The 57,671-nt window shown below is 46.7% G+C and carries 56 protein-coding genes and 1 riboswitch (2 of these 57 running past the window's edge); of the genes, 3 read left to right on the top strand and 53 right to left on the bottom strand.

What is annotated here, in order from left to right; all coding sequences use genetic code 11:
- The 15 genes from dnaK to M3079_RS00495 form a co-directional block, all read right to left on the bottom strand.
- Window positions 1–1,222: the 5' portion of a molecular chaperone DnaK gene (gene dnaK, locus M3079_RS00565; RefSeq protein ID WP_249076605.1), read on the bottom strand. It extends 623 nt beyond the left edge of the window; only the first 1,222 of its 1,845 coding nucleotides appear in the window; its start codon is at window positions 1,220–1,222; the stop codon falls past the left edge of the window.
- 44 nt (window positions 1,223–1,266) lie between these two features.
- Window positions 1,267–1,869, bottom strand: coding sequence for a nucleotide exchange factor GrpE (gene grpE, locus M3079_RS00560; protein ID WP_249076603.1), 603 nt, complete (start codon window positions 1,867–1,869; stop codon window positions 1,267–1,269).
- An 11-nt stretch (window positions 1,870–1,880) separates the two neighbouring features.
- Complete coding sequence (gene hrcA, locus M3079_RS00555; protein WP_249076602.1) at window positions 1,881–2,897, bottom strand: heat-inducible transcriptional repressor HrcA; 1,017 nt, start codon at window positions 2,895–2,897, stop codon at window positions 1,881–1,883.
- Between the two features lie 119 nt (window positions 2,898–3,016).
- Window positions 3,017–4,192, bottom strand: a complete 1,176-nt coding sequence (gene hemW, locus M3079_RS00550; RefSeq protein WP_249076601.1) for a radical SAM family heme chaperone HemW — start codon at window positions 4,190–4,192, stop codon at window positions 3,017–3,019.
- A 481-nt stretch (window positions 4,193–4,673) separates the two neighbouring features.
- The gene (locus tag M3079_RS00545) at window positions 4,674–8,444 is read right to left on the bottom strand and encodes a phosphoribosylformylglycinamidine synthase (RefSeq protein WP_249076600.1); all 3,771 of its coding nucleotides are present in this window, start codon (window positions 8,442–8,444) and stop codon (window positions 4,674–4,676) included.
- Window positions 8,445–8,468: 24 nt separating this feature from the next.
- Window positions 8,469–9,647, bottom strand: a complete 1,179-nt coding sequence (locus M3079_RS00540; RefSeq protein WP_249076599.1) for a GNAT family N-acetyltransferase — start codon at window positions 9,645–9,647, stop codon at window positions 8,469–8,471.
- Window positions 9,648–9,658: 11 nt separating this feature from the next.
- Complete coding sequence (locus M3079_RS00535) at window positions 9,659–10,504, bottom strand: phosphatidylglycerol lysyltransferase domain-containing protein (RefSeq protein ID WP_249076598.1); 846 nt, start codon at window positions 10,502–10,504, stop codon at window positions 9,659–9,661.
- Between the two features lie 181 nt (window positions 10,505–10,685).
- Entirely contained in the window at window positions 10,686–10,976 is a 291-nt protein-coding gene (locus M3079_RS00530; RefSeq protein ID WP_021715401.1) for a zinc-ribbon domain containing protein, read from the bottom strand.
- Between the two features lie 199 nt (window positions 10,977–11,175).
- Window positions 11,176–11,784 carry an alpha-ribazole phosphatase gene (gene cobC / locus M3079_RS00525; protein ID WP_249076597.1) on the bottom strand — a complete coding sequence of 203 codons (609 nt, stop codon included), beginning with the start codon at window positions 11,782–11,784 and terminating at the stop codon, window positions 11,176–11,178.
- Window positions 11,784–12,644, bottom strand: a complete 861-nt coding sequence (locus M3079_RS00520; RefSeq protein ID WP_249076596.1) for a nicotinate-nucleotide--dimethylbenzimidazole phosphoribosyltransferase — start codon at window positions 12,642–12,644, stop codon at window positions 11,784–11,786. The genes cobC and M3079_RS00520 overlap by 1 nt, the downstream gene beginning before the upstream one ends.
- Window positions 12,645–12,656: 12 nt before the next feature.
- The gene (cobS, locus tag M3079_RS00515) at window positions 12,657–13,442 is read right to left on the bottom strand and encodes an adenosylcobinamide-GDP ribazoletransferase (protein WP_249076595.1); all 786 of its coding nucleotides are present in this window, start codon (window positions 13,440–13,442) and stop codon (window positions 12,657–12,659) included.
- The gene (cobT, locus tag M3079_RS00510; RefSeq protein WP_249076594.1) at window positions 13,435–14,463 is read right to left on the bottom strand and encodes a nicotinate-nucleotide--dimethylbenzimidazole phosphoribosyltransferase; all 1,029 of its coding nucleotides are present in this window, start codon (window positions 14,461–14,463) and stop codon (window positions 13,435–13,437) included. The genes cobS and cobT overlap by 8 nt, the downstream gene beginning before the upstream one ends.
- A 1-nt stretch (window position 14,464) precedes the next feature.
- Entirely contained in the window at window positions 14,465–15,040 is a 576-nt protein-coding gene (gene cobU / locus M3079_RS00505) for a bifunctional adenosylcobinamide kinase/adenosylcobinamide-phosphate guanylyltransferase (RefSeq protein ID WP_249076591.1), read from the bottom strand.
- Between the two features lie 93 nt (window positions 15,041–15,133).
- Window positions 15,134–15,322: riboswitch (cobalamin riboswitch) on the bottom strand.
- A 91-nt stretch (window positions 15,323–15,413) separates the two neighbouring features.
- Entirely contained in the window at window positions 15,414–16,058 is a 645-nt protein-coding gene (gene fsa / locus M3079_RS00500) for a fructose-6-phosphate aldolase (protein ID WP_249076589.1), read from the bottom strand.
- A gap of 176 nt (window positions 16,059–16,234) precedes the next feature.
- The gene (locus M3079_RS00495) at window positions 16,235–16,432 is read right to left on the bottom strand and encodes a hypothetical protein (protein WP_021715393.1); all 198 of its coding nucleotides are present in this window, start codon (window positions 16,430–16,432) and stop codon (window positions 16,235–16,237) included.
- A gap of 142 nt (window positions 16,433–16,574) precedes the next feature.
- On the opposite strand from M3079_RS00495, the gene M3079_RS00490 reads away from it, so the two are divergent.
- Window positions 16,575–16,874 carry a hypothetical protein gene (locus M3079_RS00490; protein ID WP_249076588.1) on the top strand — a complete coding sequence of 100 codons (300 nt, stop codon included), beginning with the start codon at window positions 16,575–16,577 and terminating at the stop codon, window positions 16,872–16,874.
- 74 nt (window positions 16,875–16,948) lie between these two features.
- On the opposite strand, the gene M3079_RS00485 is transcribed toward M3079_RS00490, so the two are convergent.
- From M3079_RS00485 to mraZ, 18 genes are all read right to left on the bottom strand, one after another.
- Window positions 16,949–17,362, bottom strand: coding sequence for a C-GCAxxG-C-C family (seleno)protein (locus M3079_RS00485; RefSeq protein WP_249076586.1), 414 nt, complete (start codon window positions 17,360–17,362; stop codon window positions 16,949–16,951).
- Window positions 17,363–17,373: 11 nt separating this feature from the next.
- The gene (gene nrdG, locus M3079_RS00480) at window positions 17,374–17,862 is read right to left on the bottom strand and encodes an anaerobic ribonucleoside-triphosphate reductase activating protein (RefSeq protein WP_249076585.1); all 489 of its coding nucleotides are present in this window, start codon (window positions 17,860–17,862) and stop codon (window positions 17,374–17,376) included.
- A gap of 11 nt (window positions 17,863–17,873) precedes the next feature.
- Complete coding sequence (gene nrdD / locus M3079_RS00475) at window positions 17,874–19,817, bottom strand: anaerobic ribonucleoside-triphosphate reductase (RefSeq protein WP_249076584.1); 1,944 nt, start codon at window positions 19,815–19,817, stop codon at window positions 17,874–17,876.
- Window positions 19,804–20,298 carry a transcriptional regulator NrdR gene (gene nrdR, locus M3079_RS00470; protein WP_021715387.1) on the bottom strand — a complete coding sequence of 165 codons (495 nt, stop codon included), beginning with the start codon at window positions 20,296–20,298 and terminating at the stop codon, window positions 19,804–19,806. The genes nrdD and nrdR overlap by 14 nt, the downstream gene beginning before the upstream one ends.
- Before the next feature lie 169 nt (window positions 20,299–20,467).
- Window positions 20,468–21,589: a cell division protein FtsZ gene (ftsZ, locus tag M3079_RS00465; protein WP_249076583.1), complete on the bottom strand. Its 1,122-nt coding sequence runs from the start codon at window positions 21,587–21,589 to the stop codon at window positions 20,468–20,470.
- Between the two features lie 103 nt (window positions 21,590–21,692).
- On the bottom strand, window positions 21,693–22,022 hold the full coding sequence (locus tag M3079_RS00460; RefSeq protein ID WP_021715385.1) for a small basic family protein: 330 nt from the start codon (window positions 22,020–22,022) through the stop codon (window positions 21,693–21,695).
- A gap of 1 nt (window position 22,023) precedes the next feature.
- Complete coding sequence (locus M3079_RS00455) at window positions 22,024–22,734, bottom strand: DUF881 domain-containing protein (protein ID WP_249076582.1); 711 nt, start codon at window positions 22,732–22,734, stop codon at window positions 22,024–22,026.
- A gap of 26 nt (window positions 22,735–22,760) precedes the next feature.
- The gene (locus M3079_RS00450; RefSeq protein ID WP_249076581.1) at window positions 22,761–23,528 is read right to left on the bottom strand and encodes a cell division protein FtsQ/DivIB; all 768 of its coding nucleotides are present in this window, start codon (window positions 23,526–23,528) and stop codon (window positions 22,761–22,763) included.
- A 40-nt stretch (window positions 23,529–23,568) separates the two neighbouring features.
- On the bottom strand, window positions 23,569–24,513 hold the full coding sequence (locus M3079_RS00445) for a D-alanine--D-alanine ligase (protein WP_249076580.1): 945 nt from the start codon (window positions 24,511–24,513) through the stop codon (window positions 23,569–23,571).
- Complete coding sequence (murC, locus tag M3079_RS00440) at window positions 24,506–25,894, bottom strand: UDP-N-acetylmuramate--L-alanine ligase (RefSeq protein ID WP_249076579.1); 1,389 nt, start codon at window positions 25,892–25,894, stop codon at window positions 24,506–24,508. Before murC ends, M3079_RS00445 begins: the two co-directional genes overlap by 8 nt.
- Before the next feature lie 16 nt (window positions 25,895–25,910).
- Entirely contained in the window at window positions 25,911–27,014 is a 1,104-nt protein-coding gene (gene murG, locus M3079_RS00435; protein WP_249076578.1) for an undecaprenyldiphospho-muramoylpentapeptide beta-N-acetylglucosaminyltransferase, read from the bottom strand.
- Between the two features lies 1 nt (window position 27,015).
- Complete coding sequence (gene murD, locus M3079_RS00430) at window positions 27,016–28,383, bottom strand: UDP-N-acetylmuramoyl-L-alanine--D-glutamate ligase (RefSeq protein ID WP_349293320.1); 1,368 nt, start codon at window positions 28,381–28,383, stop codon at window positions 27,016–27,018.
- Window positions 28,377–29,354, bottom strand: coding sequence for a phospho-N-acetylmuramoyl-pentapeptide-transferase (mraY, locus tag M3079_RS00425; RefSeq protein ID WP_249076574.1), 978 nt, complete (start codon window positions 29,352–29,354; stop codon window positions 28,377–28,379). The genes murD and mraY overlap by 7 nt, the downstream gene beginning before the upstream one ends.
- 19 nt (window positions 29,355–29,373) lie before the next feature.
- Window positions 29,374–30,750 carry a UDP-N-acetylmuramoyl-tripeptide--D-alanyl-D-alanine ligase gene (gene murF / locus M3079_RS00420; RefSeq protein ID WP_249076572.1) on the bottom strand — a complete coding sequence of 459 codons (1,377 nt, stop codon included), beginning with the start codon at window positions 30,748–30,750 and terminating at the stop codon, window positions 29,374–29,376.
- A 1-nt stretch (window position 30,751) separates the two neighbouring features.
- Window positions 30,752–32,233: a UDP-N-acetylmuramoyl-L-alanyl-D-glutamate--2,6-diaminopimelate ligase gene (locus M3079_RS00415; RefSeq protein ID WP_249076571.1), complete on the bottom strand. Its 1,482-nt coding sequence runs from the start codon at window positions 32,231–32,233 to the stop codon at window positions 30,752–30,754.
- A 103-nt stretch (window positions 32,234–32,336) separates the two neighbouring features.
- A complete protein-coding gene (locus M3079_RS00410; RefSeq protein ID WP_249076570.1) occupies window positions 32,337–32,744 on the bottom strand; it encodes a hypothetical protein in 408 nt (135 codons plus the stop codon).
- 24 nt (window positions 32,745–32,768) lie between these two features.
- Window positions 32,769–33,707: a 16S rRNA (cytosine(1402)-N(4))-methyltransferase RsmH gene (rsmH, locus tag M3079_RS00405; RefSeq protein WP_021715374.1), complete on the bottom strand. Its 939-nt coding sequence runs from the start codon at window positions 33,705–33,707 to the stop codon at window positions 32,769–32,771.
- A 1-nt stretch (window position 33,708) separates the two neighbouring features.
- Complete coding sequence (gene mraZ / locus M3079_RS00400; protein WP_021715373.1) at window positions 33,709–34,146, bottom strand: division/cell wall cluster transcriptional repressor MraZ; 438 nt, start codon at window positions 34,144–34,146, stop codon at window positions 33,709–33,711.
- Window positions 34,147–34,383: 237 nt separating this feature from the next.
- On the opposite strand from mraZ, the gene M3079_RS00395 reads away from it, so the two are divergent.
- Window positions 34,384–34,587 carry a DUF1858 domain-containing protein gene (locus M3079_RS00395; RefSeq protein ID WP_021715372.1) on the top strand — a complete coding sequence of 68 codons (204 nt, stop codon included), beginning with the start codon at window positions 34,384–34,386 and terminating at the stop codon, window positions 34,585–34,587.
- Window positions 34,588–34,666: 79 nt separating this feature from the next.
- On the opposite strand, the gene M3079_RS00390 is transcribed toward M3079_RS00395, so the two are convergent.
- From M3079_RS00390 to M3079_RS00375, 4 genes are all read right to left on the bottom strand, one after another.
- Window positions 34,667–35,020, bottom strand: a complete 354-nt coding sequence (locus M3079_RS00390) for a hypothetical protein (protein WP_249076569.1) — start codon at window positions 35,018–35,020, stop codon at window positions 34,667–34,669.
- Between the two features lie 65 nt (window positions 35,021–35,085).
- Complete coding sequence (locus tag M3079_RS00385) at window positions 35,086–35,538, bottom strand: hypothetical protein (RefSeq protein ID WP_249076568.1); 453 nt, start codon at window positions 35,536–35,538, stop codon at window positions 35,086–35,088.
- A 13-nt stretch (window positions 35,539–35,551) separates the two neighbouring features.
- Window positions 35,552–35,971, bottom strand: a complete 420-nt coding sequence (locus tag M3079_RS00380) for a DUF3887 domain-containing protein (protein ID WP_249076567.1) — start codon at window positions 35,969–35,971, stop codon at window positions 35,552–35,554.
- A gap of 253 nt (window positions 35,972–36,224) precedes the next feature.
- On the bottom strand, window positions 36,225–39,689 hold the full coding sequence (locus M3079_RS00375; protein ID WP_249076566.1) for a YadA-like family protein: 3,465 nt from the start codon (window positions 39,687–39,689) through the stop codon (window positions 36,225–36,227).
- Between the two features lie 394 nt (window positions 39,690–40,083).
- Between M3079_RS00375 and M3079_RS00370 the strand changes: the two genes are divergently transcribed.
- Window positions 40,084–40,755, top strand: a complete 672-nt coding sequence (locus M3079_RS00370; RefSeq protein WP_249076565.1) for a sigma-70 family RNA polymerase sigma factor — start codon at window positions 40,084–40,086, stop codon at window positions 40,753–40,755.
- Between the two features lie 101 nt (window positions 40,756–40,856).
- On the opposite strand, the gene M3079_RS00365 is transcribed toward M3079_RS00370, so the two are convergent.
- From M3079_RS00365 to M3079_RS00290, 16 genes are all read right to left on the bottom strand, one after another.
- Entirely contained in the window at window positions 40,857–42,470 is a 1,614-nt protein-coding gene (locus M3079_RS00365) for a gamma-glutamyltransferase family protein (RefSeq protein WP_249076564.1), read from the bottom strand.
- A 15-nt stretch (window positions 42,471–42,485) separates the two neighbouring features.
- Window positions 42,486–43,772 carry a phosphopyruvate hydratase gene (gene eno, locus M3079_RS00360; RefSeq protein ID WP_021715406.1) on the bottom strand — a complete coding sequence of 429 codons (1,287 nt, stop codon included), beginning with the start codon at window positions 43,770–43,772 and terminating at the stop codon, window positions 42,486–42,488.
- Window positions 43,773–43,794: 22 nt separating this feature from the next.
- Window positions 43,795–45,309 carry a 2,3-bisphosphoglycerate-independent phosphoglycerate mutase gene (gene gpmI, locus M3079_RS00355; protein ID WP_249076563.1) on the bottom strand — a complete coding sequence of 505 codons (1,515 nt, stop codon included), beginning with the start codon at window positions 45,307–45,309 and terminating at the stop codon, window positions 43,795–43,797.
- A gap of 7 nt (window positions 45,310–45,316) precedes the next feature.
- Window positions 45,317–47,242, bottom strand: a complete 1,926-nt coding sequence (tpiA, locus tag M3079_RS00350) for a triose-phosphate isomerase (protein ID WP_249076561.1) — start codon at window positions 47,240–47,242, stop codon at window positions 45,317–45,319.
- Between the two features lie 12 nt (window positions 47,243–47,254).
- Window positions 47,255–48,262 (bottom strand): type I glyceraldehyde-3-phosphate dehydrogenase, encoded by a 1,008-nt coding sequence (gap, locus tag M3079_RS00345; RefSeq protein WP_249077100.1) that lies wholly within the window; start codon window positions 48,260–48,262, stop codon window positions 47,255–47,257.
- Between the two features lie 56 nt (window positions 48,263–48,318).
- Window positions 48,319–49,350, bottom strand: a complete 1,032-nt coding sequence (locus M3079_RS00340) for a sugar-binding domain-containing protein (protein ID WP_249076559.1) — start codon at window positions 49,348–49,350, stop codon at window positions 48,319–48,321.
- Window positions 49,351–49,855: 505 nt separating this feature from the next.
- Complete coding sequence (gene queF, locus M3079_RS00335; protein ID WP_021716748.1) at window positions 49,856–50,356, bottom strand: preQ(1) synthase; 501 nt, start codon at window positions 50,354–50,356, stop codon at window positions 49,856–49,858.
- A 2-nt stretch (window positions 50,357–50,358) separates the two neighbouring features.
- Window positions 50,359–50,856 (bottom strand): QueT transporter family protein, encoded by a 498-nt coding sequence (locus M3079_RS00330; protein ID WP_021716747.1) that lies wholly within the window; start codon window positions 50,854–50,856, stop codon window positions 50,359–50,361.
- A 12-nt stretch (window positions 50,857–50,868) separates the two neighbouring features.
- Window positions 50,869–51,549: a 7-cyano-7-deazaguanine synthase QueC gene (gene queC, locus M3079_RS00325; protein ID WP_249076557.1), complete on the bottom strand. Its 681-nt coding sequence runs from the start codon at window positions 51,547–51,549 to the stop codon at window positions 50,869–50,871.
- A 231-nt stretch (window positions 51,550–51,780) separates the two neighbouring features.
- Window positions 51,781–53,445: an ATP-binding protein gene (locus tag M3079_RS00320; protein ID WP_249076555.1), complete on the bottom strand. Its 1,665-nt coding sequence runs from the start codon at window positions 53,443–53,445 to the stop codon at window positions 51,781–51,783.
- Window positions 53,435–54,115, bottom strand: a complete 681-nt coding sequence (locus tag M3079_RS00315; RefSeq protein ID WP_249076554.1) for a response regulator transcription factor — start codon at window positions 54,113–54,115, stop codon at window positions 53,435–53,437. The genes M3079_RS00320 and M3079_RS00315 overlap by 11 nt, the downstream gene beginning before the upstream one ends.
- A complete protein-coding gene (gene phoU / locus M3079_RS00310) occupies window positions 54,087–54,767 on the bottom strand; it encodes a phosphate signaling complex protein PhoU (protein ID WP_249076553.1) in 681 nt (226 codons plus the stop codon). The genes M3079_RS00315 and phoU overlap by 29 nt, the downstream gene beginning before the upstream one ends.
- Window positions 54,767–55,519: a phosphate ABC transporter ATP-binding protein PstB gene (gene pstB, locus M3079_RS00305; RefSeq protein WP_021716742.1), complete on the bottom strand. Its 753-nt coding sequence runs from the start codon at window positions 55,517–55,519 to the stop codon at window positions 54,767–54,769. The genes phoU and pstB overlap by 1 nt, the downstream gene beginning before the upstream one ends.
- A 1-nt stretch (window position 55,520) precedes the next feature.
- Window positions 55,521–56,324, bottom strand: a complete 804-nt coding sequence (pstA, locus tag M3079_RS00300) for a phosphate ABC transporter permease PstA (protein ID WP_349293319.1) — start codon at window positions 56,322–56,324, stop codon at window positions 55,521–55,523.
- A 53-nt stretch (window positions 56,325–56,377) separates the two neighbouring features.
- Window positions 56,378–57,232: a phosphate ABC transporter permease subunit PstC gene (gene pstC, locus M3079_RS00295; RefSeq protein WP_249076551.1), complete on the bottom strand. Its 855-nt coding sequence runs from the start codon at window positions 57,230–57,232 to the stop codon at window positions 56,378–56,380.
- 115 nt (window positions 57,233–57,347) lie between these two features.
- A protein-coding gene (locus M3079_RS00290; protein WP_249076550.1) for a substrate-binding domain-containing protein crosses the window boundary here: on the bottom strand, window positions 57,348–57,671 show its 3' end. 561 nt of this gene lie beyond the right edge of the window; only the last 324 of its 885 coding nucleotides appear in the window; its start codon lies beyond the right edge, outside the window — the gene reads right to left on this strand; it ends in the stop codon at window positions 57,348–57,350.

Here is a 57,671-nt window from a genome sequence, read left to right as displayed (position 1 = left end):
CAACGGAAGGCTGGTTATCGGAATAAGTGGAGAAAATCTGAGATTTGGAAGTAGGAATGGTGGTGTTGCGGTCAATCATTCTGGTGAAAATGCCGCCGGCGGTTTCAATGCCGAGGGACAGCGGAGTTACGTCCAGAAGCAGTACGTCTTTAACTTCGCCTGCCAGTACGCCTGCCTGAATAGCAGCGCCTACTGCAACGCATTCATCCGGGTTAATGCCGCGGTGCGGCTCTTTGCCCATGAATTTTTTAATGGCTTCCTGTACAGCCGGAATACGGGTGGAACCGCCAACCAAGAGTACTTTGTTGATGTCGCTTGCGCTCATGCCTGCATCGGCCATAGCCTGACGGGTCGGGCCCATAGTGCGTTCAACAAGGTCTGCAGTCATTTCTTCAAATTTAGCACGGGTTAAATCCATGTCAAGATGTTTCGGGCCGTCGGCGCCTGCTGTAATAAACGGCAGGTTAATGTTGGTGCTCATTACGCCGGACAGTTCGATTTTAGCTTTTTCTGCTGCTTCACGCAGACGCTGCATAGCCATGCGGTCGTTGGAAAGGTCAATGCCTTCGGCTTTTTTGAATTCGTCAACCATCCAGTCGATAATGCGCTGGTCAAAGTCATCGCCGCCGAGGTGAGTATCACCGTTGGTTGCTTTAACTTCAAATACGCCGTCGCCTACATCAAGGATGGATACATCGAACGTGCCGCCGCCAAGGTCGTAAACCATAACGGTGTGGTCTTCGCTCTTATCAATGCCGTAAGCAAGTGCTGCTGCGGTAGGTTCGTTGATAATACGCAGAACTTCAAGGCCTGCAATTTTGCCTGCGTCCTTGGTTGCCTGGCGCTGGCTGTCGGAGAAGTAAGCCGGAACGGTAATTACGGCCTGATGTACGCTTTCGCCCAGATATTTTTCAGCGTCAGCTTTTAATTTTTGCAGAATCATTGCGGAAATTTCTTCCGGAGAGTATTTTTTGTCGTCAATTTCAACTCTGTAATTAGTGCCCATGTGGCGTTTAATGGAGCTGATGGTTCTGTCCGGGTTGGAAACAGCCTGACGTTTTGCCAGCTGGCCTACCAGACGCTCGCCGTTTTTGGAAAAACCTACAACGGACGGGGTCAGCCTGCTGCCTTCCTGGTTAGTGATAACGGTCGGTTCGCCGCCTTCCATAACAGCTACTACAGAGTTAGTAGTACCTAAGTCAATACCAATTACTTTAGACATGATGTTTTTTCCTCCTCAAATTTACACTGTATAAAGAATGCAACTTAATCGTTGCTTATTACTTTAACTTTGCTGTGGCGGATGATTTTATTGCGCAGCCTGTACCCTTTTTCAAAAACCTGCTCAATGCTTTCATCCTCTAAATCCGGGTTCTGCCCGCGCATTACAGCTTCGTGCAGTTCCGGGTTAAATTTCTGCCCCTCTGCGGGGATTTCTTCAACCTCAAGCTCTTTAAAAGCCTGTTCAAACTGCCGTTTGATTTTTTCCATGCCGGCTACGATAGCAGACATATCGTTTGTAGTTTTTACACTTTGCTCGGCTCTTTCAAAGTTATCGAGCACTTTTAAAAACTTGCCGACAACATCTGCCGTAACGAAGGTTGAAAGCTGTTCGCGTTCGGCAGCATTGCGTCTGCGGAAATTTTCAAAATCGGCCTGCAAACGCATCAGGCGGTTTTGCAGTTCTTCGATTTTTGCATCTTTTTCATCTTTCTGGGGTTCTTCCGGCTTTGCTTCTTCCGATTGTGCGTTTTCTGCATTTCCGGCAGCCGCTTCACCGGCGTTTACCTTTTCTTCAGCGGGCGCTTCAGCATTTTCCGCTGCTCCTTCCGCAGGGTTCTGAGTATCTTTAATATCTTCTGCCTGCATACTGTCCCTCCTCAGCTGTTTAAAATCGTTTTTAAATATTTATGAAGATAATCCATTACGGCAATTACTTTGCCATACTGCATGCGCGTAGGCCCTAAAACAGCCATTGTACCGACTATTTTGCCGTTTAAGCGGTAGGTTGCCTGCACCATGCTGCAATCCTGAATGCCTTCAAATTTATTTTCGCTGCCTATCGTTATGCGCAGCCCGGATTCTTCGCCGGATTTTAAAATGTTGCGCACAACTTTTTCTTCTTCCAGCACGCCCAAAAGGTTTTTAACTTTTTCCATGTCGCGGAATTCAGGCTGGCTTAACAGCTGCCTTGTGCCGCCCATAAAGAAGGTTTCCTTTTCGGGGCGCGTCATGCGGCGCAGCACATGCAAAAGCGAACTTAAAAGCAGCCGGTCATCTTTAACCGCTGCCTGCACTTCATCCAGCAACGCCTTGTCGATATCCGTTACGGCTTTGCCTTCCAGCATTCTTGTAATGCGCCCGGCCATGTATTCCAGTTCTTTGGCAGACATGCCTGCCGGAATTTCCACCACGCAGTTATTTACATTGCCGTCATCGGTAACAATGCACAAAATGGCATGATTCGTATCAAGCGGCAAAAACTTTAAATAACAGAAACGGCTGATGGAATGCTGGTTTGCCAGCACCATCGACACGTTGTGGGTCATTTGTGAAAGGATTTTTGCGGTTGACAGGAAAATATCGTCAATGCTGCGCTGGCGTTCGCGGTACAGGGTATTAATTAATGTACGGTCGTTATCGTCCAGCGTATCCGGCTCAATCATGGAATCTACATAAAACCTGTATGCCTGTGCCGAAGGCACACGGCCGGCTGAAGTGTGGGGCTGCTCCAGATAACCCAAAAGCTCCAAATCGCTCATTTCGTTACGGATGGTGGCCGGGCTCAATCCCAAATCATGTTTGCGCGCAATAGTGCGTGAACCTACCGGCTCTGCCGTAGAAATGTAATCTTCTATAATGATTTGCAGAATTTTCTTCTTTCTTTCATTTAACATATCCCCACCTCCGAAGGGATTGTTAGCACTCGTTATAATAGAGTGCTAACATCTTGATATTAGAATAGCACTGCCTTCAGATATTGTCAATAAGTTTTTATATATTTTTTAAATAAAATTTAATCCGTCACAAAAATTTCAAAAATACGGTTGCCAACTTCCATACCAGCTTCGGTAAGGCAGATTTTCTGCCGCTCTTTATCAAAGCTAAGCAAATTATGCTCAATATACGGTTTCATCTCGGCTCCGTATTTTTCCATAACATCAATGCCGAAACGCTGCTTTGCTTCGGTTAAACTTACGCCGCTTTGTTTGCGCAGGTTCATAAACATAAATTCTTCAAACTGCACCGGCACAGGCAGTTCTTCTTTATCATAAAGCTGCCCGCCGCTTTGTATAAGCTGTATGTAGTTTTGTACTTTAGCTGCGGCAGTAAAACGCGCGCTGCCGCTAAAACCGCAGGCACCCGCGCCAAACGCTGCATACGGGTAATAATGCCAGTACACAAGGTTATGGCGGCTGTACGCTTTGCCGCGCGCATAGTTTGATATTTCATAGCGTTCAAAACCCTGAGTTTTTAAAAACTCCTGTACAAATTCGTACATATCGGCAGCTTCGTCCTCATCCGGTAAAATTATCTTTCCTGCTTCTGTCATTTTTTGCAGCGGCGTGCCGTCTTCAACAATCAGCCCATAAACGGATAAATGCTCAATGCCGGTACAGCAAAGCCGCGTAAGCGTTTCTTTTAAACTTGCCATAGTCTGCCCCGGCAGGCCGTAAATAACATCGGCATTAATGCGCTTAAAGCCAGCCTGTTTGGCAAGCTCTATCGCTTCCAGTGCCTGTGCCGCATTGTGTACGCGCCCTATTGCTTTTAATTCGGCATCGTTTAAACTCTGCACGCCAAAGCTGATGCGGTCAAACCCTGACTGCCGCAATGCTATCAGCTTCGGCAAATCAACAGTGCCGGGATTTGCTTCGATAGAAGCCTCGCACGGATTTTGCCACCAGCCGTACTTTTTTAAAGCGTCCGTAATTTCTTTTATAGCTTCAGCCGGTAAAAGGCTTGGCGTACCGCCGCCAAAATAAATTGAAGCATTAGCGTTTAAAAGCACATCTTTTCTGCGCCCGGCAATTTCCCTGCATACCGCCGCGGCATATTTTGCCATTGCCTCCGCCCCAAAACCGGCGTACGAATTAAAATCGCAGTACAGGCATTTTTGCCTGCAAAACGGTATATGCACGTAAATGCCCTGCACCTGCTGCCAGGGCTGTAAATTTTGTAACTTATCCATAATGTTCCTTCGCTTGCAAAGTAAAATTTTTGTTATTAAAACTCACAGCAAATGATTCACGCTGTTTCAGTTCTGCAAAAATGCTGCGGCTCCTCCGATTCCGGTCAGGCTGCGCGGCTGACCTCTCTTACTTATGTATTTTAATTTCAGCCGCCGCAGTTTTTGCTCTCACTTAACAGCATAAATCATTCGCCTCATATTTACATAACTCTTTTAAAATAAAAATTGACTGCTTTTATATTTTATACAACTATAATATAAATACGCAATGGGTAAACCTTTGAAAATTCAAGACAAAACAACGGCGGCTTCATTTTAAGTATTTACAAAAATGCGTGAACCGCAGCGCAGCCGTGTTCACGCACGTAGGAGCCGTTGCATTTTGCTGAATTTGAAAAGATTTATTCATTGCGTATTCAGCTTTACATAAAAATAATACCGCCCTCACCGTTTAAGCAAGGGCGGTAAAACATTTTATTGCTTATTTAAAATAATTTACGCCGCTGATAAAGATTTTCTGGTCTTTATTGCCGCTGATGTTTTTAAACAGGCCCGGTACAAAACGTTCGGTATGGCCCATTTTACCCAAAATTCTGCCGTCGGGGCTGGTAATGCCTTCAATAGCATACAGCGAACCGTTGGGGTTGTACGGCATTGCCATGGTGGGTTTGCCGTTTTCATCAACATACTGCGTTGCAACCTGCCCGTTGGCAAACAATGCTTTAATTGTTTCTTCCGGCGCATAGAAGCGGCCTTCACCGTGAGATACGGCAACGGAGTGAATTTCGCCCGGTTCAACGGCACTGAACCACGGAGATTTATTGGAAACAACGCGGGTGTTAACAATCTGCGAAACGTGGCGGCCGATATTATTGAAGGTAAGAGTCGGGCTGTCGGCAGACATTTCGCGGATTTCGCCGTAAGGCACAAGGCCGAGTTTAACAAGTGCCTGGAAGCCGTTGCAGATGCCGAGCATCAAACCGTCGCGATCGTTAAGCAGGCGTCCGATAGCTTCTTTAATGCGCGGGTTGCGCAGCATCGTAGCAATAAACTTGCCGCTGCCGTCCGGTTCGTCACCGGCACTGAAACCACCCGGAAGCATTACAATCTGGGCATTGTCAATCATTTCAACCATTTTGGCAACGGATTCTTCTACTGCCTGCGGGGTAAGGTTGCGCACAATAAAGGTTTCAGCCACAGCACCGGCGTCTTCAAACGCGCGGGCGCTGTCATATTCGCAGTTAATGCCCGGGAATACCGGAATGAATACGCGCGGTCTGGCAATTGTTACCGGTGCAGTTAAAGGCAGTTCTGCCTTATAAATCGGCATGTCGATATCTTTATAGTCTTTTTCATCGGTTTTGGACGGGAAAATGCCTTCCAGCGGAGTGCTGTAAGCCTTTTCTGCTTCGTCCATTGTGATAACGTCGTCATTAATGGCGATAACCTGTTTTTCAGAGGTATGGCCAAGCAACATGTAGTCGAGCCCTTCAAACAGGTCTTCGGGTTCTGTGCCTTCTGCAAGTTCGAGCACCATGCCGCCGGGCTGCAAAGTAAACAGTCCGTCAGTATCGTTATAGGGTTTAATAAATTCAAAACCAAGGCTGTTGCCAAGGCACATTGTTGTTACAAGCGCTGCAATGCCGCCTTCTTTAACGGCTGCCGCAGCAGTAATTTTGCCCGCCAGAATAGCTTTATGCACTGCGGTAAGATTTGCTTTCAGCGCGCCAAAATCCGGTACTTCCGTAGTTTCGCGCGGGCAGGAAAGGAATACAACCTTGCTGCCGGCATTTTTAAATTCTGCCGATACGGCTTTGTCGCCGTCGATAACGTCAACCGCGAAGGAAACAAGCGTCGGCGGAACGGTTTTATCCATAAAGGTGCCGCTCATGCTGTCTTTGCCGCCGATAGCAGGCAGTTCCAAAGCGTCCAGCGCGGTAAATGCGCCCAAAAGTGCTGCAAAGGGCTGGCCCCAAAGTTCGGTATTATGCAGTTTGGGGAAGTATTCCTGGCAGGTAAGGCGCAGTTTTGCCGGGTCTGCACCAAGTGCAACGGCACGTGTTACGGATTCCACAACCGCATACAGTGCGCCGTGGAACGGACTCCAGCAGGCAACCTCCGGGTTGTATCCGCACGCCATAACGGATGCCGCCGTGGTTTTGCCGTGCAGCACAGGCAGTCTGCCAACCATGCCTTCGGACGGAGTAAGCTGGCGTTTGCCGCCAAACGGCATCAGCACGGTGCCGCGGCCGATAGTGCTGTCAAAGCGTTCGGAAAGCCCTTTCTGGCTGCAAACATTGAGGCGTCCGAGGTTAGCAAGCCATGCGTTTTTCAAACCGTCTGCCGCAGCAACTTCTTCCGGAAGTTTGTCAAATACGCATTCACCTTCAACATTGCAAACTTTAACATCTGCATGCTGGGCAACGCCGTTGGTATTCAAAAAGTCGCGGGAAAGGTCAACAATTTTATCGCCGCGCCAGTACATTACAAGCCTTCTGTTATCGCTAACCTGTCCGATAACGGTTGCTTCAAGGTTTTCCTCATCGGCAAAGGCAATAAATTTCTTAATATTTTCGGGAGCAATAACAAGCGCCATGCGTTCCTGAGATTCGGAAATGGCAAGTTCCGTACCGTCAAGGCCTTCATATTTTTTCGGCACTTTATCAAGGTCAATTACAAGACCGTCGGCAAGTTCGCCGTTGGCAACGGATACACCGCCTGCGCCGTAGTCGTTGCAGCGCTTAATCATCGGCGTAACTTCCGGGTTGCGGAACAAACGCTGAATTTTGCGTTCTGTCGGCGGGTTGCCTTTCTGTACTTCCGCACCGCAGCTTGCCAGCGAATCAACGGTATGTTCCTTGGAAGAACCCGTTGCGCCGCCGCAGCCGTCACGGCCGGTTCTGCCGCCGAGCAGCACTAAAAGGTCGCCCGGTTCAGGCACTTCGCGTTTTACAAGGTTACGCGGAACAGCGCCAACAACAGCGCCTACTTCCATGCGTTTTGCCACGAATTTATCGTGATAGTATTCCTGTACATGGCCGGTTGCCAGGCCAATCTGGTTGCCGTAAGAGCTGTAGCCAGCTGCCGCGCCGATAGTAATTTTGCGCTGCGGCAGTTTACCGGGCAGAGTATCTTCCACCGGTACGCGCGGGTCGGCAGCGCCGGTTACGCGCATTGCCTGGTATACATAGGCACGGCCGGAAAGCGGGTCGCGGATAGCACCGCCGAGGCAGGTTGCCGCACCGCCGAACGGTTCAATTTCCGTCGGGTGGTTATGGGTTTCGTTTTTAAACAGCAGCAGCCATTCTTCGGTTTTGCCGTCAACTTCAATAGGCACAACAATGGTGCAGGCGTTAATTTCTTCCGATTCGTCCAAATCATCCAGCTTGCCTTCGGCACGCAGTTTTTTCATGCCGATAACGGCAATGTCCATCAGGGTAACAGGGCGTTTGGTATCGGCGCCGTATACTTCGTCGCGCGCTTCCATATATTTGTCAAGGGCAGCCTGTACCGGCTGGGTGTAAAGCCCCGGCTCAATTTCCACATCTTCAATCTGCGTCATAAAAGTGGTATGGCGGCAGTGGTCAGACCAGTAAGTATCGAGCACTTTAATCTCGGTAATGGTCGGTTCACGGTGTTCTTCGTTAAAATATTTCTGGCACCACAGCAAATCGTCAAGGCTCATGGCAAAGCCGTTGGCAGTGCGGTAAGCCTCCATTTCTTCTTTGGTAAAGGTTAAAAAGCCTTCCACACTTTTAATTTTCTGCGGTTCTTCGCAGGCCTGCACTAAAGTCTGCGGTTTTTCCCAGACAGCTTCGCGTGCTTCAATCGGGTTAATGCAGTAAGCCTTAATTTTAGCAAACTCATCATCACTGATTGTGCCGGACAAAATATAAACTTTGGCAGAAGATACCAGCGGGCGTTCTTTCTGCGTAATAAGCTGAATGCACTGAGCAGCAAAGTCTTCCCTCTGATTATACTGGCCCGGCAAAAATTCTACCGCAAAAGCACGGCAGCCTGCAGGTACTTCCAGTTCTTCTTCAACGGTATCAACCGGCGGTTCGGAAAGCACCAGCGCTTTGGCTGCGGCAAATTCCTCATCCGTTACGCCCATAACATCATAGCGGTTAATAACGCGGATACCGGTTAAGCCTTTCATACCGAGGTTGGTTTGCAAATCAGCCAAAAGGCCTCTTGCTTCAACGGCAAAAGCTTCTTTCTTTTCTACAAAAATGCGTCTGATTTCGTCCATTAAATCAGCCTCCCTGCTCAATTTTCAATAGTACTCGTTAATATAATTACGGCATTTGGTAAACAACGCCTGCAAAAAACCGCTTTTGCGCGGATTATGAACTTTAATTTTTCCGGCACGCACCAGCTCTTCAAAGCTGAAAGTGCCGAAATACAGCTGCGTAAAGGCTGCGCTATCCATTGTAATTTCTTCGTTTTCAATGGTGCTGGCCTGAGTTAACGCGCCGTTTTGGGCAGTTATTTTTAAAAGCCCGTTATTCAGCGGCAAAAATTTGTCGGTAATTAAAAGTACCGCTTCGCCGCTCACATTCTGCGGCACCGGCAAAAGCTCCAGCGCTTTGCGGATATTAATGCAGCGCGCCATCATAAACGGCTTTAAACTGCCGCTGTATGTGCTTCCGGCAAAATCAAGATACGCCAGGTTGCCGGGTTCTGCCAGCCACTCAAAATTAGCGGCATCACTTAAATGCCCGGCTGCATAACGCAGAAGCGCCGTTTGTGCCTCATGGCCGAGCGTAAGCAGCTCCTGCACTTTAAAATTGCCTGCATCAAGCGAATACAGCATATAACCGGCAGGGCTGGCATCTTCAAAAGCTATGGCAAGCATTACTTTTTCAGCTTTATAGCCGTTTAAAAGCTCCTGCCATTTTGCCCTGCTGCGCACTGCCATGCCGTTTAACTCCTGCCCGCAGGCTTCGTAAACAGCAGTAAGTTCATCCAACCCTTCTGTAATATCCGCACAGCGGGTTATTTTTATATTATGCACCGGCGGCAGTTTTTTCAATTCTGCCAGCGGCATTTGGTAATAATGGCGGTAATAGCAGTAATCAAACCCATAGGGCTTATAAATTGCCGGGTTAATGGGCATTAAAAGCGCAAAAGCCGCTCCCTGCGCACGCAAAACGGTAAACGCCGTTTCCAGCAGCGGGCGCGTAAGGTGCTGCCCGCGGTATTCCGGCGCAGTTGCCACGCCTACAATATACGGCAGGCGCAGTGTTTGCCCGCGCAGCGTAATTGCATACGGGTTCAAGTGCAGCATGCACGCTAATTTATCGCCGTCAAACCCACCTATAACGCTGTTTTGCTTTAAACAGTACTCGCTAAAATACCATTCGTAAAACGGGTCGCCCTTTTTTTCAAAGCAGTAATCCCATAATTCTGCCGCCTGCGGCAAAAAAGCAGAGTTTAAAAGCCTGAAATCCATACAAACCTCTGTTATTTAAAAATAGTGGAATATTTTTTTACCATAAATTCCGGTTTATACGATTCTTTTGCCATGCGCAGACCTTCATGCCCCATATCTTCCTCGCGGTTAAGATAGGTAACGTCGCCCCACGCATTTTTGGCAAAATCACGGTTAATAACGGCATAAAGCCCGCGTATTTCCGGATTGGCCTTTTCTACATGCAAAACGGCAGTATCATCGTTAATTTTTTCGCCAAAGCTGAATGCTTCAACCTTGCCGTCAATGCGGATAACACCGCCGCGCAGCTTTAAGGCTTCAAAATTATCAAGCGCTTCGTGGATAGCGCATTTTTCGCATACCAGCGAAGGGTCGTCCGACATGCGGCGCTCGCACCACATATCGCCAAAAGCAAGGCATTCTTCAATATTGCTTCTGTTCATTTCTTCGTAAACATAATCGGGATGCTCTTTTACAAAAGCATTGCAGTGGTTCTTTTTGCCGTGGTATTTGCGCCCGGCAAGAGTGGCCAGGTTCTGCTGCAAATAAACATAGTCCCAGTTATCACGGTCATCGGTAATTTCCAAATCAGGGAACGCTTTTAACAGCCTTTCCCTGCCGTCATCATAAATGCCGTGCATTTCAAACGGTTTGCCGTTATGGTATTCTTTAATTTCTTTCATTAATAAAGGCAAATCTTCGTCTTTGCCGCCAAACGGCTGTAAAAAGAAGTCAACATCATTTCTTTTTACTTTCAGCACTAAAAAGCCGTGTGCTTCAGTCCAAAAAATATCATAGCAGGTCTGCCACATAAACAAATTGCCGAAAGCACATTCAGAGCCGCGGTAATAAGGGCGCGACATGTAGCTTTCAAACAATGCCTTATCGGCAACCGAAATCTCTTTAAGTTCTAAAATAAAATGACCCCCAATTTCTTCTTATTAAATTATTATACCATATTGAGTGAAACTTTCTCAAAGTTTCTGTCACATTATTTATAAAATTCGCTGAAATAAACAAAAAACCTGCCGCATTTTTACGGCAGGCTGTATTTGTTTATTATTTTCTGTGATGTGCGTTGTAGCAGTCACGGCAGTAAACAGGACGGTCTTCGGAAGGTTTGAACGGAACTTCGGTTTCTTTGCCGCATTCAGCGCAAACCGCCGGATACATCTGGCGTTCCGGACGCTCGCTTACAATACCAAGACGCTGTTTGCGTGCCTGACGGCATGCAGGGCAGCGGCCTGGTTCATTGGTAAAGCCTTTGGATTCATAAAATTCCTGTTCGGAAGCGGAAAAAACAAATTCTTTGCCACATTCCTTGCATACTAAAGTTTTGTCTTCTTTCATTGCTTATCAGCTCCTTACATTAATCATACCCCATGAGGACTTCATAGATTTGCCACGGCTTCGATAAAAATGCAAGCAGCATTAAAAAGAAGATATGAACCCTATATGAACCGGCTGAGATATACTATTTAAAGTATATCTTTTTAAAATACAAATGTCAATATATCATGGCTGTTTTTTTACATTATTCTAATAAAATTTAACGCAAATAATATGTTTCATTGGTACATTCCAGCACAGTATTGTAGCCGCGCCATTTTGCCAGTGTGGTTGTACTGCAGTTACCAACGCTGAAATTCCATATTTTGTTTAAGTCTACGCCCAAAAACAGGCACAGCAGCACACGGATAATGCCGCCGTGCGAAACAACGGCAATATCTTTTTCGTCCATTTCCGCAAGGCAGCGTTTAAAAAACGGCTCTACGCGTGCGGCAACATCCGTAAAATTCTCGCCGCCCGGCACATGGCACAGCGCCGGATTTTTAAAGAATTCGTCAATCTGCCCAAGGCCGGCATCATTAATCTGGTTATAGGTAAGCCCTTCCCACTTGCCAAAAGCAATTTCCTTAATATCTTCAACCGGCTGCACTTCAAGCCCATGTACAGCCGCCAGCGGTGCCGCCGTCTGCCGTGCGCGCGTTAAACTGCTGCTGTATACGGCATCAAGGCGGATAGTTTTAAAATGCTCTGCCAAAAGTTCAGCCTGCGCCAGTCCTTTTTCGTTCAGTTCAATATCGGTTTGCCCCTGAAAGCGGAAACTTTTGTTGGAATCGGTTTCCCCATGCCTGATTAAATATAGCCTGCCCATTATTTTGCCCCCTGTTTGCCTGCCTTAATTTCTTCTGCGTGCGAAAATTCTTTTACCTCAACGTGTACGCCTGCTTCGGCAAAAGTTTCCATTTCCTTATAAGCCTTAATACCTGCGTCCAAAAGGCTGAGCGCAAGTATTGCGCCTTCGCCGCGGCATATTTTAATATCAAGCCTCAGCGGCGCAGAAAGGCCCAATTTTTGCAGCAGTTCTTCCATGCCCGCTTCTGCGGATACATGCCCGGCAAAAACGTAATCTGCCGCAGCAGCATTATATTTTACTGCCGCAAGTGCTGCAAGGCAGGATGCTGCGCCGTCAAGCATTACCGGCACTTTTAAAGCCGCAGCCTGCAAAACTGCGCCTGCCATGGCGGCAATGGTTCTGCTGCCAATCTGATTTAAAAAATCATAACCGCCAGCTTCAAAATTTTCTGCATTATATTGCGGCACGCTGCTGTCAACGCAGCCAAGTGCCAGCACCTGCTGTCCGTTATTTGTTCCTATTGCTTCTTTTGCCAGAAGCGCTCCTTCAAGCAGTGCTTCTTCAATGCTTGAAGCCGTTACCAAAAAAGTCTGGCTTTTAACGCCTGAATTTTCCGCAAGCACACAGGCAGGTTTCGTGCCCTGCATATATTCTGCAGCCGTACCGGCGTCGTCAGTCCAGAAAAGCACTGTTTTACAAGGGAAATTTACATCATTTTTATCTGCGCTGCCGTAAATTGCCGCATAGCGCGTAGCCATTTCTTCAAGCTTTGCCAATGAACCGACCGGTTTAATTAAATTATCAAAACGCTCCTGCGCTTTTGCCGCTATCGTTTTATCAACAGGCTGCACCGTTCCAGCCAAAACATCTATTTCCATTTTGCACCATCCTTAAAACAAACTAAATATGCTGTGGTAAGTATAAAAGCCAAGCACCAAAAAGCGTCCGCCAATTATCAGCGTAAGCAGGTACAGCACGTTGCCGCACTCCGTCAGCGCGCCGTAGGTGTCGCCCGTCAGTCCGCCCAGCTCGCTTTGCAAAAATTTGGCAATGCCAAATACCAGCACAAAAGTAACTGCCATCACCAAAAGGTAATGCACACCGCACAGTGCCGTTATGCCAATGCCAAGCGCCAGCGCGATAACCGTGTAGCTTTTTTTAGCGTACATGGTAAACATATGCCCAATGCCGGTTTTGCGCGCGTAGGGAAAGTTAACGATAAAAATTACCATAAAAGTACGCGTTGCCACGCTCATGGCAATCAACGCCGGCGTTAAGAGCTGTGGGTAAATGGCAAGGTACGCCGATACTTTCAGTAAAATAAGCACTATTACAGCCAGCACGGCGTTGGAGCCTACGTGGCTGTCCTTCATAATTTCCAGCATGCGTTCACGGCTGCGCGCCGAAAAAACGCCGTCGGAGGTATCCATAAAACCGTCGTACATAAGCCCGCCGGTAATAATAATTTCCGCTAAAATCAAAAGCGCGGCACGCATAAAATCAGGCGCGGCAACCATTGCCAAAGCGTAATTAACCGCACCCAAAAACGCGCCGATAACCAGCCCCACCAGCGGAAAATACGGCACGCTGCGCGAAAAATCTTCGTCACGCCAGTCCGTGCGGTGGCTGAAACGGATGCGCGTTAAAAATTCCAGGCAGGTAATAAAATCACGCATTATGCTCACCTGCGGTTAAGTTTTTGTATAAATCAAGCGCCGACTGCAAAATTACAATGGCCAGCGAAGCGCCTGTGCCTTCGCCGAGGCGCATACCTGCATCGACAATCGGTTTCAAATTTAAAATTTCCAGCATTTTGGCGTGTGAAATTTCCGCCGATAAATGCGAGCAGAACATATAATCAGCGCAGGCAGGCTCAATGCCGTAAGCAAGCAGCGCCGCAGCCGTTGCGTTTACGCCGTCAACCATGGTAGGTACGCGGCGTCGTGCGCCCTCAATAATCATACCGGCAAGCCCGGCGTGGTCATACCCGCCAACTTTGCATAAAATATCCATGGCATTTCCCAGTTCAGGCTTGTTTACTGCCAAACCGTCCGCAACAACCTGGCGTTTAACCTTCATGCGTTCATCGTTAATGCCGGTGCCGCGCCCAACGGTCAGCTCCGGCGCAAGGCCTGTAAATGCCGATACGATAGCAGCGGTGGAAGTTGTGTTGCCGATACCCATTTCTGCCGTTACCAGCATGTTGTAGCCTTTATCAATGCACTCACCGGCAACTTTCATGCCGCGTTCCAATGCCATTTCGGCCTGCTCGCGCGTCATGGCAGGGCCTTTGGTAAAATCTTCCGTGCCCCAGGCAACCTTTTCGTTGCGCACTTTCGGCAAGTGGCTCAAATCAAAAGTTGTGCCCATGTCAACAACAAACACATCCGCACCGGCGTGGCGCGCCATTACGTTGGCACCGGCAGTGCCGCGCATATAGCCGTTAATCATCTGCATGGTAACTTCCTGCGGATAAGCGCTGACGCCGTATTTGGCAATGCCGTGGTCGCCGCACATTAAAAGCATGGCGCTTTTTATTTTGCCTTCAAAATCAGGCGTACCGCAAATAGCGGCGTATTTTTCAACCATTTTTTCAACTTTGCCAAGCTGATACGGAACCTCGTCCACAGCCAGCCAGTTTTTATGCACAATTTCTGCCGCTTCTTTGTTCAGCGGCGGAACTATAATATCCTGCATTTTATTCCTCCTCAAATTTAAACGCCAGTTTCTTCATATCAACTGCCTGTCCTGCCACGCAGTAAAATACGCTGTCAGCGGCATCCGCCACCTGTTGGTTCACCCAGCCTGCAATGTCACGGTATTCGCGTGCCATGGCATTTTCCGGCACAATGCCCGCACCAACTTCGTTCGTTACAAACACCGTAATTTTGCCGCCTGCTTCAGCAGCTTCAATCAGTTTGGCAATTTCTGCCTTAACAACCTGCGCTTTTTCTTCCGTTGTGCCCTGCGGTGCGTTTTTGCCGTACAATAAATTACTCATGTAAAGCGTAAGGCAGTCAAACAGCACTGCATCAGCTTCCTGCGCAGCTTCGCACAAAACCTCATGCGCATTATAGGGGGCTTCAAAATTTATCCAGCGCGTCCGGGGGCGGCGCGCTTTATGCAAACGTACACGTTCAGCCATTTCTTCGTCCAGAATTTCGGCGGTAGCAATGTAAGCGCATTTTGCGCCGTAATGCAGCACATATTTTTCGGCAAATTCGCTTTTGCCGCTGCGTGCACCGCCGGTTACCAAAACAATTTTAGCCGGCATACAAAAACTCCTTTCTATAAACAAAAAATCCCCTTTATAACAAAGAGGATATACTTCAAAAACTATATGCAAATACCCGCCTATCCCCCGTAGGCTGTGATACTCGTAACAGGCAGGTCTCCTGGCTCAGGTTCATCGCCGTGCTGCGCCTTCCCAAAGCATTGCTTCAGTGACATTTTGCAGACAGCTCGCCATTACAGTAGCGGGACTGCGCCGGATTCGCACCGGCTTCCCTATTAAGATCGCGGGGTTAACCGCCTCACCTGTTGATTTTTTCCGTTAAATTATATTCTATGCATTTCAAAAAAATCCTGCTTAGGCAGATAAAAAATTAACGGCAGCCGTTAAGCCGCCGTTTAAACGCTTTATAAATTTATTTAAGGCTGTTTTTATAATCCTCAAGGAACTGGGCAAGGCCTTTATCTGTAAGCGGATGCAGAAGCATCTCTTTTAAAACCTTGGTAGGAATGGTTGCAATATCCGCACCGGCAAGCATAACTTTTTCAACATGCTCCATATTGCGGATACTGGCTGCAATAATCTGCGTATCAAGATTGTACTGGCGGAAAACCTTAACCATGTTTTCTACCAATGCCACGCCGTTTTCGCCAATGTCATCCAAACGGCCGATAAACGGGCTTACATAGGTTGCACCGGCACGTGCTGCCATAAGTGCCTGCGGCAGGCTGAACACCAGAGTTACATTGGTTTTAATGCCTTCTTTGGCAAGAATTTTAACGGCTTTTAAGCCTTCGGCAATACATGGAATTTTTACAACAACCTTGTCGGAAATTTTCATCAGCCTGCGCGCTTCGGCAACCATGCCTTCGCAGTCGGTGCTGATAACTTCGGCGCTTACAGGACCGTCAACCAAGCTGCAAATTTCGGGAATAACTTCGGCCTGAGTTCTGCCGCTTTTGGCAATTAAGCTGGGGTTAGTGGTAACGCCGTATACAACGCCAAGCGCTGCCATTTCTGCAATTTCCGCAACATTAGCAGTATCCATAAAAATCTTCACAATTCATACCTCTTTCATATTGTAATTTTTGTTAATAAATTTATTAATATGAATCGCCGGTTTAAACGCCAATTAAGGAACGTAGATTTTGCTCATTATTCAAGCGCAAAATCTGCATAGCTTAGCTGGCACATTTATGGGCTTCGCTTTCAGCCCGTCACTAAATGGCGACTCACTTAAAACAGTACCGTCTGGTCACTTCCGGGAGGTAAAAAAACATCATGCCCCCTGCCCTTGCGGTTTTTATTATTTACCCATGTGCCGCATTTGGGGCACTGCATTTCTGCCGCAGGCAAAGCCCATGCAAGCTGCCTGCCGCATTTGGGGCAAATAAAAAGCACCTGCATATTTGCTCCGGGCTGATATTTTTTCATACTCCGTCAACTCCTTTGCGGCCTTACCTGTCTATTATACACTATCGCAGAATTTTTTGCAGATTTTGTTGCAAGTTTTATGGACAAACAACGTAAAATTTTATATGCTATTATTAAATAAAGTTTAAAAGGTGGTTACACTATGTCACTGCAAAAAGAATTTGAAGCGCTTGGCTGTTGGAGCGCACCTACCGAAGAAGAACACATCAGCGTTTACGGGCTTGATTTTGATAACTGCTATATTATTTTTACCGACCTTGACGGCAAAACACCGGTTGATGCAAAAGCGCCAGTAGTTGCCGCCTGCTATGATGACCGCGACGCTTTTATGTGGGGCAAGGAGCTGAAAGATTTTGCTGCTTTAAAAGCACTGCGCGCCGCCCACGCGGATGACAATGATTTTATTTCCGCCGTTGAAAATTATACGCTGCCGAAGGAATGAAAATTTGCTAACAAAAAACTGCATTGTTCTACTAACTATAGTATAACAATGCAGTTTTTTCGTCTTTACTTCCCCTATTTTCCCATGCCTTCTCTTGCCACAATCTTATCCAAAATTTCTGCGCCTTTAAAAACTACTTTATCGCACTGAATTTCAGGCTCAAAATACTTGGGTTTTACTTCACAGCAATCGTAACTGCCTGTTTCGGCTTTAAAAGTATCTACAAATTCTTTGCAAAGTTCTCTTACCTTACAGCCTTCCTCTTTGCCGTTGCGTTTTACATACAGAGTGCTAAGCACCATGCACGCACCGGTAACCACGCCGCAGGCAGCACCTGCGCCCATACCGCCGCCAAAGCCTGCCGCAATTTTAAGTGCCTGCGGCGGCAGCTGCATGTTATAAGCCCAGTTTGCTCCATAAAGAATTTTTTCGGCACAGTTAAGGTTCATTGCCTTGCCGTAATCTTTTTGCAATAATTCAAGCAGCATTGTTATCCCTCCTATAACTCAAAATCCACTGCTTCGCCTTTTTCTAAAGATGCCGGAACATCTATTAAACGCTGGTTGCGCGAACCGCGGTACGGAAAGTCCAAATCGCGCTGCGCGAGAATAAACGGCCCGTCCACCAGTACGTTAATTTCCTTAAGCACCGGCAGATTTTTTACTTCGTTATACACATAACCGGTGTAGCACCATACGTTCAGCCCCGGTTTGAGCTTTTTCATTGCCTGCAAAAATTCCAGCACGCCGTCTGCCTGCGCCAGCGGGTCGCCGCCGCTTAAGGTTATGCCGCGGTGCAAAGGCGTCAGGCGCTTTATAACGTCCTTAGCCAAATCCTCCGGCGTGTATTCCGTGCCGCCTTCAAACGGCAGCGTAGACGGGTTATGGCAGCCTTCGCAGTGGCGCGGGCAGCCCTGAAAGAACACTACCGCACGTATGCCGGGCCCGTCTACGATAGATTCATTTAAAATACCTGCAACCCTCAGCATAGCCTGCCTCCTTATTCAGTGCAGCAATTAGCGCGCTGGCGAATCTGCGTAAGCTTCTTTTCACATACCGGGCAGTAATCGGTATCAATAATACCTGTATAGCCGCAGTCCTCGCAGTAATCAATCGGGAAATTAATACCTACATAACCGCAGTTGCACGCCAGCATATGGCGCAGAACATCTTCAACGGCCTGCAAATTATGCACCGGCGAAGATTCAAACTCTACATAGCTGATATGCCCGCCGTTGGTAAATTTATGGTACGGCCCTTCAACGCGCATCTTATCAAACGCGCTGATTGGATAACCAACCGGCACATGGAAGGAATTTGTATAGTACGCTTTATCGGTCACGCCGGGAATAATGCCGTACTCCTTGCGGTCGATACGGATAAAGCGCCCGGAAAGCCCTTCTGCCGGCGTTGCAATAAGGCTGAAATTCAAATCATATTTATCGCAGTATTCATCTACGCGCTTACGCATGTATCCGATAATTTCCTGCCCCAGCTTCTGAGCTTCTTCGCTTTCGCCCTGATGTTTGCCAATCAGCGAAGTAAGAGTTTCGGCAAGGCCGATAAAACCAATGGCAAGCGTACCGTTTTTAATTGCAGGCTCAATGCGGTCATCCTTTTTAAGTTTATCGCTGCCCATGTAAAGCCCCTGCCCCATCAAAAACGGCATGTCGCGCACACGCAGGTTGCACTGCACGCGGTAACGGTGATAAAGCTGCTCTGCCACAAGGTTCATCATATCGTCAAGCATCTGATAGAACTTGTCTATATTGCGTTCTGCCTTAATGGCAAGGCGAGGAAGGTTAATTGTTGTAAACGAAAGATTGCCGCGCCCGGTGGTAATCTCCTCGCCGTGACGGTTGGCAATAACACGCGTGCGGCAGCCCATATAAGCCACCTGTCCGCCGTAATCGCGATTATAGGTGGTATCCATAAAGCTGAAAGTCGGATTCAGGCGCTTTGCAGCCACGCTTATTGCCTGCTGGAACAAATCATAGTTCGGGTCTCCGGGGTCTAAATTAACGCCGCGTTTAACGCGGAAAATAACGTTCGGGAAAATCGGGTTTTCACCGCGTCCAAGGCCATTGCCGTAAGCCTTTAACAAATTGCGCGTAACCTTACGCCCGTTTTCGCTGGTATCAAGCCCAAGGTTAAGGCTGCTGAACGGCACCTGCGCACCGGCACGCGAATGCATGCTGTTTAAATTATAAACCAGTGCTTCCATTGCCTGAAAAACTTCGTTTTCTTCCGCACCTTCTACAAAATCGGCCATATCGGTATCAAAAAAGCCGAAAGACTGTCCGCCAAACATATCGTTCTGGTTGCTTTGCAGCACAATAGCAGCCAGCGCAGCCGCAGAACCCGGGCGTTTCGGCGGGCGGATATAGCCATGCCCGTTATTAAAGCCTTCGTGCAGCAGCCTGCCCAGCGGAATGTTCAGGCAATTTAAGGTTTTGCCGTAAAAATCAAGGTCATGAATATGAATATCGCCGCGTTTATGCGCCGCCGCCATTTCTTCAGGAATAACACGGTTCAAATAATATTCGCGGCTGGCAGCCGAAGCAATTTGCAGCATTTTTGCCGAAGGAGAGTTGGAAATATTGGCGTTGTCGCGGTCGGTTTCCTTTAAAATTTCCGCCACGGTGTCCATCAGTTCGCTGCGCGCATTGCGGATATCAGTGCGTTTGGCACGGTAAAGAATGTAGGATTTAGCTGTTTTGGCATGGCCTTTTTTAATTAAAACCTTTTCTACAATATCCTGCACATGCTCAACATCAACAACTTCCTGGTTTTCTGCTTTCAGGCATTTTAATACGCACAGTGTAATTTCCACTGCCATTTCGCGGTCTGCACCGCCCACAGCCTGTGCCGCTGCAAAAATAGCATCCGTTATTTTGCTGTCATCAAACGCTACAATACGCCCATCGCGTTTACGAATTTTCATGCTCGGCGTCACTCCGTTCCTTATTTTCGTTGTTATTAATAATACGCTGCAATTCCTGCATAAAATTGTTCACATCGGCAAACTGCCTGTAAACAGAAGCAAAACGTACGTAAGCAATCTGGTCTGTTTTTTCCAGATGATTCATAACAAGCTCGCCAATAACTTCGCTGCGCACCTCCGATTCGCCGCGCATACGCAGTTCGCGCTCAATATGGTCTGCCATTTCCTTAATTTTTTCGTAAGAAATCGGGCGTTTTTCAAAAGCCTTAATCAAGCCGTTCAAAAGTTTTTTCGATTCAAACAGCTCGCGGCGTCCGTCTTTTTTATTTACAACCAAAGGTGTTTCTTCGTATTTTTCGTAAGTAGTAAACCTGCGGCCGCAATCGGGGCATTCACGCCTGCGGCGGATAGAAGCGCCGTCATCAACCGAACGGGAATCTACAACTCTGCTGTCATTATAATTACAAAATGGGCATCTCATACATTCACTTCCTTGTATTTGTTGGATAAGCACTTATATTATAACATAACGTCAACTTAAAAGAAACAAGATATTGTGTGTATTTAAATTCGCAAGCAAATTTTACCGCAAAATATAGAAAGCCTCTGCTAACATAAGCAGAGGCTTTAAATGCAGTATTAAATTAAAATCAGCCGCGAATCCAGGGCGGAATCTCCGTATCGGAAGAATGTTTGTGAATAATCCCGCTGCCGCCCATATGCGGTTTATTGTTATTGCTGTCGCTATCGTGCTGCTGCTGATAACCGCCGCCCGGACGTACAATAGAAGGTTTGCCGCCATGTGTCGGCATTTCCTTGTTAAAGCCGGTAGCAATAACGGTAACACGAATTTCGTCTTTGAGAGTTTCGTCGATAACGGCGCCGAAGATAATGTTGGCTTCGGGGTCAACGGCTTCGGTAATAATATTGGATGCTTCGGTAACATCAAACAGCGACAGTTCTGCGCCGCCGGTAATGTTAAACAGCACGCCGCGAGCACCTTCGATAGATGCTTCCAGAAGCGGGCTCTTGATGGCAGCTTCGGCAGCAGCGCGAGCGCCGTCGTCGCCTTTTGCCATGCCAATGCCCATCAATGCAGAACCTGCGTTAGACATAACCGTTTTAATATCGGCAAAGTCCAGGTTAACAAGGCCCGGAACCGCAATCAAATCGGAAATGCCCTGAACGCCCTGACGCAGAACATCATCGGCAATGCGGAAAGCTTCCAGCATGGAAGTTCTTCTGTCGATAACCTGCAGTAAACGGTCATTAGGAATGGTAATTAAAGTATCAACTTTTTCTTTGATATTTATAATGCCGCTTTCAGCCTGATTCATACGGCGTTTGCCTTCAAAAGAAAACGGTTTGGTAACAACGCCTACAGTAAGTGCGCCCACTTCGCGCGCACATTCGGCAACAATAGGTGCTGCACCGGTACCTGTGCCGCCGCCCATGCCTGCGGTAACAAATACCATATCTGCGCCCTTCAGCGCGTCCAGAATCTGGTCGCGGCTTTCTTCGGCTGCTTTTTCGCCGATTTCCGGGTTAGCACCCGCGCCAAGACCTTTGGTAAGTTTTTCGCCAATTTGGATGCGTGTCGGGGCTTTGGAAAGCAAAAGTGCCTGCGCGTCGCAGTTTACCGCAATAAATTCCACACCCTTCACGCCTGCGGAAATCATTCTGTTAACGGCATTGTTGCCGCCGCCGCCAACACCGATTACCTTGATATTGGCAAGATTGTCCATGCCTTTTTCTTCAAACTCTTCAAACATTATTTATATTCCCCCTTAATAAGTTGGGTAAATTCCATCACATAGATATCAAAATAATATTCAACATATAACGGTATTTTTCCTGCTGCATTAAAAAATTATTTTATTTTTTAAGAAACAGATGGCGGATGGCAGCAAGATTGTTAAAAATGCGCATCCCAAAAATCAAAATAGCGACAAGGTACAAATCTATGCCCAGCAAAATACCGGAATAGCACAAAAACGCTGCTAAAACAGCATTGGTAAAAAAGCCTGTAATAAATACGGTATTATCATATTTGCCTTCCATGCTGGAGCGCATACCGCCAAAAACAGTATCAAGCGCTGCCATCAGCGATACGGAAAGCAAACGGGCATATTCAAACGGCAGATACAGGGGAAAATACCATCCGGCTGCAAAACCGATTACAATACCGGCGAGTGCATAGAGCATATTATTTACCCTCCTTTGCCGTTTCCTGATGTTCTTCGGCTGCCTGAGCATATTCAAAAGTGCGGCGGCCTTTAAAAGCAGGTATTTTTACAACTTCCGGCATGGTAAGCTCTGCCTGAATACCCCAGAACTTAAAGGTATCAAGCACGCCGCCCCTTAATTTAAGGGCACTGGCAAGATTTGAAGGATTGCCAATGGCAAGTATTACGTAAGGCGGTGCGCTGCGGTTATTATTTACCGAAAGCGTAGGCCCTGCACAGCGTATTTCACTGGTTGAAACAAGCCTTTCGCCGTTAATGGAAATTGCTTCTGCACCGGCAGCACGCAATTCGTTAATTACGCGCAGCAGGTCATCGTCATGAATAATATACAAATTGGGGTTTTCGCCAACCTGCGCTGTTACTTTGCTGTCATCAAGAATTAACTGGATACCCTTGCCTTCCAGCGGAACCTCACCGGCAAATTCCTTCAACCGTTCCAGTTCGTTTTCCAAAACCTTGTCGCTGCTGTTATTGGCCTGCAATTTTTCAATTTCCTTAGCCAAATCGTCGCGCTGCTGTTCTACAACACGCAGGCGCTCTGTTAATTCTTCCGCACGCTGGACATTAATGCTTTTCTGCCGTTCGGTAGTTTTTATCTGAGTTGCCAGCATAAAGCCCAAAACGGCAAAAACCAGTACAAGCATTATTTTGGCATGTTTATTTGCTAACATAAATTTTCAAATTCCTTTCAAAAATATCAGGCTTTCTGCCTTAACTTAATATAAGGCTTTGCGAAGGTTAAGTCAATATATTCAGCTCTAATATTTTTTGTTTTTATATCATTGAAAACCGTAATAAAAATATCCAGCTTATCAGAAATGTTATCTGCATTACCCAAAAGAATCGGATAACCATAGCGCAGGTTAAACTTAACATTATTGCTGCCGTCAACAGCAATTTCGGAGATAGAATCGGTTACTTCCTTGTCGAGCTTGCTTAAAAAGCCTAAAATTTCAAGCACATTTTTTTCTTTAATCGTATCGCCAAAAAATATATTGCCGGTTACAACGCCGGAAAGCACAGGAGCGTCAGCCTCTTTAATGCCATCGCTGACGCTCATTACAACACCGTTGTAATCTACCTGCGCATAACCTTTATACGAGCAGGCAATGTACAGCGCCGGTATACGTTCTTTTACGCGCACCACCAGCACGCCCGGCCAGAAATATTCGGTTTCTGCCTTTTCAAAACGCACGTCATTGGCAATGGCTTTTTCTATTGCCGAAGGCGAAACAACAAATAAATTAACCGGTTCCTGTGTGCCGCACATACTTAAAAGCTCGCTCTGCGTAAGCTGCGATGTCCCTTCAATAACAATGCTGCCAAAGGCCGTTCCCGGGGAAGTAGCCCATCTCCATGCCCCGGCAAACGCACCTATAATAACGGCTGCAATAAAAAACAGGCGCAAAAGGCGTAACCGCCGCTTTTTACGGTTTGCTTTTAAACGTTCGCGTGTCGATTGCACCTTTAACACCTCTTAAAAATATTCTTGGTTACTAAGTAAATTATTTATTATTAACTGATGCGGACTGTAAAATAATATTGCACAATTCGGGGAAAGAAATTCCTGCCGCAGCTGCCGCTTTTGGAACAAGGCTGGTTGCAGTCATGCCGGGCACGGTATTAATTTCAAGCACATAGCCGTTGCCTGCTTCATCAAGCATAACATCGGCACGGGCAACGCCGCTGCAGCCCAAAACTTCATAAGCCTGTTTGCTTATTTCCTGCACTTTTTTGGTTGTTTCTTCATCCAAATCTGCCGGGCAAATATATTCCGTTGCGCCTTTTGTATATTTAGAATGATAATCATACATACCGGAATGCGGGGCAATGTGAATAACCGGCAGGGCAACCACTTCACCGTCTTTCTGCATCATGGAAACGGTAAGTTCCTTGCCGCCGATAAATTCTTCCACCAGAATATCGCGGGAATATTTAAAAGCGTTTGCCAGCGCTTCATCAAGCTGCGCTTCTTCTTTAACAATTTCCACGCCGATGCTGGAGCCCTGGCTTGCAGGTTTAATAACTACCGGCAGGCTGAAACGCTGCATAATTTTTTCTTTTATACCGCTTTCTTTTTTATTAACAATCAGGCAGGCCGGGGTGGAAATGCCTGCGTCGCGCAGCATGCGTTTGGTAATAACTTTGTCCATGCAGGATACGCTGGCAATCATGCCGCTGCCGGTATAAGGCATCTCGCGTATTTCCAGCAAAGTCTGCAAACGTCCGTCTTCGCCGTAAAGCCCGTGCACAGCGTTAAAAACAACTTCTGCTTTGCTTTCAGCAAGCTGTTTGCCAAAATTGCGCGGGTCAAGATCAATTTCAACAACATTGGTATAGCCATATTCTCTCAGCGCATTGGCAATGGCTGCACCGGTATTTAAAGAAACCTCACGTTCTGCGGAAGGACCGCCCATTACAACTGCAACTACCTGATTTTTGTTAAACATTTTCATTGCTCCTTTGCAAATCTGCTACTAATGCTTCGCCAACTTTATATACATCACCTGCGCCGATAGTCATAACCAAATCACCGGTGCGGGCATTTGCCGCAAGATAATTTTCTATATCCGCCATTGACGGCACATACTCAACATCAACGCCCGAAGTTTCCTTAATGCCTTCGGCAAGCTTTTGGCTGTTTACGCCTTCAATTGGGTCTTCGCTGGCCGCGTAAATATCGGTTACTATAAGTTTATCGCAGCCTTTAAAGCAGGCGCAGAACTCATTAAACAAAAGCTGGGTGCGCGTATAGCGGTGCGGCTGGAAAACGCAGATTAAACGCTGCGGCTTCGTTTGCAGCGCAGCTTTTAAGGTTACGCCTATTTCCGTGGGATGATGCGCATAATCATCAACAACCCATACGCCGTTAACGCGCCCTTTGGTTTCAAAACGGCGGTGCGCACCAGTAAATTCCTTCAGTGCTTTTAAAATGCTGTCCGTTTTTATGCCCATTTCAACAGCGCAAACAAGCGCGCCCAACGAATTAAGCACATTGTGCCTGCCTGGAACAATCAGCTGAACTTCCGCAAACAGGCTGCCGTTTTTATAAACCTTATAATCCGTGCCGCCGGTATGGTAAACAATGTCTTTGGCAACGTAATCGGCCTGTTCATCATCAATGCCGTAGCTGATAACGCGGGTTTCGGTTTCCTGCGCCAGACGGCGGAGCTTGGGGTTATCCATGCACAGCACTGCCGCACCGCCCCGTTTTACGCTGCCCACAAACTGCTTAAAGGCAGCATAAATATTTTCTTCACTGCCGTAATGGTCCATATGGTCGTTTTCAATATTGGTTACAAGCGCATACAGTGGATAAAACTTCAAAAACGAACCGTCGCTTTCATCCGCTTCGGCAATTACATAACGGCCTTTGCCGCTGCGCGCATTGCCGCCGAGGCTTGTTACTTCACCGCCGATAACAATGGTAGGGTCTATGCCGCCCTGCGCCGCTATGCAGCTTAACATGGCGCTGGTTGTTGTTTTGCCGTGCGCACCTGCAACAGCCACGCCATCGGCATGGTTAAGCAGCTCTGCCAATACGTCCGACCTGTGCATAACCTTTATGCCCTGCTCTTTGGCTGCCACCAGCTCACAGTTATCCGGATGAATGGCAGATGAAATAACAACCGCATCCGCACCATTTACCTGACTGGAAGCATGCCCCTGATAAACAACGGCTCCCAGCGCTTTCAGCTTCTCGCAGATACCGCCGGCGTTTTTATCCGAACCGGATACATGAAAGCCGCGTTCGCAAAGCACATGTGCCAAAGCACTCATTCCGGCACCGCCAATACCAATAAAATGAATATTGTGTATTCCCGAAAGCATTTAAAATCCTCCCTGCTCAATTTTTTACAAGCTGCAGCGCCTGCTGCGCAATTTCCTTCGCCGCACCGGGCCTGCCCAGGCTTTTGGCAGCTTTTTTCATTTTCTGCAAATCTTCGCTGCGTATTAATAAATGCTCTATTTCTTCAAGCAGTTTTTCGCCTGTAAGTTCTTTATCCAAAATAACTTTGGCCGCACCGGCAGCCTCTACCGCACGGGCGTTAAACTCCTGATGGTTGGCAGTTGCATAAGGGTACGGAATTAAAACCGAAGGCACGCCCTTTGCCGTAAGTTCCGCAAGGCCTATCGCCCCCGCGCGGAACACCGCCAAATCTGCCGCCGCCAGTGCCATTGGCATATCATGCAGATAAGGCTTAACAACTATATTATCTTCAAAAGAGCCTTTTTTGTTTAGCTCCTTAATATATTCCTCGTAATTGGCTTCGCCGGTGGCGTGCAGTACCTGCACATCATGCCTGCCGCTCAGCGCCTGTTCAACATAAAGCATGGCCTTGTTAATGCTTTGTGCGCCGCGGCTGCCGCCGGATACCAGAATGGTTTGTTTTTCCGGGTCAAGCCCGAAAAATTTTATCGCTTCACTGCGTTTATTGGAAAGAATTTCACTGCGGATAGGGTTGCCGGTATATATTTTACGCGATTTTCCCGTAAAATATTTTTCAGCCTCACGGTAACCCAAAAACACTTTTTTTACAAAGCGTGCCAAAATCTTATTGGTAACACCCGGCATGGCATTCTGCTCCTGAATTGCGGTTGGAATGCCGCGCAGAGCCGCCAAAAACACTACCGGCCCGCATACATAGCCGCCGGTGCCAATAACAAGGTCCGGCTTTATTTCGCTGATAAGGCTGTTTGCGCCAATCAGCCCGGTAAACAGTTTGCCGAAGGAACGCAGCGTGTCAAAACTCAGGCTGCGTTTAAAACCAGCTATTTCAATATAGCGCAGCGGATAACCGTAGCGCGGAATAATATTTTTTTCAAGCCCCTGCTGCGTGCCTACAAAAATAATCTGCGCATCGGGGCGAAGTTTTTTTATTTGGTCGGCAATGGTAAGCGCCGGGTAAATATGCCCGCCTGTACCGCCGCCGGAAAGTATAACCTTCACTTTATTTTTCCTCCGCAGCCGAAAGTTCCGCAACTATCTGTTTAAAGCAGCGCCCGCGCTCCGGGAAACCTGTAAACATATCAAAGGATGCGCACGCCGGAGATAAAAGCACCGTCTGCGGTTTAACAGCCGTTTTATACGCCAGCTCCACAGCTTCCTTCATGGAAGTTACCATGCGTATATCGCTGACGCCTGCTTTTTCAGCCGCTTCTTTAAAACGCTCTGCCGCTTCGCCAAGCAAAATCAGCGTATCAACCTTTGTTTTTACAAGCTGCATCATTTCTTCAAGCGGGGTCAGTTTATCGCGCCCGCCGGCAATTAAAATCAAATGCCCGTCAAACGCTTCCAGCGCCTTAATGGTAGAATCGGTATTGGTTGCTTTGGAATCATTATAATAACGTACGCCGTTAATTGTCGCCGTATATTCAATGCGGTGTTCAACACCTTTAAAGTTTTTCAGCACTTCTGCAATATTACAGGGTTCAACGCCTGCAAAAAACGCCGCGCCAATAGCAGCAAGCACGTTTTCTTCGTTATGCCCGCCAAAAATCTGCAAATCTTTCCTGTTGCAGATAACTTCTTTAGTATCGTTCCAGGCAATAACAAAATTGCCGTTCTGCATATAAATGCCCTGCGGCAAAACTTCCCTGCGGCTGAACCAGCACAATCTGCCCGGCACAAGCCCGCCCCAGCTTTTAACAACAGGGTCATCAAAATTAAGCAGTGTTACGTCTTCCGGATGCTGGTTTTTAAAAATGTTGCATTTGGCCGCACCATAAGCTTCCATTGTATGGTGGCGCGTTAAATGGTCAGGCGTTAAATTTAAAATAACGGCAATTTCTGCGCGGAAGTTCTGCACCGTTTCCAGCTGAAAGCTGGAAAGTTCAGCCGCCAGCCACGAATTTTCGGGCATGGTTTCAACTTCTTTGGTAAGCGCCATGCCAATATTGCCGCCAACCTTTGTTACGCAGGGCAGCGTTGCCAGCATTTCGCCTATCAAAATAGTGGTTGTTGTTTTGCCGTTGGTACCGGTAATGCCCACAATATGCCCGTTATAATTGCGGTAAGCAAGTTCCGCCTCGCCGGTTACATTAATGCCGCGGTTCAGCGCTTCCTGCACCAAAGGGTTCTCCATGCTGATGCCCGGTGAAAGGATTACTTCTTCCACATCGTCCAACAGTCCTTCTTTTTTGCCTATTACAATTTGCCCGCCGCTTTTAGCAAGCAGTTCTTTTAAATCTGCATCAACCTCATGCCCGGCATCATTATAAAGCAGCACACGTTTGCCCTGGCGTGCCAGAATATCCGCAGCACCGCACCCGCTGATGCCTATGCCATAAACAAGTACAGCCTTACTCAAAATTAAAATCCTCCGTTTCCGTTAAGCCACAGCAAAACACCCGCAATGCACAGCAGGCAGCTTGCGGCAAAAAAACGTTTTACAATTTTGGTTTCTTTCCATCCGCCAAGTTCAAAATGATGATGTATCGGCGTCATACGGAAAATACGCCTGCCGCCCGTAAGGCGGAAATAAGTAACCTGCATTATTACAGATGTTGCTTCCATAACGTAAATGCCGCCGAGAATTACAAGCAAAAGCTCAGTATGCGTAAGCAGCGCCAGCGCCGCAACACCGCCGCCTATTGCCAGCGAACCGGTATCGCCCATAAACACTTTGGCCGGATGGTGGTTAAACAGCAAAAAGCCGAGGCACGCACCGGTAATGGCCAGCGCAAACACGCTTAAATCGGCATGGCCGGTGTTATAGGCAATAAACGCATAAGCAGCCGTTACTGGCAGCGTAACGCTTGCCGCAAGCCCGTCAAGCCCGTCGGTAAGGTTTACGGCATTAGTTGTGCCCACAAGCAGCAAAAATACCAGCACGTAATATAACCAGCCTAACGGAAGCATATATTCCGTACCGGGTATGGCTATGCTTAAATCAGACTGCACATGGGTTTCAATATAATAAACATACGCCCCAGCCAGTACAAACTGCATAAAAAACTTCTGGGCAGCAGTAAGGCCAAGGTTGCGTTTCATTACAACTTTAATATAATCGTCAATAAAACCAATCAGCGCATGGCCGAAGGTTAAAAGCAGCGCAATGCACAACGCCGGTGTAAAATTGCACCATACGGCAACGGCAACCAGAATTGCCAGCAGCATCATAATGCCGCCCATAGTAGGCGTGCCGCTTTTTTTCATGTGTTCTTTCGGGCCGCATTCGCGGATGCTCTGCCCAAAATTCAGTTTATGCAAAACCGAAATAAAGCTCGGCCCTGTTACGGCACAGATAATAAACGCCGTAGCCAGTGCACCAAGAAGATTAATTGTCATTTATCCAACACTCCGGATTTTATTTTTTAAGAACAAGGTCAATCAAGCCATCAACCTGCATGGAATGAGAGCCTTTGAGTAAAATTATATCATCATTGCGTAAAATGCCGCTTAAAATTTTGGCTGCTTCCGCACGGTCATGGCAAATAAAGGTTTTTACGCCTTTTTCCTGTGCTGCTCGTCCTGTATGTATTGCTTCCGTGCCGTAGGTAATAAGCACGTCAACGCCTTCGGCAGCGGCCATTTCGCCAACTTCTTTATGTGCCTGCACGGAAAGCGCACCAAGCTCCAGCATATCTGCCAGCACGGCAACCGCCCTGCCGCCTTTGGCATCTTTTACGGCATGCAGTGTTTTTAAAGCGCTTGCCATAGATGCAGGGCTGGCATTATAGGCATCATTAATAACCGTTACGCTGCCAAACTGCATAAATTCCTGGCGTTTACCGGTAAGGCGCACATCTTTTAAAGCATTTTTTATCTGCACCAGCGGAACATTAAATGCAGCTGCCACGGCAATGGCTGCCAGCGCGTTATAAACATTATGTTCGCCCAAAAGCGGAAGCACGATATGTTCTTTTTCGCCTGCTGCGGCACAAACGCAGTCAAACTCGCTGCCTTCAGCCGTAAGTTTAATGTTCTGCGCATATACGCCGGCTTCTTCCGTACAGCCGTAGCTTATAACTTTGGCTGCGGTTTTATCTGCCATGCGGCGTACAAAAGCATCATCATTATTAAGCACTGCAAACTGCTGCGCCGTTAAATTTTCAACAATTTCGCTTTTAGCTCTGGCAATATTTTCCATACTGCCCAAAAGTTCCATATGTGTTTCGCCAACGTTTGTTACAACGGCAGCGTCGGGGCTTGCCAGTTTGCACAGGGCGCGTATCTGCCCCAGGCCGCGCATGCCCATTTCCACAACGGCAATTTCCGTATCGTTTTTAATGTTCAGCAATGTTTTTGGAAGCCCTATTTCGTTATTAAAATTGGCCTCCGTTTTAACAACATTATACTTGCAGGCAAGGCAGGCTGCAATCAAATCTTTGGTTGATGTTTTACCGTTGGAACCGGTTACCGCAACAACCTTTAAATTCTTTTGCTTATCACGCCAGGCTTTGGCAATAAGCTGATATGCTTTTAAAGTGTCATCTGTTTTTATAACAACGGCATCCTGCGGCAAGCCTTCAACAGCATGGCTTACAAGTACGCCCGCTGCCCCAAGTGCCAGTGCTTTGGCGCAATAGTTATGGCCGTCAAAATTTTCGCCGCTTAACGCTACAAACAGTTCTCCGCTTTTAATTGTACGGCTGTCCGTATTAATGCCGGTAAATTCAACTTTCTGCAAACTGCGGCAGCTTCCGCCCGTTGCCGCCAGTATTTCCTGCAAATCAAACATCATATCACCTTTTGTTCTGCCAGTATTCCTGCACTATTTCACGGTCATCAAAATGAATGGTTTCATGACCGATTATCTGATAATTTTCATGCCCTTTGCCGGCAATTAAAACAACATCGTCAGCAGCGGCATGTGCAAGGGCATAGTTAATTGCTTCGCGCCTGTCGCTTAAACGCACGCTGGTTTTACCTGCCGGAATTTCCTTAAGAGCGGTTTCAATTTCATCAATAATAAGTTCAGGGTCTTCGGTACGAGGGTTATCGGAAGTTACAACAACATTATCCGCAAGTTCCAGCGCAATGCGTCCCATAATCGGGCGTTTTTTGTTGTCGCGGTCACCGCCGCAGCCAAACACAACCCAAAGTTTGCCGCGAGTAATGCCGCGCGCAGTTTTCAGCACGTTTTCCAGGCCGTCCGGGGTATGGGCGTAATCCACAATTACGGTGTAGGGCTGCCCTGCCTCTACCAGCTGAAAACGTCCCGGCACGCCGTCAAAGCCGTCAAGCACATCCATAATAATTTGCGGGTCAATCTTTTCGGCAAGCATTGCGCCCACGGCGGACATTACATTATATACATTAAATTCACCCGTAATTTTAAGCACCAAATCCATCTCGCAGGCAGGTGTATGCAGCTTTAATGCCATTTGTTTGGCCTGCACGTCAAAACTGATGGGATAAATATCGTAATCCTTGCTTTCGCCGTAAGTAATTACCGGCACTTTAGTGCGTGCGGCAATAATTTTACTGCTGGGGTCATCCATGTTAAGCACGGCATTTTTGCCTTCCTTGGTGCCGACTGCCAGATGTTCAAACAAAAGGCTTTTGGCATCACGGTAATTTTCAAAAGTTTTATGAAAATCCAGATGGTCCTGCGTGATATTGGTTAAAACAGCCGTATCATATTCAATACCGGCAACACGTTTTAATGCCAAAGCATGGCTCGAAACTTCCATTACCACATAATCGCACCCGCACTGCTGCATTTTATACAGAGTTTTCTGCAAATCAACAACATCCGGCGTTGTATTATGCGAAACGGTTTCTTCGTCTTCAATCATAATATTAATGGTACCAATCATGCCAACCTTATATCCCGCCCTGCGCAGAATAAGCCTGATAATATTGGTGGTAGTTGTTTTGCCGTTAGTTCCGGTAACGCCAATCATGCGCATTTTTTTGCCGGGATAGTCAAAAAAATAAGGGGTCACTAACTCCATGGCCCTTCTGGTATCGTTTACCTTAATCAGCGTCATGCCTTCCGGGCATGCAGCAGCATCTTCAACAATGGCTGCCACCGCGCCCTTTTCATGCGCCTGCTGTAAAAATTTATGCCCGTCAACAGTTGCGCCTTTCAGGCAGATAAATAAACTTCCCGGTACAACAACGCGGGAATCGGCAGTTATATCAGTAATGGTTTTGCCTGCCGCGCCGGTAACTTCTGCGTCCGGCAGCAGGTTCAGCAAATCCTGTAAATTCTTTTCCATCCGGATACCTCCAAAAGTGAAACGGCAGCCTTAATACACTCAGGCTGCCTCCCATAAAATTTTATATTATTATACCATATCTTGCTTAAGAAGGCTATGTTTTTTACTTTGCATAAGCATAACCGTCATAAGCAATTTTACCTTTGTCTGCTTTAACGTAAATATTGTTGCGTGCTACCTGCATGCCAAGCTGCTTTTCGGCAATAGAGGTAATTCTTTCAGGTCCCTTAAGCTGCTCAACAACAATGCGTTCTTCGCTGTTTTCCAGCATCAAAGCCGCTTCCTGCTGTTTTAAGGCTACAAGCTCATTGCTTTTGGAAATAAGGCATTCGCTGCGTACAACGCATGCAAAATAAGTAGCCAGCAAAATTCCTGCCACCACAGCAATACGGCGGCGCATAAGTTTTAAATTGCGCTGTTTGGGCCTTTTTACATACGCTGTCTGCCGTACAGTATTTTCTTGTTGTTCTTCCAATTCCCATGCATATTCATCATACTTTCTGGCTAACATAGCGTTTTCCTCCATCAATATTTATCAGCATTTCTCGGCAAACCTAAGCCTTGCACTGCGCGCACGCGGATTTTCTTCAACTTCTTCCGCAGGCGGCACAATATTCCCCACTTTTTTCAGCTGCGGTTTTCTGCCGCACACACATACCGGAAACTGCGGCGGGCAAATGCAGCCTTTGGCAAGCGCTGCAAAAGTTTGTTTTACAATTCTGTCTTCCAGTGAATGAAAGGTTATTACGCCAATTCTTCCGCCTGTTTTAAGCCTTGCCACAGCATTTTCCATTGTTTTTTGCAGTATGCCGAGTTCATTGTTAACTTCAATCCTCAGTGCCTGAAAAGTTCTTTTTGCCGGGTGCGGCCCATCCATTCTGGCACCTTTGGGTATAGCTTTTTTTATAATTTCCACCAGTTCAAAAGTGGTGGAAATATGTTTGTTTTTGCGTTCTGCCGCAATAAAAGCAGCTATGCGTTTGCTCCAGCGCTCCTCACCGTAACGGTGAATAATATCAGCAAGCTCGCTTTCGGAATAATTATTTACAATATATTCCGCGCTCAGCTTTGCGCTTTTATCCATGCGCATGTCAAGCGGCCCGTCGTGCATATACGAAAAACCGCGTTCCGGCGTATCCAGCTGATAACTTGAAACGCCAAGGTCAAAAAAGATACCGTCAATCTGTTCTATATTAAGGCTGTCAAGCACAGCATCAAAATCTTTAAAATTGCTTTTTACGGTGGCTATCCGGCATTGGCACGGAGCCAGGCGTTTTTTGGATGCGGCAATGGCATCTTCGTCCTGGTCAATGCCTATAAGCATTCCGTCCTCGTTAAGCTGCGAAGCAAACCCGAAGGAATGCCCGGCGCCGCCCATGGTGCAGTCCACATAAACGCCGTCTTTATTTGTTATAAGCCATTTAACGCTTTCGTCAAGCAAAATGCTTTTATGCTTAAATTCGTTTGCTGCCATTTTAAATACCTATATCCATATCAGCAAGCTGCGCTGCCACAGCGTCGGCATCTTCGGCATTAACTGCGTTATATTCCTGCCAACGGGCTGCGTCCCAAATTTCAGCCCTGCTGCCTACGCCAACTATTACCGCGTTTTTTTCAAGCCCAGCAAAAGTACGCAGGCTTGCCGGAAGCAGTACACGCCCCTGCTTGTCACATTCTACTTCGGCTGCGCCGCTGAAGAAAAACCTGCTGAAAGTACGGGCATTTTTATTCGTCATCGGCAAAGCATTAAGTTTAAGTTCCAGCTTATGCCATTCATCTTTATCATATACAAACAGGCAGCCATCCAGCCCTTTGCTGATGATAAAACTGCCGCCGAGGGTTTCACGGAGCTTTGCGGGCATGAAAAGGCGGCCTTTTACGTCAATAGTATGCTGATATTCACCCATTAACATAGCGGCACTCTCCTCCCCTTTTCCCCACTTTACACCATTATACCCCACTTTAGGTTAAAAAACAATATTATTATGCATATTAATGCACTTTTTTGTAAATTAACCGGCCGCCAAAAATATTTTTAAACAAGTTACCCTAAAGCAACTTTTATTTTCGCCAAACTGTGGTATAATAAAAAAGCCGAAAGGCAAAAAGTAAATAATTTAGCATTTATGCTTTAAGGAGGATTATTAAATATGCTTACCAAAGATACCGGCATTATTGATGCCGTTCAAAACCATCCTGAAATTTTAGAAGTTTTTGCAGAATACGGCCTCGGCTGCGTTGGCTGCATGGCATCCCATTTTGAAAGCATCGGCCAGGGCGCTGCTGCCCACGGCATTGATGTTGACGCTTTCATTGCCGACTGCAACAAAGCTATTGAAGCTGCAAAAAAATAAAACCGCAGCTTAACACCGCGGTTTAAAATTTAAAACTGTTTTAAGGGCTTAGCCCGGCATGTGCCGGATTAAGCCTTTTTTATTTTGCTTTCATCTGCTTAACAATCAGCGATACGGAAGGCTGTGTTATACTGAACAGGTTTGCCAGAAAGTCCTGCGTTAAATGTTCTTCATTATATAAACGCCATATCTCCCTGTTGCGTTCTTCCCTGCCGCTGAAAGGCTTTAGCTCTACCTCTCTTGCTTCTATGCAAAAGCCCCTGTCGGCAAGCACTACCACTTTGCGTTTCCCTTCTCCATCCGTTATTTTAAGTTCCAGCGTCCTGCCTCCATTTTCGTCACGCTGGTTGATGTTATAGTACTCTATTTCATCTTCCCCTGCCGCTTTTTTCAGCATCGTCTGGTTAAACGGTATTTCTTTTATTTCCACCATATCACCTCGTATGTATTGATATGTTTTTGGCTGTGCAGCAGGGCTTTTTCCTGCTGCTTTCTTTTTTACTTTGCGTTTTTGCGCTGAAGTATTTTAAGCGCCATTGTGTAGGCGTTGCGCATGGTTGCATTATTGCGTACGTCTACCGGCGTCATGTCTGCCCCAAGGTCTGCGCATACTTTTCCTTCGCTGTCTACTATGTAGTTCGCTCCTATTATGTATTCATTGCCGAAGGTGTTAAATAAATACAGCGTTACTGCTGATACTGCCCCTGCCATGTCTTCTCCCTGCCTTAAGCTTGCAAGAAAGGTCTGGTCTGTGTATTTTTCTTCGGCAAAGAAGGCCAGGTAGTATTTGCCGTCTTTTTTTACGGTGTTTACGCTTTCGCTGTCTATATAAAGCACTCCTACATCTGTTTTACCTGCTTCAAGCAGGTTCTGCGCCAGCGTTGGCAGCGGCAGCATGCACAATGCCGCCGCTGTAAGGCAGGTTGCCATTATTCCTTTTAGTTTGCCCATGGTGTTTTACCGTTTATTTCTGTTCTGCGTTCTGCTGCATGGGGCTTAAGGCAAAGTCTGTCATTTTGTTTTCTTTGTTGAAGGCAAAGGTGATGCTTACAAGTTTTTCTTTGCTGAAAGAGCCTATGTAGGTTACGTAGTCTACGTTGTCATAACGCTGGAAGGAGTAGAATTTGCTTTCTTTTAATCTGCCGAAGCGTTCCTGTACTTGTTTTTTTAGTACGTCATAGGCCTGTTCTGTCACTTTGGCTTTTAATGTATCGTCAAAGCCGCTCGCAAACTGGTTGTAGGCAGGTGCTTCCAGAGTAAAAGCTGCTACAAAGTTTTCTGCCGCGCGCTGTTCTTTGTTAAGGTCGCCGCCATCTGCTGCAAAGCCTATGGCTGCTATGGCAAGGGTAAAAATTGTGGTAAGGGTTAAAATAAGTTTTTTCATAGTCTGTCCTTCTTTCTGTGTTTGTCTTTTATTTTATTGGTTTATTTTATGGTTGGGGTTTGTTTTACTTTGGTTTGGTATTTTATAGTAAGGTGTTCGGTTTTTATTTTTGTTTATGTTTTACTTACGGTAGTTTATGCTTTTGCATATAGTTTGATATGTGCTTTTGATAGTAAATAAAGGCGGACCAAGCCCGCCTTTATTTACTATTTTAAATTAACTATTATCCTGCCGACCTTTAAAGTATACGCTGTTATTTTTTCATTTCAGCTGCCATTTTGGCATGGCGTTCCTGCTGTGCTTTTACTTTTGCTTCTTTGGCTGCTTTTCTCATTTTTTCCGCTTTTTTAATTCTTGCTTTTTCTGCTTTTTTTGCTTCAGCAGCTTCTACTTCTTCAGCACTCTTGCGGCCGAATTTCCAGGTTGCGCCAATGCCGCCCATTACTTCATCACCACTGGTAGATACGGACAGGCTCAGCATGAAGTCTTTGTTTGGATAGTGGAACAGGCCGAGAGCTGCGCCGGTTTCGCTTCTGTACTGGCCGATGCCTACTGCGATTTCAGTGGGAGCTGCAGGGTCATAACCCATGGTACGCAGGTTAGCGATTGCTGCACTCATTGCACCTACTTTGTCAACGCGGTCTTCAACTTTAGTGATACGATCATCCAGACGGGCAACTTCTGTACGGCGAATATCTGCTTCAGCGTTAATGCCGCCTACTACAGTGTCGTCATAGTTATCATTCTGCTTAAGTTCAGCATCAATATTATCTACCTGACCCATATCAGAGAGATGAATTCTACCTCCGTTTTTATCATTAATAGATACGTCATCTTTATCAATCTTAGTTCCGTCATTGGCACCTACTACAATACCATTTTTATCAATAACGGTCTGATTTTCTGAACCATCTTCAAAAGTAGTTCCGTCTGCGGTAAATTCAACATTGCCGATTTTACCGGTATCTGCAGTAATATTGCCGGTAGTAACATTGCCGCCATTAACAATAGTTTTACCGTCTTCACCTTTATCAAAGGTTGCTTCGCCTTTGCCAATATTAGATTTATTAGCATCATGGACGCCAACAATTACGTGATCGCCGGTAATTTCGGTAGTTCCGGTACCAACGGTAATTTTATTGCTTACATTAACATTGCCGCCATCAACAATGGTTTTATCGCCTTCACCTTTATCAAATTCGGCATAACCACCGTTAACAGTTCCTGTTCCGGCACCTGCTCCACCAGTAACAGTGCTGCTAGCAGTTGCATCGGAAACAATTTCGCTGCCATCTATAGTTGTTACAGTGCTATCATTGCCGTTTACTGTTACTTTACCCCCGTTAATATTGGTGGTACCAACTCCTGTACCTTCAAAGGTAGTGCCATCTTGTCCAACAGTAAGTCTGCTCTCAAGATTCTCTGTATTTGTAATAGTAGTGCTGCCAGTATCTTTATTGTAACTGATACCAGTAGTTTTTTCTTCCAGTATTTCAACTCTACCAGTTAAATCACTAAGCTTAATAGTAGCACCATTATGAACATAGCTTACGTCATCGCTCGCACCAAGATTTACCGGACCTGCAAACACAAAACCATTACCATTCAAGGTAAAGCTGTTCGTTCCATTAGAAAGAGCAAAACCATTTCTTCCGTCTAATGTTAAATCATAGTTATCATAATGAGCTTCAAAATTATCGGTATCTGCATGGAATACCGTATTTTCATCTTTTTCAATATCAATAACTCCGGCTGCACCTACAGTAATAGAACTGCCAGCTTTATCAGTCATAGATTCTCCAAGTACAATATTTTCTACGTTTAAGGTACCGGTAGTAATAGTACCTCCGTCAATAATAGTTGTACCTCCGAGGTCTTTAGTAAAAGTTGCACTGCCTGCATTAGCTGTAGTAACAGCACCGCCTTCACCATATAATGTTAAGGTATTGCCCTTAAGGATGCCGTTGTTTCCGCTATCAATATAAGAAGTAATTGTTTCACCATCAATAGTGGTATAACCTGTACCGGAATTTTTAAAGGTTGCTTTGCCTTCACCATTAACATTAAATTTATCACCAGCTGCGCTTAAAGTACCGCTAAATGTAGCATCCGCGGCTTTTACGTCGCCGTCAGAATTAACTTCAAATTCATGGTTAGCTGCACTTAAAACACCATTTACATCTACGTCTCCGCTAAATTTACCGTCCACTGCTTCTACGTTGCCGGTAGTGGTAACATTACCAGTTACATTAAGCTGACCGCCAATTGTAGCATCGCCAGTAATATCAGCACTGCCACCAATATTAGCATTATTTGCCCATACATTACCACCAACTACTTTAAATCCATCTCCAACTTTAAGTGATTGTGCAATTTCAACTTGTCCGCCGTTAATAGTGGTTTCTCCAAGCGAACCACCATCAGAAACAATTTCGCTGCCATTAATAGTTGTTGTGTTATCACCATCTTTAAATGTAGTTAATCCACCTTCGCTAATAGTTACATCACCTTTAGCAAAGCTTGCGCTGCCGTTAGCATTGATAGATAATTCATAGACATCATCACCATTTTTATCAAGAATTTTATTACCAAAGTTGATAGTTTCTACGTTTAAAGTATTGGTAGTAATAGTGCCACCTTCAATAGTGGTAACATTTTCAGCACTACCAAAGGTTGCTTTACCGGTTACTCCAAGAGTACCGCCTACTGTTGCGTTGCCGGTAGAAGTCAGGCTGTCAACAGTAGCACCACCGCTTACAGTCAAGCCCTTTTGAACTGTTGCACCATTTTTAAGAGTAGTTTCGCCGGTTACTTCTAAAGTACCGCCAACTTCAGCATTGCCGTTGGATTTCAGGCTGTCAACAGTGGTTGCACCGGTTACATTCAAAGTACCGCCAACAGTAGTATTTGCAAGAGTGGTGTCGCCTGCAGTCAAAGTGCCGTTTACTGTAGTCTTTTCAAGAGTGGTTTCACCAACAACAGTTAAGTCACCACCAACTTGAGCAGTAGTTGCAGTCATAGTACCAATTTGAGCTGTACCCTCAACAGTTAATTGCTTATCTGCCCCAATAATAGTAGTATTGCCGTCAGTATCTACTGTAAAGTTGCCGCTGCCTGCAGCCAATTTGCCGCCAACAGTAGTATTGCCGTAAACATCTACTGTGAATTTATCGGTGTTAACAGCCAAGCTGCTAACATTAGTTGCACCTGCTGTTAACGCATTTCCAACTGTTAAATCACCTTGAACATAAGCATTGGTATCTACAGTTAAGTTATCAGCTACAACACCACTGATAGCATCCACAGTGAGTTTACCGTTAACGTTTAATTTCTCAAGGTTAGCATCACCTGTTACTTTCAAGCCGCCATTAAGGCTAGCAAGACCAGTAGCAGTCAAAGTACCGCCAACTGTAGTATTTTTAAGAGTAGTTTCGCCATTAACAGTCAAGCCGCCTCCGGTAATTTCCATGCCACTAGTAACGGTTAGTTGTGTAAAATTACCGCCAGCAGCTTTAACTGTACCATCAACACCTGCACCTGTTACTGTAAATTCTACACCATTGATAGAAACGGTGTCGTCAGCCGTTAATACAGCACCAGTACTATCTTTCAAGCCAGTAACCTGGCCTGCAGCCATTACCGGAGCAGCATAGATGCCCGTCATTACACTTGCGCATAATGCCATTGCCAAAATTTTGCTTTTTTTACTTTTAGCCATCCTTATCACCTTTCCCGTTGTTATTTAAAAGCGCGCGCCTTTAAATATTTTTACTCTGTAAGCCATCGGGGAATGTTACCGCGGCGCCACATTCCTCAAAGGGTTTGCAGGTTTAACTTTGCTGATTTTGCAGAGATAAAGCGTCCTCTATCTCTTTGCTAAAATTATACCACATTCTTCCCCCCCGGCAAGACCTTATTTTAACTTTGTGTCTTTCTTTTACGTATCTTGCCAACTGGTAACTTGGTTTATGTTAATCCGTTCTTTTTTATTTTTTACAAATTTTTTCAACAAACTCTTTACAAACTGCCAAGCCTTCGGTTATAATCTTGCTTACGCCGCTTTTTGGGTGCGCACCGCTAAACGGCTTATTATTTTAACAGGGGGTTTATTTTTGAATAATTACCAAAACAGAAAAATATCTTTATTTACTAACGCGGTGCCTGAAACGCCAAAGCCTAAATCTGCCGTGCCGGAAATGGATATTATTCCCAAAACCGTACAGCGCAAAACTTTTACTACTTTGGCAACAGAAACCAAAAATTTAATTACTGCCGCCCAAAATGGTGATAAGCAGGCGTTGGAACAGCTTTGCATATCTTTTGAGCCTTTGTTCCGCAGTGAAATGCGCCGCGATATGTTTTACAATGCCCTTGGCTTTGAGGAGGGGTTAAGCCTTGCAAGGTTAAAGTTTATTGAGTTTGTATTAACATACAACGGCGCTGATTATGAGCATTTTGCAGGTTATGTAAGGTGCCGTATTCACTTTGCGCTGTACGATGAAGTAAAAAAAGTGTGGGCGGATGAAAATAAAAAAGCGCCCCTGCCCGATAGTGAGGCAGAAGGCGCCGAGTTCAGCGACGATGTTATTGAACGTGAGGAATTAAGTATTTTATTAAGATTAGCGCTTAATAAGTTAACCACCAAACAGCGGCAGACTATTGAGGCGCTTTACATAAATGGTTACAGCGGCAGAGAAGCTGCCGAGCTGTTAAACTGTTCACCTGCCATGGTTACCAAGCACCATAAGCAGGCATTAAAAAACTTGTGCAGCAATATTGCGTAACTTAAATTTTTCTTTATAAAAACGATATGCTCCCATTAGCTTTCCGGAAGTTTTATTTTTAACTGCCGGTTCTAACGGGAGCATTTTGTTTTTTTATTATTTTACCAAACGGCAACCATGCCGTCGGCGCGGGGTTCTGTTGCGCCAACAAGCACACCGTCATCATTGCGCCAAATCATCTGGCCGCGGCCAAAATCAATAAAGTCATCGGTTACGATAAGTTCGTGCCCGCGGGCGCGCAAAGCGTTAATTATTTCTTCGCCAACGCCTGCTTCAACCATAACTTTTTTGCCTTCAATCCACTGCCAGCGCGGGCAATCCAGTGCTTCCTGCGGGTTCATGCCAAAATCAATTACGTTATGGATAACCTGCAAGTGACCCTGCGGCTGCATGTAACCGCCCATTACGCCAAACGGGCCCACGGCTTTGCCGTCTTTTGTTAAAAAGCCCGGTATAATGGTATGATATGGTTTTTTCAGCGGTACAAGGTAATCGTCGTGCTGCGGGTCAAGCGTAAAGCCGGAGGCCCTGTCGTTAAAGGCAATGCCGTAACCGGGCACAACTATGCCGCTGCCAAAGCCCTGAAAATTGCTTTGGATATACGAAACCATGTTGCCTTCGCCGTCTGCCGTACACAGATATACCGTACCGCCGCAGAAGGGATTGCCGGGCCTAGGCATAATTGCCTGTTCGCCAATAAGTGCGCGGCGTTTTGCCGTATATTCATCACTAAGCAATTCTTTAACCTGCGCTTTCATATAACGCGGGTCGGCAACGTATTTTCTGCCGTCGGCGTAGGCAAGCTTCATGGCTTCAATTTCGTGGTGCAGGTTTTCGGCACAATCTTTGCTGCCGTGTTCAAAACCTTTTAAAATATTAAGCGCCATTAACGCCACAATGCCGTGCCCGTTAGGAGGCAGTTCCCATACGCGGTAACCGCGGTAATCAATGCTGATTGGCTCTACCCATTCGGCACGGTAAGCAGCTAAATCGCTTTTGCGGATATAGCCGCCTGTACTGCGCGAAAATTCATCAATTTTATCGGCAATTTCGCCGCGGTAAAAGGCTTCGCCGTAGCTATCGGCAATAAGGCGCAGCGTTCCGGCCTGTTTGGGCAGTTTGGCAACTTTACCGGCTGCCGGGGTTTCGCCGTTTTCAGTAAAAGTATCAAACCAGCCTTTAAAGGCCACGTTATTTTTATACGGAGCAAAAACGCCAAGTCCTTCATGCCATAAGCGGCTGATAACCGGCGATACCGGGTAACCGTTTTCGGCATATTCAATCGCCGGTGCAAACAGTTCGGCAAAAGGCAGTTTGCCAAAGCGTTTGTGCAGTTCTGCCCAGGCAGATACCGCACCCGGAACCGTTACCGATTCCCAGCCGCGCTCGGGAATTGCCGTTTTATCTTTTAATGCTGCACAATCCGGCGTTAAAAGTTCAGGCGCATAACCGCTGCCGTTTAAGCCGTATAATTTGCCGCCAACCCACACCTGGGCAAAGGCATCGCTGCCAAGCCCGTTGCTGGTGGGCTCTAAAATTGTAAGCGCAATGGCGGTTGCAACAGCGGCATCAACGGCGTTGCCGCCTTTTTTAATCATATCAAGCCCGGCCTGCGCTGCCAGCGGCTGGCTGCTGCAAACCATGCCCTTTGTGCCGTACATTACACTGCGGCGCGAAGGGTATTTATATTGTAAGGGATTAAAACAAAAATCCATTTTATGCGCCTCTGTTTATTTGCTGATGTTGTAGAAAACATCCATTCCTTTATATTTGGCTGCGCTGCCAAGGTCTTCTTCAATGCGCAGAAGCTGGTTGTATTTTGCCACGCGGTCAGTTCTTGCCGGTGCGCCGGTTTTAATCTGGCCTGCGTTAACGGCAACTGCAATATCCGAAAGCGTGGTATCTTCCGTTTCGCCGCTGCGGTGGGAAATAATGCAGGTGTAGCCTGCGCGTTTGGCGGTTTCGATAGCGCGGAAAGTTTCGGTAAGCGTGCCAATCTGGTTTACTTTAATGAGGATTGCGTTGCCGACATGTTTTTCAATGCCTTCTTTAAGACGGGCTTCATTGGTTACAAACAGGTCGTCGCCAACAAGCTGAACTTTTTTGCCAAGGCGTTTGGTAAGTTTTTTCCAGCCGTCCCAGTCATCTTCAGCAAGGCCGTCTTCAATGGATATAATAGGATACTTTTCGCACAGCATGGCAAGGTAGTCAATCATTTCTTCGCTGGTTTTTACAACGCCTTCGCCAGCCATGTCATACTTGCCGTCTTTATAAAATTCGCTCGAAGCAACGTCAAGAGCCATAACAATATCTTTGCCGGGTTTGTAGCCTGCTTTTTCAACGGCTTCCAAAATAACGGCAATGGCTTCTTCGTTGGATTTCAAATCCGGCGCAAAGCCGCCTTCGTCACCCAAACCGGTGCCAAGGCCTTTTTCCTTTAAAAGGGATTTAAGAGTATGGTAGATTTCAACATTCATGCGCAGGCATTCGGTAAAGGATTTTGCACCAACAGGCATAATCATAAATTCCTGAATGTCTACGTTGTTATCGGCATGCTGGCCGCCGTTTAAAATGTTCATCATCGGCACGGGCAGTTCCTGTGCAGCTACGCCGCCAAGGTACAGGTACAGCGGCAGCCCGCAGGAGTTGGCTGCGGCTTTGGCAACTGCCATGGATACGCCAAGTACAGCGTTGGCGCCCAGTTTGCCTTTGTTGGGTGTGCCGTCAAGGCGGATGAGCATTTCGTCAATTTCGGTCTGGCGGGTTGCTTCAAGGCCAATCAAAGCTTCTGCAATAACGTCGTTAACGTTATCAACTGCTTTGCTTACGCCTTTGCCGCCATAGCGTTCTTTATCGCCGTCGCGCAGTTCAACTGCTTCGTGTGCGCCGGTAGATGCGCCGGAAGGTACGGCTGCGCGGCCGACAGAGCCGTCTTCCAGCCATACTTCAACTTCAACGGTCGGGTTTCCGCGCGAATCGAGTATTTCTCTTGCGTAAACTTCGGTAATCATTGCCATGAGTTTTTCACCTCTGATTATTTTACTTTTCTATCAGGCTGTGCCCTGTCATTTCTGCAGGCTGCGCTATGCCCAAAAGTTCCAGCAGCGTCGGCGCTATATCTGCCAAAATGCCTTCATGCAGTTTCGGCCTGCCTGCCGATACCATTAAAAACGGCACGGGGTTAGTGGTATGCGCCGTATACGGCTGGTTAGTTTCTCCGTCATACATTTTTTCAAGGTTGCCGTGGTCGGCAGTTATGCAAACCGCACCGCCAAGTGCAAGCACTTTTTTTACTATTTTACCGGCACAGGTATCTACCGCTTCCATTGCCTTAACGGCAGCATCCATCACACCGGTATGCCCAACCATATCGGGGTTGGCAAAATTTAAAATAACAACATCATATTTATTTTCATCAAGCAGCGCTAAAAGTTTGTCCGTCACTTCATAAGCGCTCATTTCCGGCTGCAAGTCGTAAGTGGCAACCTGCGGCGAAGGTATAAGCACTCTGTCCTCCAGTACGTTTGGAGTTTCCACGCCGCCGTTAAAAAAGAACGTTACATGCGCATATTTTTCCGTTTCGGCAATGCGCAGCTGGCGCAGATTATTTTTTGCCAGAACCTCTCCCAGGGTATTAACAAGCGTTTCCGGCGGAAAAGCCACCGCAGCATCAATAGTTGCGTCGTACTGAGTCATGCAGACAAACGCCACATTTAATTTAACGCGTTCAAAACCGGCAAAGTCACTGTCCGTAAAGGCGCGTGTAAGCTGCCTTGCCCTGTCCGGGCGGAAGTTATAAAATATAACGCCGTCGCCGTCTTTTACGCGGCTGTCATTTTCGGAAGCAACAACAAACGGTTCAACAAATTCGTCGGTAACACCGGCAGCATAACTTGCTTCAATGCCTTCAGCGGCAGAAGCAAAAGTTTTTCCGCTGTGCAGCGTTATGGCATCATAAGCCTTTTGCGTGCGCGCCCAGCGCTTGTCGCGGTCCATGGCGTAATAACGCCCACTGACGGTTGCAATTTCGCCGCAGCCTGTTTCGTCAACAACTTTTTGCAGGCGTTCAATATAAGTCAGCGCGGTGCTTGGGCCAACATCACGGCCGTCTAAAAACGCATGCACGTAAACTTTTTCAAGGCCGTTGGCTTTCGCCATTTTTAAAAGCGCCCACAAATGGCTTTCGTGGCTGTGTACGCCGCCATCGCTTAAAAGGCCCATTAAATGCAGTGCGCCGCCGTTTTGTTTTACCCGCGCCATACATTCAAGCAGCGCTTTGTTTTGCAGCAGCGTGCCTTCTTCGCAGGCTTTGGTAATACGTGTCAGCTCCTGGTACACAATGCGCCCGGCGCCGATATTCAAATGCCCTACTTCCGAATTGCCCATCTGCCCTTCCGGCAGCCCTACCGCATTGCCGGAAGCTAAAAGCCTTGTATGCGGGTAAGTTTCAAAAAGGCGGGAAAGCTCAGGCGTTTTTGCAGTTTTGGCCGCATTATAAGGCCCGGCCGGGGCAATGCCCCAGCCGTCCAAAATCATAAGCATTACAGGTTTCATGTTATCCTCACACACTGCGTACAATAGCGCTGAAGCTGTCTGCTTTCAGGCTAGCGCCGCCAACCAGTACGCCGTCAATTTCGCCCTGCACAAAATCGGCAGCATTCTTTTCGGTTACGCTGCCGCCGTACAAAATACGTACTTTGCGCGCAACTTCTTCCGAAAAGATTTTTTCTATCTTGCTGCGGATAAGCACGGCAACTTCCTGTGCATCTGCCGCCGTTGCAGCATTGCCGCTGCCAATGGCCCACAAAGGCTCATAAGCAACAACCATGTTTTCGGCTTCCTGCGCAGTAATGCCTTTTAATGCGCTTTGCAGCTGCATGCTTATTTTGCGGGAGGTTTTGCCTTCCGCACGTTCCTCGGCATTTTCGCCAACGCAAAGCACAGGTTTCAGGCCGTTTCTGTAGGCAGCGCGCAGTTTTTTGGCAACGGCAACTTCGTTGTCGCCAAACAGCGTGCGGCGTTCGGAATGGCCGATTATTACATATTCCGCGCAGATATCGGCAATCATTTTGCCGGAAACAGCGCCGGTGTAAGCGCCTTCATCTTCCCAGAAAATATCCTGCGCGCCGTAGCCGACATGTTTACCGTCGATAGCATCGGCAACGGTTTCCAAAGCAGTAAACGGCGGGAAAATTACAACCTCGTTCAAAGTTCCGTTGGTTTCTTCTACAATGCTTTCTGCAAGTTCTACCGCTTCGCCGACCGTTTTGTGCATTTTCCAGTTGCCTGCAACCATTTTGCGGCGCAGGTCATCCAATGCGGCAATGCCGGGCAGCACTTTGCCTTCCAGATATTCAAGGCTCGCACCGCCGCCGGTGGAAATATGGCTTATTTTAGAAGCAAGGCCCGTCTTTTCAATAGCGGCAACACTGTCGCCGCCGCCTACAATACTTACAGCCTTGCTCTTGGCAACTGCTTCGGCAACAGCTTCCGTGCCATGTGCAAAAGCATCCATTTCAAATACGCCCATAGGGCCGTTCCAAACAATCATTTTTGCGCCCTGCAAAGCAGCTTCATACTGCAAACGGCTTTCCGGCCCAATGTCAAGCGCCATATAGTCCTGGCTCAGGGTTTCAACACGCTCAACCTTTGTATCGGCGTCAGCCGCAAAGGCAGAAGCCATTACAAGGTCAACCGGCAGCAGCATTTTAACGTTGTTTTCTGCTGCTTTTTTAAGCAGGGCACGCGCCAGTTCAAGTTTATCTTCTTCAACAAGGGATTTGCCCATTTTATGGCCTTGTGCGGCAAGGAAGGTATTAGCCATGCCGCCGCCGATAAGAAGTACGTCAACTTTATCAAGCAGGTTTTCTATTACGCCGATTTTATCGGAAACTTTTGCGCCGCCGATAATTGCCGCATAAGGATGCAGCGGATTGGTAACGGCACGCCCGATAAATTTAATTTCTTTTTCGAGCAGGAAGCCTGCGGCAGCCGGCAGAAAATGCGTAACGCCTTCCACCGAAGCATGCGCGCGGTGCGAAACGCCGAAACCATCATTAATATATACATCGGCCAGCGAAGCAAGTTTTTCGGCAAAGCCAAGGTCATTTTTTTCTTCTTCTTTATGGAAACGCAGGTTCTCCAACATTAAAACTTCGCCCGGTTTTAAAGCCGCTGCCATTTTTTCTGCTTCTTCACCAATGCAGTCATGCGCAAAGGCAACAGGCATATCAAGCAGCTTGCTTAAATATACGGCAACAGGCTCCAAAGAATACTTTTTGTTTACTTCGCCCTTGGGACGGCCAAGGTGAGCCATTAAAATAACGGCAGCGCCATGCTCCAGAAGATAACGCAAAGTATCAAGCGAAGCGGTAATGCGGGTATCGTCAGTAATATTGCCTTCAGAATCCATCGGCACGTTGTAATCAACGCGCACGAGGGCTTTTTTGCCGTTAAGCTCTAAATCGCATAAGGTTTTCTTTTCCATTACTCCACCTTCTTACAGGCCTTTGGAGGCAATGTAGCAGGCAAGGTCAACAACACGGTTGGAATAACCCCATTCGTTATCATACCAGGCAACAACTTTAGCCATACGCGGGCCAACCATCATGGTAGAAAGGCCGTCAACAATGGAGCTGAGCGGGCAGCCGTTGTAATCGCGGGAAACCAGCGGCAGTTCGTTGTAGCCCATAATGCCTTTCAGTTCGCCTTCTGCTGCTTTTTTAAGAGCTGCGTTAATTTCTTCGGCAGTGGTATCTTTTTCAAGCAGTACGGTCAGGTCGGTAATGGAAACGTTCGGGGTAGGAACGCGCATTGCAAAACCGTTCAGTTTGCCTTTAACTTCCGGCAGAACCAGGGAAACTGCTTTGGCAGCACCGGTAGTGGTCGGAATGATGGACTGCGCAGCTGCACGGGCGCGGCGCAAATCTTTGTGCGGCAGGTCAAGAATTCTTTGGTCATTGGTATAAGAGTGAACGGTAGTCATAAGGCCGCTTACAATACCAAAGTTTTCCAGCAGAACTTTGGTGAACGGAGCCAGGCAGTTAGTGGTGCAGGAAGCGTTGGAGATAATATTGTGTTTGTCTGCTTCATATTTATCTTCGTTAACGCCCATAACAATGGTAATATCTTCGCCTTTAGCCGGAGCGGAGATGATAACTTTTTTAGCGCCTGCCTCAAGATGTGCTTTAGCTTTTGCACCTTCGGTAAAGCGTCCGGTAGATTCAACAACGATTTCTACGCCGAGTTCGCCCCAGGGCAGTTTAGCCGGGTCGGTCTGTGCCAGTACTTTAACTTTTTTGCCGTCAACTACCAGATATTCGCCTTCGGCAGTAACATCATGGTCAAAAGTGCCATGAATGGAATCATATTTTAACAGGTGTGCAAGGGTTGCAGCGTCCGTCAGGTCATTTACAGCCACAACATCAAAATCGGGGTTGCCGAATGCTGCACGGAAAACATTGCGGCCGATACGGCCAAATCCATTAATACCTACTTTTGTCATAATAAAATCCTCCTTTAAAATATATGATGATTTATTTTTGCACAAAAGTGCTTTATAACTTAATCTTCAAGCATTTCTGCAATACAGTGCGCTGCGGCTTCGTCCGTAACAAGAATATCCTGCCGTGAAACGCGTATTACCGATAAAATTGCTTCTGCCTTGCTGCGCCCGCCGGCCACGCCGATAACAGTGCCTATTTTAGGCAAATCCTGTAACATCAGCCCGGCATTGTTCGTCATGTAAACCTGCCTGCCGTCCAGCGCGCAGTACTGGCCAAAGGCCTCGCCTACAGCGCCGTCGTCCAAAAGTTTTTGAATAAACTCCGGTGCCATACGACGGTGGCGCGCCATAACGGCTGCCTGCCCCACGCCATGCACAAGAATATCAGCCTGCTTGATAATATCAACAACGGCTTTAACGCCGGTGTCTTCCGCCAAAATGCTGTTTAAAATTTCTTCACTCACGCTGTCCGGCACATACAGCTGACGGTAAGATGCGCCCATACGCTGCGCCAGCACCGTTGCAATGGTATTGGCCTGCAATTCCACGTTATCGCCAAGGCCGCCGCGCGCAGGCACAACCACTGTTTGCGGGTGGCTGCCGCTGATATTGGCAGCAAGCGCCGCCATTGTAGTACCGCCGCTGACAGCGACAATATGCTTTTTGCCGTCGCCCAGCAGCCTGCTTAAAATACGTGCGGCTGCACGCCCTATTTCGCGCTTAACAACTTCTTCCTGGTCGGAATCGCCGGGAATGATAACCACCCTACCGATATTCAGCTTGCTGCATAAAAGCTGTTCCAAAGAGTTAAGCCCCTGCAATTTGCGCACATAATCGGCAAGCTCCCGCAAAATATCCATGCCTTCCTCCGTTACCGTCATGCCGGACGAAGAAAAAACAAGCAGCCCGCAGCCTTTTAAAAAATCGACCTGGGCGCGCAAAACCCTTTCGCTAAGCCCAAGCCTTGCTGCCAAAGCACGCCTGCCAATCGGGTGTTCGTGGCTGACCTGGCGCAGAATCTGATAACGCTGCACCAAAAGGTTGGTCAGTTCGGGAACAATTTTCTTTTGTAAATTGATAATACTATCCATAAGCCTTCACCTATCAGGTTTTGTCCCTCGTGGTCCTTTTTTAGTCCCACGATTTCTAAACAAAACAAATAAGAGTACCTTATTTGTAAATATTGTACCACATTAGGCGCAAAAAAAGAAGTAGAAAGATATTAAGGCGCAGTAAAATTTTAGGCACTTGTTGTTTCAAGCAATAAACAGCCCAGTAACCATTCTGCTAAACGCATCAAAATGCTGCGGCTCCTCCGATTCCGTCCGGAATAGTAACCGGACTCTCTTACAGAGTGCCCTAAATTCAGCCGCCGCAGTTTTGACAGTGCATTCAGCATTACGGTTACCGTGCTGTTCGTTGCTATATCCTCTCACCTTTTTATAGAAAACTATGCAAAGCAACTTTATTGTAATTAAATTTTAACTATTAAACTTTGAAAGCACAAACGCAAAAAGAGCGGTATTACCAAATGAAGTAGCATTCAAAAATTTGGTTAAAACCGCTCTTATGAAACTTTAGCAAAAACTATGTATTTTATTTTCTGTAATTTACAATTTCCGGGTTCATATCGTGGAAATGCATACGCTTTTTGGCAACCTCTTCCCATTCGGTACCTGGTTTGCCGTAATTTGCGTATGGGTCGATAGAAAGGCCGCCGCGCGGGGTAAATTTGCCCCATACTTCAATATATTTGGGCTCCATCAGCTTAATCAGGTCTTTCATAATAATATTTACGCAGTCCTCATGAAAATCCCCATGATTACGGAAGCTGAACAAATACAGCTTCAGCGATTTGCTTTCTACAAGCTTCATATCCGGCACATACGAAATATAAATGGTGGCAAAATCAGGCTGCCCTGTCATCGGGCACAGGCTGGTAAATTCCGGGCAGTTAAATTTTACAAAATAATCGTTGCCGGGATGCTTGTTAATAAACGATTCCAAAACCTCCGGCGCATAATCGGTTGGATAGTTGGTTTTATGCCCTAAAAGGCCGACGCCCTGCAATTCTTCTTTGGTTCTTCCAGATGTCATGTTTATTTCCTTTCCGCCGCAATATTTACGGCAAACGATTTTTCAAGCGCAGTTACAAGCGCTGCTCCGGCAAGGCCGCATACAAACTGCCCTACCAGCACAGAAGATGCCAGCAGCCAATACGGCAAATCAAGCAGCACGGAAAGCCAAACCGGCACGCCCAGGCCGGGAATTAAAGTTATGGCAAACAAAATGCACCAGTTGCCGCAGCCGTATTTTTTGGCAAGCACGATAACAGAAGTAGTAACAATGCCTACAATGCCGCCGCCAATCATATCAAGAGGCCCAAGGCCGCCCATAATGGTATTGCTTATAACATTGGCTATGCCAAACGGCACAATCAAGAACGGAAAAATTGCACTTAAGCCATACATGGCTGTTGCAATGCGCACCTGATACTGCCCAAAGGCAAAAGTTTGCGTGCACATCATTACCGCAATGTACAAGGCTATGCAAATACCGGCAATAGTTAATTTTTGTGTTTGTGTGTATCTTTTCATATAAATCTCCTTTTAATCTTCGTATTTTAAGGGGTCCTGCACCCCGTTTGCCGCAAAGGCTGCTTTTCTGTCGATACAGGTTCCGCAGCTGCCGCACGGTTTTTCGCCGCCGCAGTAGCAGCTCCATGTAAGTTCGTAAGGCACTTTCAGCTGCAGGCCTGTTGCCACAATATCTTTTTTGCTTAAATTTACAAACGGTGCAATAAGCTGAACCTTACGCCCGCTGCCGATATATATGCCTTCATTCATTTTATTGTTAAAATCGCTGCTGCAATCCGGGTAAGCACTGCCTGCCGCGTCATCTACATGGGCGCCATAATAAACAACACTGCAATTTTGCCCCAGTGCAATGCTTGCGGCTACGCTTAAAAACACGCCGTTGCGGAAAGGCACATAAGTTGATACCGGTTCACCGTGCTGCTTTTTAATCTGCCCGGCATAAGATTCATGCGGAATTTCTTCGGTTGACTGCTGCAAAAGCGAACAGTTGCTGTACGCAAAAACAGGCGTTAAATCAAGTTTTATCAGCTGCGTATTATAATATGCTGCTACTTTTTCCGCCGCCGCAAGTTCCTTGCTGTGTTTTTGCCCGTAATACAATGCCAGCGCGATAACCTCGCTATATTTTTCTTTGGCAACGGCAAGGCAGGTTGTACTGTCTACCCCGCCGCTTAATAATACCAGTGCTTTCAAAATTATGCCTCCGTAAAATAAAAAATCCGTCTGGCTACAGACGGATTGCATAACAATATAAAGGCCGCTTATGCGGCACGCGCCCGTAGTTTTGTTTAGGGACTGGATGGTTCCGAACAGTCCTATTAAGTTACTTAAACATTATAACCAAAAAATTTATATTTGACAAGCAAAAAATAAAAGACAGCAACCAAATTAAACTGCTGTCTTTTAAAATGGAGAATTTCAAAATTACTGCCGTTTTTTAGGCAGAACAAAGGTTATCGTTGTACCAACACCGGGTTCGCTTTCAAGCTCCACCCTGCCTTTATGGAACAGCACGCCGTGCTTGACTATGGAAAGCCCAAGCCCCGTGCCGCCAATTTCTTTGGAATGGCTCTTGTCCGCTCTGTAAAAGCGTTCAAAAACGCGTTCCCTGTCGGCTGCGCCAATGCCAATGCCGGTATCGCTTACGCTGACGGTTACTTCTTCGCTGCCATCCTGCACTTTAACATCAACTTTGCCGTTGTCTTTGTTGTATTTTATCGAATTATCGACAAGATTATACAAAACTTCGCTTAAAATAGACTGCACGCCGCAAACACATGCGCTGCTGCCGCTTACGTTAAGCGTTACGCCCTTGGTCTGTGCTTTATGTTTCAAACGTAAAGTTACCGACTGAGCAAGTTTAAGCAAATCAACATCTTCAAACTCATCCAGCGTTTTGTTTTCGTCCAGGCGGGAAAGCTCCATAATATTCTGAATAAGCTCTATCATATTGCCCGCTTCGGCGTGGATGCGTTCCAAAAAGCGCTGCTTGTCCTCGTCTTTTACAAGGCCGTTTTTCATTATTTCGGCATAGCCCAAAATAGATTGCAGCGGGGTTTTAAGTTCGTGCGAAACATTGGCGCTGAACTCGCGGCGCAGTTTTTCGGCTGTCATTTTTTCGGTAACGTCATAAATTAAAATAACGCTGCCGCTGCCGTTTACACTGCTGCCGGAAAGCTGGTAAAAATGCCCGTCTTTTTCGTAAAGCCCTTCGCCCTTACCTGCCTGCGAAACCTTCTGCAAAAGGTCCTGTACTTCCTGTGCACGGTCAACAGTTAAAATATTTCTGCCAATAACCTCTTTAGCACTGAAGCCAAAAATTTTAGCCGCGCTTTCGTTAATAAACAGCACATTCTGCTGCCCGTTTAACAAAACAAGCCCCTCATTCATGTTATTGGTAATAATGGTAAGTTCTTCCTGTTTGCCGCGCAGCTTTTTAAGGTTTTTGCTCAGCTGCCGTTTCTGCTTGGCAATACGCGTTAAAAACGGAGCCAGCTCATCATAGGTTTCGTTGTCCAGCGGCTCGTCAAGGTTAACCTGGTCAAGAGGCTTAATAAGGTTAAAAGTAACCCTGCGCGCCACAATGCTTGCCAAAAACGCAACCACAATTACAATGCCGCCCATTATCGGCAGCATTTGCAGCACCGATTTATAAATGCTGTCAATAGTACGCGCAAGGCGCAATATTTTACCGTCCTCAAGGCGTACGGCATAATAATACGTTGTTTTGTCAAGCGTATCCGAAAAACGCTCTGCTTCGCCCGCGCCAACGGCAACAGCTTCCATAATTTCCTGCCTCATGGCATGGTTTTCAAGCGTTTTTGCTTCTGCCTGATTGTCAAAAAGCACTATGCCGTCTTTGTCTATAAGCGTTATACGCACATTGCTGCCGTTTTCGGCTGCAATTTTATTTAAAAAGTCATTGCCGCCGCTTTCCAGCCCCATGCTGATATAGCGTGCTTCCTGTGCAAGCTCCTTTTTTGTTTCGTTAAAATAATCCTGCGAAACAAGGAAAGTTATCAAGCCCGATGCCACAAGCACTGCCATTGCAGCCAGCGCCACCAGCGCGCGGAAAATTTTATTTTTCATGCTCCGCACCTATACGGTAACCAACGCCGCGCACGGTTTCAATAACAGTACTGGCGCTGCCGAGTTTTTGCCTGAGTGTGCGGATATGCACATCGACGGTTCTGGTTTCGCCTGCAAAATCATAGCCCCAGATATCTGTTAAAAGCTGCTCGCGGGTAAAAACCTGCCCCGGGCGTTCCATAAGCTTATGCAGAACTTCAAATTCTTTATAAGTCAGCACAACTTCTTCACCGTTTACAAAAACCATATGGCGGGCAATATCCATGGTAATCAGGCCGTTGGTAAGCTCGCTCGATTTGTCTTCTTTTACATAACGGCGCAGCACCGCTTTAACACGCGATACCATTTCCATCATGCCGAACGGTTTGGCAATATAATCGTCTGCACCGCTGTCAAGCCCGTGTACTTTGTCGAACTCCGAACCTTTGGCCGTAGCCATGATAACAGGGATGTCCGCAGTGCGCTTATCACGGCGCAGGCGTTTTAATATAGCCATACCGTCCTCGCCCGGCAGCATAATATCAAGAAGTATCAGCTGCGGCAATACGGTTTCCAGTGCTTTAAAAAGTTCATCGCCGCTTTCCAGCCCCAACGCCGGAAAACCGGTAGATTTTAAAGTATAAACTTCAAGTTCGCGGATATTAGGATCGTCCTCCACGCAAAATATCATGTATGCTGTCCTCCTCAAGCGTTCCGGTTATCATAAACAATACCCATTGAGAGATATTTACAGCATGATCACCGATTTTTTCAAAATATTTGGCAATCATAAGATAATCAATGGCCTGTTCGCCGCTGTCCTGAGAATTGCGGATAATCTGAATCAGCTCATGTTTGGACTGGGCAAACAATTCGTCAACCTGGTCATCATCACGTTCAACCTGCTGGGCAGTACGGATATCGCTTTTTACAAAAGCATCCAGAGTATTGGATACCATCTTTTTGGTAGCGGCAGCCATTTTTTTAAGAATGCTTGTGTCATAGTCCATTCTTAAATTATCCTGGTTTAAAATTTCGGCAATGTTGCCTGCAACTTCGCCGATACGGCGCATATCGGTTACCATTTTTAATGCAGAAGAAATCTGGCGCAGGTCGGAAGCAACCGGCTGCTGTTTTAAGAGCAGGTTAATGCAGATGTTTTCCAGTTCTCTTTCTTTTTCTTCTGTTTTTTTGCTTAAAATAATGATATCCCTCGATACTTCATCAGTAGGGTTATCAAGCGCATTTGCAACTTTTTCCAGAGCGTTTTCGCACAGTGTGCCCATTACGATAAGTTCCGTATTGAGCTGCTCCATCTGTGCCATAAATCTGCTTCTTACCATCAGCCGAACCTCCCTGTAATGTAATCTTCCGTCTTTTTCTCTTTCGGATTGCTGAACAGCGTTTCAGTGTCATTAAACTCAATAACCTCACCCAGAAGGAAGAAGGCTGTTTTATCGGAAATACGCACTGCCTGCTGCATATTGTGCGTTACTATAACAATAGTATAATTCTGTTTTAATTCTACTGCAAGGTCTTCAATTTTTAAAGTTGAAATCGGGTCAAGGGCAGAGGTAGGTTCGTCCATTAAAAGCACTTCTGGCTGTACGGCAAGGGCGCGTGCAATGCACAGGCGCTGCTGCTGACCGCCGGAGAAGCCCAGCGCGCTTTTGTCAAGGCGGTCTTTTACTTCGTCCCAGATGGCTGCTTTGCGCAGAGAATCTTCAACAATATCATCCAGTTTGCTTTTGGAATGAATGCCATGGGTTCTCGGACCGAAAGCAATGTTATCATAAACGCTCATCGGAAACGGGTTCGGTTTCTGGAACACCATGCCTACGCGTTTGCGGAGCATGTTAACATCGTCATTCAGATAAATATCATCGCCGTTAAGCAAAACTTTGCCTGTTACACGGCAGCCTTCAACCAAATCGTTCATACGGTTCAGGCAGCGCAGCAAGGTGGATTTGCCGCAGCCGGAAGGCCCGATGAATGCAGTGATTTCTTTTTCACGGATATGCATGTTGATATCCTTCAATGCGTGAAATTCGCTGTAATATAAATCGAGGTTTTGTATAGTAATTTTATCTTCCATCTCAGTTCCCTTTCATCAATTTACGTGCCAAATAAGAAGAAGCCGCGTTAATGGCAATTACAATTACAACAAGTATAACAGCCGTTGCATAAGCCTGTTTCATAAAAAGGCCTTCGCTGGCAAGTACGTACATATGCACCGCCAGAGTACGGCCGGACGAAAATACGTTGTGCGGCAGCGCTGCTACGGTACCGGAGGTATACATAAGCGCTGCGGTTTCACCTACAATACGGCCAATGCCGAGAATTACGCCTGCCAGAATGCCGGGAATGGCAGAAGGCAGAACAATTGCAAATACCGTGCGCAGTTTGCCGGCGCCAAGGCCATAGCTGCCTTCGCGGTAACTATCAGGAATTGCTTTTAACGCTTCTTCGGTAGTACGCATAATCAGCGGCAAAATCATAATTGCAACCGTGCAGGAACCTGCCAAAAGCGAGTAACTCCATTTTAAATAGGTTACAAAGAACAGCATACCGAACAAACCGTAAACAATGGAAGGAATACCGGACAAAGTATCTGCCGTAACCCTTACCACTCCGACAATTTTATTGTCGCGGCTTGCGTATTCAACAAGGTAAATTGCTGCAAAGATGCCCAGCGGCGTGGCTATTGCCAGAGCCAGCAGCACCATGATAACGGTATCTACCAAAGCAGGGAAAAGTGAAACGTTTTCCGTATTATATTCAAAAGCAAATAAATCTAAATTAATGTTCGGAATACCCTGCAAAATAATGTAGCCCAACAAAAAGGCCAGCGACAGGAATGTAATTACTGCCGAAACTATTACGCATACAAGTAATGTCATGGACACAGGGTCGCGCCCGTACCTGTACAGCGTTTTGCTTAAAGAACTGCTGCTCATTGCTGTACCACCTTACCCTTCAGATACGAGAACGTTAAATTGATAATGAGAATAAATATGAAAAGCACAACCGCCGTTGCAATAAGCGCATCGCGGTGCATATCGGCTGCGTAGCCCATTTCAATAACGATATTGGTCGTCATTGTACGCACGCCTTCAAGCAGACCCTGCGGCATACGTGCCTGGTTGCCCGCAACCATAATTACTGCCATTGTTTCGCCAACCGCACGGCCAAGGCCCAGAATAATAGCCGCCATAATGCCGGATTTGGCAGCCGGCACAATCGTAAAAAATACGCTGCGCACATGCCCTGCACCAAGTGCCAGAGCGCCTTCGTAATAGCTGTTGGGCACTGCCCTGAGTGCAGCTTCGGCAACGCTGATAAGGGTCGGCAGAATCATCATGGCCAAAAGCAGTGAAGCCGTAAGCATGCTGCTGCCGGTGCCGCCAATGTTGTCGCGGATGAAAGGAACCATTACCACCAGGCCGAAGAAGCCATAAACAACGGAAGGAATACCGGCCAGAAGTTCAACTGCCGGTTTTAAAAATCTGTAAATGCTGTCCGGGCAGAAACGAGCCATAAAAACAGCGGTTAAAATGCCGATAGGCACGCCGACAACGATAGCGCCCAGAGTAACATAAGCGCTGCCCAGTATCATCGGCAAAATGCCGTACAAATCGTTATTAGGCCGCCATGTTTCGCCCAGGAAAAATTCAGTTACGCCAATTTTGCCTATTGTCGGCAGGCCGTTGCCGAACAAAAATACGCAAATCATTGCAACAAGGGCAATGGAAGCGCATGCCGCCAGCAAAAAGACAAGGCGCATTATTTCTTCTTTACCTGTTTTCATAAACCCTCACAATTTCCATCAATAATAATTTTCTGCATTATTATAATTAACGGTTGCCCGGTGAAAGGCAACCGTTAAAATTTGCTGTATTGTCGATATTAAAGCTGAATGTGAATTACAGTTTGTTCCATTCGGTTGCTTTACCGGTGAAGATGTCTGCAACCTGAGCTTTGGTAAGGTTATCAACCTTATTGGCTTTGTTTACTACAACTGCAATGCCGTCGGTAGCAATAACGGTGTTTTTAACGCCTGCATCAAGTTCGCTCTGTTTCAGTTCGCGGGAAGCCATGCCGATATCGCATACGCCGTTGATTGCGGACTGTACGCCGGTGGTGGAGTCACTCTGCTGAACTTCGATGTTAACATCCGGATTCAGTTTTACATAAGCTTCTTTCAGTTTTTCCATAACAGGAGTTACGGAAGAAGAACCTGCTACAAC

Source organism: Phascolarctobacterium sp. ET69 (genome assembly GCF_023336935.1).
GTDB classification, from domain to species: Bacteria; Bacillota; Negativicutes; order Acidaminococcales; family Acidaminococcaceae; genus Fusicatenibacter_A; species Fusicatenibacter_A intestinipullorum.
Note: the sequence above shows the minus strand (reverse complement) of the source record. Positions and strands in the feature narration are given on the sequence as shown.

Bases quoted from the DNA above. Each gene is read 5' to 3' on its own strand.
- rsmH (WP_021715374.1), bottom strand. From the start codon at position 33,707: ATGGCAGCAAACGAATTTAAGCATAAAAGCATTTTGCTTGACGAAAGC.
- nrdR (WP_021715387.1), bottom strand. From the start codon at position 20,298: ATGAGATGCCCATTTTGTAATTATAATGACAGCAGAGTTGTAGATTCC.
- M3079_RS00485 (WP_249076586.1), bottom strand. From the start codon at position 17,362: ATGCTGCTTGAATTATTGCAAAAAGATTACGGCAAGGCAATGAACCTT.
- pstA (WP_349293319.1), bottom strand. From the start codon at position 56,324: ATGACATTACTTGTATGCGTAATAGTTTCGGCAGTAATTACATTCCTG.
- hrcA (WP_249076602.1), bottom strand. From the start codon at position 2,897: ATGTTAAATGAAAGAAAGAAGAAAATTCTGCAAATCATTATAGAAGAT.
- phoU (WP_249076553.1), bottom strand. From the start codon at position 54,767: ATGGTAAGAAGCAGATTTATGGCACAGATGGAGCAGCTCAATACGGAA.
- M3079_RS00415 (WP_249076571.1), bottom strand. From the start codon at position 32,233: ATGGAAAAGAATTTACAGGATTTGCTGAACCTGCTGCCGGACGCAGAA.
- M3079_RS00530 (WP_021715401.1), bottom strand. From the start codon at position 10,976: ATGAAAGAAGACAAAACTTTAGTATGCAAGGAATGTGGCAAAGAATTT.
- M3079_RS00330 (WP_021716747.1), bottom strand. From the start codon at position 50,856: ATGAAAAGATACACACAAACACAAAAATTAACTATTGCCGGTATTTGC.
- M3079_RS00390 (WP_249076569.1), bottom strand. From the start codon at position 35,020: ATGGTGGAAATAAAAGAAATACCGTTTAACCAGACGATGCTGAAAAAA.
- queF (WP_021716748.1), bottom strand. From the start codon at position 50,356: ATGACATCTGGAAGAACCAAAGAAGAATTGCAGGGCGTCGGCCTTTTA.
- cobS (WP_249076595.1), bottom strand. From the start codon at position 13,442: ATGCGTGATTTTATTACCTGCCTGGAATTTTTAACGCGCATCCGTTTC.
- M3079_RS00375 (WP_249076566.1), bottom strand. From the start codon at position 39,689: ATGGCTAAAAGTAAAAAAAGCAAAATTTTGGCAATGGCATTATGCGCA.
- gpmI (WP_249076563.1), bottom strand. From the start codon at position 45,309: ATGAAACCTGTAATGCTTATGATTTTGGACGGCTGGGGCATTGCCCCG.
- pstB (WP_021716742.1), bottom strand. From the start codon at position 55,519: ATGGAAGATAAAATTACTATACAAAACCTCGATTTATATTACAGCGAA.
- M3079_RS00520 (WP_249076596.1), bottom strand. From the start codon at position 12,644: ATGGAAATAGATGTTTTGGCTGGAACGGTGCAGCCTGTTGATAAAACG.
- M3079_RS00495 (WP_021715393.1), bottom strand. From the start codon at position 16,432: ATGAAAAAATATCAGCCCGGAGCAAATATGCAGGTGCTTTTTATTTGC.
- cobC (WP_249076597.1), bottom strand. From the start codon at position 11,784: ATGGGCAGGCTATATTTAATCAGGCATGGGGAAACCGATTCCAACAAA.
- M3079_RS00445 (WP_249076580.1), bottom strand. From the start codon at position 24,513: ATGTTTAACAAAAATCAGGTAGTTGCAGTTGTAATGGGCGGTCCTTCC.
- M3079_RS00395 (WP_021715372.1), top strand. From the start codon at position 34,384: ATGCTTACCAAAGATACCGGCATTATTGATGCCGTTCAAAACCATCCT.
- M3079_RS00340 (WP_249076559.1), bottom strand. From the start codon at position 49,350: ATGGATAGTATTATCAATTTACAAAAGAAAATTGTTCCCGAACTGACC.
- cobT (WP_249076594.1), bottom strand. From the start codon at position 14,463: ATGCAGGATATTATAGTTCCGCCGCTGAACAAAGAAGCGGCAGAAATT.
- M3079_RS00460 (WP_021715385.1), bottom strand. From the start codon at position 22,022: ATGCTCTATGCACTCGCCGGTATTGTAATCGGTTTTGCAGCCGGATGG.
- ftsZ (WP_249076583.1), bottom strand. From the start codon at position 21,589: ATGTTTGAAGAGTTTGAAGAAAAAGGCATGGACAATCTTGCCAATATC.
- nrdG (WP_249076585.1), bottom strand. From the start codon at position 17,862: ATGCTGAGGGTTGCAGGTATTTTAAATGAATCTATCGTAGACGGGCCC.
- M3079_RS00410 (WP_249076570.1), bottom strand. From the start codon at position 32,744: ATGTTAGCCAGAAAGTATGATGAATATGCATGGGAATTGGAAGAACAA.
- nrdD (WP_249076584.1), bottom strand. From the start codon at position 19,817: ATGAAAATTCGTAAACGCGATGGGCGTATTGTAGCGTTTGATGACAGC.
- M3079_RS00540 (WP_249076599.1), bottom strand. From the start codon at position 9,647: ATGGATTTCAGGCTTTTAAACTCTGCTTTTTTGCCGCAGGCGGCAGAA.
- M3079_RS00545 (WP_249076600.1), bottom strand. From the start codon at position 8,444: ATGGACGAAATCAGACGCATTTTTGTAGAAAAGAAAGAAGCTTTTGCC.
- tpiA (WP_249076561.1), bottom strand. From the start codon at position 47,242: ATGGAAAAGAAAACCTTATGCGATTTAGAGCTTAACGGCAAAAAAGCC.
- M3079_RS00380 (WP_249076567.1), bottom strand. From the start codon at position 35,971: ATGAAAAAACTTATTTTAACCCTTACCACAATTTTTACCCTTGCCATA.
- mraY (WP_249076574.1), bottom strand. From the start codon at position 29,354: ATGACAATTAATCTTCTTGGTGCACTGGCTACGGCGTTTATTATCTGT.
- murC (WP_249076579.1), bottom strand. From the start codon at position 25,894: ATGCTTTCGGGAATACACAATATTCATTTTATTGGTATTGGCGGTGCC.
- M3079_RS00365 (WP_249076564.1), bottom strand. From the start codon at position 42,470: ATGGATTTTTGTTTTAATCCCTTACAATATAAATACCCTTCGCGCCGC.
- murF (WP_249076572.1), bottom strand. From the start codon at position 30,750: ATGATGTTTGATTTGCAGGAAATACTGGCGGCAACGGGCGGAAGCTGC.
- grpE (WP_249076603.1), bottom strand. From the start codon at position 1,869: ATGCAGGCAGAAGATATTAAAGATACTCAGAACCCTGCGGAAGGAGCA.
- eno (WP_021715406.1), bottom strand. From the start codon at position 43,772: ATGGCAATGATTACCGAAGTTTACGCAAGAGAAATACTCGATTCGCGC.
- M3079_RS00490 (WP_249076588.1), top strand. From the start codon at position 16,575: ATGTCACTGCAAAAAGAATTTGAAGCGCTTGGCTGTTGGAGCGCACCT.
- M3079_RS00455 (WP_249076582.1), bottom strand. From the start codon at position 22,734: ATGTTAGCAAATAAACATGCCAAAATAATGCTTGTACTGGTTTTTGCC.
- hemW (WP_249076601.1), bottom strand. From the start codon at position 4,192: ATGGATAAGTTACAAAATTTACAGCCCTGGCAGCAGGTGCAGGGCATT.
- cobU (WP_249076591.1), bottom strand. From the start codon at position 15,040: ATGCCGGCTAAAATTGTTTTGGTAACCGGCGGTGCACGCAGCGGCAAA.
- mraZ (WP_021715373.1), bottom strand. From the start codon at position 34,146: ATGTTAATGGGTGAATATCAGCATACTATTGACGTAAAAGGCCGCCTT.
- M3079_RS00315 (WP_249076554.1), bottom strand. From the start codon at position 54,115: ATGATATTTTGCGTGGAGGACGATCCTAATATCCGCGAACTTGAAGTT.
- pstC (WP_249076551.1), bottom strand. From the start codon at position 57,232: ATGAAAACAGGTAAAGAAGAAATAATGCGCCTTGTCTTTTTGCTGGCG.
- M3079_RS00320 (WP_249076555.1), bottom strand. From the start codon at position 53,445: ATGAAAAATAAAATTTTCCGCGCGCTGGTGGCGCTGGCTGCAATGGCA.
- M3079_RS00385 (WP_249076568.1), bottom strand. From the start codon at position 35,538: ATGGGCAAACTAAAAGGAATAATGGCAACCTGCCTTACAGCGGCGGCA.